At 70.1% G+C, this 41796-nt stretch carries 32 protein-coding genes, 1 other RNA gene and 3 pseudogenes; 30 read left to right on the forward strand and 6 right to left on the reverse strand.

Features of this window, described 5'->3' with window-relative positions; translation table 11 throughout:
• The 3 genes and pseudogenes from JFN87_RS13820 to JFN87_RS13830 all read left to right on the forward strand — a co-directional run.
• Positions 1-204, forward strand: a pseudogene (locus JFN87_RS13820) (serine/threonine protein kinase); the annotation flags it as partial.
• Between the two features lie 58 nt (positions 205-262).
• A complete protein-coding gene (gene prfB, locus JFN87_RS13825; RefSeq protein WP_209340327.1) occupies positions 263-1369 on the forward strand; it encodes a peptide chain release factor 2 in 1107 nt (368 codons plus the stop codon).
• Positions 1370-1669: 300 nt separating this feature from the next.
• Complete coding sequence (locus JFN87_RS13830) at positions 1670-2560, forward strand: hypothetical protein (RefSeq protein WP_307865439.1); 891 nt, start codon at positions 1670-1672, stop codon at positions 2558-2560.
• 78 nt (positions 2561-2638) lie between these two features.
• On the opposite strand, the gene JFN87_RS13835 is transcribed toward JFN87_RS13830, so the two are convergent.
• On the reverse strand, positions 2639-2833 hold the full coding sequence (locus tag JFN87_RS13835; protein ID WP_209340329.1) for a hypothetical protein: 195 nt from the start codon (positions 2831-2833) through the stop codon (positions 2639-2641).
• Positions 2834-3114: 281 nt separating this feature from the next.
• On the opposite strand from JFN87_RS13835, the gene ftsE reads away from it, so the two are divergent.
• From ftsE to JFN87_RS13905, 14 genes and pseudogenes are all read left to right on the forward strand, one after another.
• Positions 3115-3804 (forward strand): cell division ATP-binding protein FtsE, encoded by a 690-nt coding sequence (gene ftsE, locus JFN87_RS13840; RefSeq protein WP_209340330.1) that lies wholly within the window; start codon positions 3115-3117, stop codon positions 3802-3804.
• A gap of 74 nt (positions 3805-3878) precedes the next feature.
• On the forward strand, positions 3879-4796 hold the full coding sequence (gene ftsX / locus JFN87_RS13845) for a permease-like cell division protein FtsX (RefSeq protein WP_209340331.1): 918 nt from the start codon (positions 3879-3881) through the stop codon (positions 4794-4796).
• Between the two features lie 69 nt (positions 4797-4865).
• A complete protein-coding gene (locus JFN87_RS13850) occupies positions 4866-6047 on the forward strand; it encodes a S41 family peptidase (protein WP_209340332.1) in 1182 nt (393 codons plus the stop codon).
• Positions 6048-6118: 71 nt separating this feature from the next.
• Positions 6119-6598, forward strand: a complete 480-nt coding sequence (gene smpB / locus JFN87_RS13855) for an SsrA-binding protein SmpB (protein WP_209340333.1) — start codon at positions 6119-6121, stop codon at positions 6596-6598.
• 179 nt (positions 6599-6777) lie between these two features.
• Positions 6778-7164: a transfer-messenger RNA gene (gene ssrA / locus JFN87_RS13860) on the forward strand.
• A gap of 525 nt (positions 7165-7689) precedes the next feature.
• The gene (locus tag JFN87_RS13865; RefSeq protein ID WP_209340334.1) at positions 7690-8751 is read left to right on the forward strand and encodes a hypothetical protein; all 1062 of its coding nucleotides are present in this window, start codon (positions 7690-7692) and stop codon (positions 8749-8751) included.
• A 52-nt stretch (positions 8752-8803) separates the two neighbouring features.
• Positions 8804-10936 (forward strand): bifunctional polysaccharide deacetylase/glycosyltransferase family 2 protein, encoded by a 2133-nt coding sequence (locus JFN87_RS13870; RefSeq protein ID WP_209340353.1) that lies wholly within the window; start codon positions 8804-8806, stop codon positions 10934-10936.
• Entirely contained in the window at positions 10933-12285 is a 1353-nt protein-coding gene (locus JFN87_RS13875; protein ID WP_209340335.1) for an acyltransferase family protein, read from the forward strand. Before JFN87_RS13870 ends, JFN87_RS13875 begins: the two co-directional genes overlap by 4 nt.
• A pseudogene (locus JFN87_RS13880) lies at positions 12272-13090 on the forward strand (uroporphyrinogen-III synthase); the annotation flags it as partial. The gene JFN87_RS13875 and the pseudogene JFN87_RS13880, both read left to right, overlap by 14 nt.
• Before the next feature lie 114 nt (positions 13091-13204).
• A complete protein-coding gene (locus JFN87_RS13885; RefSeq protein WP_372449230.1) occupies positions 13205-13807 on the forward strand; it encodes a sigma-70 family RNA polymerase sigma factor in 603 nt (200 codons plus the stop codon).
• Positions 13804-14778: a zf-HC2 domain-containing protein gene (locus JFN87_RS34110; RefSeq protein WP_209340337.1), complete on the forward strand. Its 975-nt coding sequence runs from the start codon at positions 13804-13806 to the stop codon at positions 14776-14778. The genes JFN87_RS13885 and JFN87_RS34110 overlap by 4 nt, the downstream gene beginning before the upstream one ends.
• 173 nt (positions 14779-14951) lie before the next feature.
• A complete protein-coding gene (locus JFN87_RS13895) occupies positions 14952-17348 on the forward strand; it encodes a HelD family protein (RefSeq protein ID WP_307865442.1) in 2397 nt (798 codons plus the stop codon).
• Between the two features lie 417 nt (positions 17349-17765).
• Positions 17766-19208 (forward strand): NAD-dependent malic enzyme, encoded by a 1443-nt coding sequence (locus tag JFN87_RS13900; protein WP_209340339.1) that lies wholly within the window; start codon positions 17766-17768, stop codon positions 19206-19208.
• A gap of 343 nt (positions 19209-19551) precedes the next feature.
• Complete coding sequence (locus JFN87_RS13905; protein WP_007382399.1) at positions 19552-19833, forward strand: HU family DNA-binding protein; 282 nt, start codon at positions 19552-19554, stop codon at positions 19831-19833.
• Between the two features lie 150 nt (positions 19834-19983).
• On the opposite strand, the gene murA is transcribed toward JFN87_RS13905, so the two are convergent.
• Entirely contained in the window at positions 19984-21330 is a 1347-nt protein-coding gene (murA, locus tag JFN87_RS13910; protein WP_030908675.1) for a UDP-N-acetylglucosamine 1-carboxyvinyltransferase, read from the reverse strand.
• A 267-nt stretch (positions 21331-21597) separates the two neighbouring features.
• Between murA and JFN87_RS13915 the strand changes: the two genes are divergently transcribed.
• Positions 21598-22158 carry a YqgE/AlgH family protein gene (locus JFN87_RS13915; RefSeq protein ID WP_209340340.1) on the forward strand — a complete coding sequence of 187 codons (561 nt, stop codon included), beginning with the start codon at positions 21598-21600 and terminating at the stop codon, positions 22156-22158.
• Positions 22159-22268: 110 nt separating this feature from the next.
• Entirely contained in the window at positions 22269-22580 is a 312-nt protein-coding gene (locus JFN87_RS13920; protein WP_209340341.1) for a DUF3039 domain-containing protein, read from the forward strand.
• 371 nt (positions 22581-22951) lie between these two features.
• Here JFN87_RS13920 and tnpB read toward each other — a convergent pair whose 3' ends face one another.
• Entirely contained in the window at positions 22952-24379 is a 1428-nt protein-coding gene (gene tnpB, locus JFN87_RS13925) for an IS607 family element RNA-guided endonuclease TnpB (RefSeq protein ID WP_307865440.1), read from the reverse strand.
• A 26-nt stretch (positions 24380-24405) separates the two neighbouring features.
• Entirely contained in the window at positions 24406-24990 is a 585-nt protein-coding gene (locus JFN87_RS13930) for an IS607 family transposase (RefSeq protein ID WP_209340343.1), read from the reverse strand.
• A gap of 42 nt (positions 24991-25032) precedes the next feature.
• Here JFN87_RS13930 and JFN87_RS13935 point away from each other — a divergent pair, with 42 nt between their 5' ends.
• From JFN87_RS13935 to JFN87_RS13980, 10 genes are all read left to right on the forward strand, one after another.
• On the forward strand, positions 25033-26766 hold the full coding sequence (locus JFN87_RS13935) for a beta-N-acetylhexosaminidase (RefSeq protein WP_209340344.1): 1734 nt from the start codon (positions 25033-25035) through the stop codon (positions 26764-26766).
• A gap of 277 nt (positions 26767-27043) precedes the next feature.
• Complete coding sequence (locus JFN87_RS13940; protein ID WP_209340345.1) at positions 27044-27940, forward strand: FAD binding domain-containing protein; 897 nt, start codon at positions 27044-27046, stop codon at positions 27938-27940.
• On the forward strand, positions 27937-30192 hold the full coding sequence (locus tag JFN87_RS13945) for a (2Fe-2S)-binding protein (RefSeq protein ID WP_307865441.1): 2256 nt from the start codon (positions 27937-27939) through the stop codon (positions 30190-30192). Before JFN87_RS13940 ends, JFN87_RS13945 begins: the two co-directional genes overlap by 4 nt.
• A complete protein-coding gene (locus tag JFN87_RS13950) occupies positions 30189-32513 on the forward strand; it encodes a xanthine dehydrogenase family protein molybdopterin-binding subunit (protein WP_209340346.1) in 2325 nt (774 codons plus the stop codon). The genes JFN87_RS13945 and JFN87_RS13950 overlap by 4 nt, the downstream gene beginning before the upstream one ends.
• 225 nt (positions 32514-32738) lie before the next feature.
• Positions 32739-33194, forward strand: coding sequence for a DUF2563 family protein (locus JFN87_RS13955; protein ID WP_209340347.1), 456 nt, complete (start codon positions 32739-32741; stop codon positions 33192-33194).
• A complete protein-coding gene (locus JFN87_RS13960) occupies positions 33191-34753 on the forward strand; it encodes a WXG100 family type VII secretion target (RefSeq protein WP_209340348.1) in 1563 nt (520 codons plus the stop codon). Before JFN87_RS13955 ends, JFN87_RS13960 begins: the two co-directional genes overlap by 4 nt.
• A gap of 164 nt (positions 34754-34917) precedes the next feature.
• Complete coding sequence (mycP, locus tag JFN87_RS13965) at positions 34918-36207, forward strand: type VII secretion-associated serine protease mycosin (RefSeq protein WP_245179555.1); 1290 nt, start codon at positions 34918-34920, stop codon at positions 36205-36207.
• A 267-nt stretch (positions 36208-36474) separates the two neighbouring features.
• Positions 36475-36906, forward strand: coding sequence for a hypothetical protein (locus JFN87_RS13970; protein WP_030908652.1), 432 nt, complete (start codon positions 36475-36477; stop codon positions 36904-36906).
• A 16-nt stretch (positions 36907-36922) separates the two neighbouring features.
• Positions 36923-39301 (forward strand): DUF6571 family protein, encoded by a 2379-nt coding sequence (locus JFN87_RS13975; RefSeq protein ID WP_209340350.1) that lies wholly within the window; start codon positions 36923-36925, stop codon positions 39299-39301.
• A 166-nt stretch (positions 39302-39467) separates the two neighbouring features.
• Positions 39468-40088 (forward strand): hypothetical protein, encoded by a 621-nt coding sequence (locus tag JFN87_RS13980; RefSeq protein WP_209340351.1) that lies wholly within the window; start codon positions 39468-39470, stop codon positions 40086-40088.
• Between the two features lie 75 nt (positions 40089-40163).
• On the opposite strand, the gene JFN87_RS13985 is transcribed toward JFN87_RS13980, so the two are convergent.
• Entirely contained in the window at positions 40164-40355 is a 192-nt protein-coding gene (locus tag JFN87_RS13985; protein WP_209340352.1) for a DUF397 domain-containing protein, read from the reverse strand.
• Positions 40352-41253, reverse strand: a pseudogene (locus JFN87_RS13990) (helix-turn-helix domain-containing protein). The gene JFN87_RS13985 and the pseudogene JFN87_RS13990 overlap by 4 nt, the downstream one beginning before the upstream one ends.
• 307 nt (positions 41254-41560) lie before the next feature.
• On the opposite strand from JFN87_RS13990, the gene JFN87_RS13995 reads away from it, so the two are divergent.
• Positions 41561-41722 carry a YdeI/OmpD-associated family protein gene (locus tag JFN87_RS13995; RefSeq protein WP_209340356.1) on the forward strand — a complete coding sequence of 54 codons (162 nt, stop codon included), beginning with the start codon at positions 41561-41563 and terminating at the stop codon, positions 41720-41722.
• The last annotated feature ends 74 nt before the right edge of the window (positions 41723-41796 follow it).

Here is a 41796-nt window from a genome sequence, read left to right on the forward strand (position 1 = left end):
ACGGCACGCGTCCCGCGCGCGCCCGGCAGCCCGCGCCCCGGCTCGGCCCGCCACCACAAGGCGGCCGCCGTGCGCAAGCGGCGCGTCACGCTCGGTGTGGGCGCCGGGGTGCTCGTCGTGGCCCTCGGCCTCGGCGGCTGGTTCGCGATCGGCGACGGCACGAGCCCGCAGGACGCGAAGCAGTCCACGCAGCCGGCGCCCTGAGCGGCCGCGGCAGTACGGCGGGAGAGCCGGGCGCCGGGCAGCGGTTACGCTTGGACGCGTGGCAGTCGTGGATGTATCCGAAGAGTTGAAGTCCCTCTCCTCGACCATGGAGTCGATCGAGGCCGTTCTGGACCTCGGCAAGAAGAGGGCAGACATCGCTGTGCTCGAGGAGCAGGCCGCGGCACCGTCCCTGTGGGACGACCCGGAGGCCGCGCAGAAGATCACCAGCCGGCTCTCCCACCTGCAGGCCGAGGTCCGCAGGACCGAGGCGCTGCGCGGCCGCATCGACGACCTCGAAGTGCTCTTCGAACTGGCGGCGGACGAGGACGACGCGGACACGCGCGCGGAGGCCGAGACCGAGCTCGATTCGGTGCGCAAGGCGCTGGACGAGATGGAGGTCCGCACGCTCCTGTCCGGCGAGTACGACGAGCGCGAGGCGCTCGTCAACATCCGCGCGGAGGCCGGCGGCGTCGACGCGGCGGACTTCGCCGAGCAGCTCCAGCGCATGTACCTGCGCTGGGCGGAGCGGCACGGCTACGCCACGGAGGTCTACGAGACCTCGTACGCGGAAGAGGCCGGCATCAAGTCGACCACGTTCGTCGTGAAGGCCCCGTACGCGTACGGCACGCTCTCGGTGGAGCAGGGCACGCACCGCCTGGTCCGCATCTCGCCGTTCGACAACCAGGGCCGCCGCCAGACGTCGTTCGCCGGCGTCGAGGTGCTGCCCGTCGTCGAGCAGAGCGACCACGTCGAGATCGACGAGTCCGAACTGCGCGTGGACGTGTACCGCGCGTCGGGCCCCGGCGGCCAGGGCGTCAACACCACGGACTCCGCCGTGCGCATCACGCACATCCCGACGGGAATCGTCGTCTCCTGCCAGAACGAGCGCTCGCAGATCCAGAACAAGGCGAGCGCGATGAACGTCCTGCAGGCAAAACTCCTCGAACGCCGCCGCCAGGAGGAGCAGGCCAAGATGGACGCGCTCAAGGGCGACGGCGGCAACTCCTGGGGCAACCAGATGCGTTCGTACGTCCTGCACCCGTACCAGATGGTCAAGGACCTGCGCACGAGCCACGAGGTGGGCAACCCGCAGGCCGTGCTCGACGGCGAGATCGACGGCTTCCTGGAATCCGGAATTCGCTGGCGCAAGCAGCAGGAGAACTGAACGCACGCTTTGTCGACAAGGGAACTGCCGCTTCGGAAGCGGCAGTTCCCTTTCATGTCACAGTTACGTCGGGACGTCCCGGACAAGCAGCGCATTAGCTGTCATCGCAGACGCAACGGCCTTGACGCGTATATGGAAAGTCGGAAAGGCTGACGATCGGCATGCGTAATTCTGGGGCGCGTGTGACCGGGGGACGGGCGAACACGCGTACTCCCCGCGGCCGCTGCCCTGGGCGCTGCGCCCATGACGACTGAATTACTTGGGGGTACCAGGCAGATGACCAAGAAGACGCGTGTCCGCGTGGCACGTATCGCAGCCGGCGCGGTGATCGTCGCCGGCGCGTCGCTGACGGCGGCGGGGGCCGCGCAGGCCGCCGGCGTCGGCGTGGACGTTGGCCCCGTCAAGGCGAACGTATTCCTGCCGCAGGGTGAGCAGGGTACGGGTGGACCCGACGGTGTCAGCCAGGGGCAGTCGGGTGAGACCGGTACGAACGGTGCTCCCGGGACGACGGGTGAGACCGGTACGAACGGTGCTCCTGGCACGACGGGTGAGACCGGTACGAACGGTGCTCCCGGGACGACGGGTGAGACCGGTACGAACGGTGCTCCCGGGACGACGGGTGAGACCGGTACGAACGGTGCTCCCGGGACGACGGGTGAGACCGGTACGAACGGTGCTCCCGGGACGACGGGTGAGACCGGTACGAACGGTGCTCCTGGCACGACGGGTGAGACCGGTACCAACGGCGCCGGTGGGAACCAGAACGGCGGCGCGGTCGGCGGCGGTTCCAGCAACGGCAGCGGGAACGGCGGGTCGTCCACGGACGGCAGCGGCGGCTCCGCCGCGACCGGTGGCAGCGGCTCGACCGGCTCGACCGGCTCGACCGGGTCGACCGGCTCGACCGGGTCCTCGTCGGCAACCGGCGGCTCCAGCGCCACCGGCGGCTCCGCCGCCACCGGCGGGAGCGTCAACACCTGCACCGTCGACCTCGACAGCGTGAAGTGCGCCGACAACACCAGCCCGGACAGCGTCGGCAACAAGCCGGCCGAGCAGAGCGCCGGGACGTCGCAGCTCGCGGAGACCGGGTCGGGGGACACCACGTTCCTGATCCTCGGCGCCGCGACCATGATCGCGGGTGGCGTCGGCTTCCGCTTCCTGCCGCGTCTCGCGAGCCGGAACACGGCCGCCTGATCCGCGCAGGGGACCGGTGACACGGAAGGGCCCGGGCGGCAACAGCCGCCCGGGCCCTTCTTCCGTTTCCGGTTCCGCTCAGGCCGGCTGGTAGACCGCCACCAGCGCCACCGCGGCCATCAGCAGCACCACCACGGTGAGGATCGCCGCCAGGCTCAGCCCGCCGAAGGGGCCGCTCTGCTGGAGCCGCTCACGGTTGGCCCTGCACACCGGGCACCTGCCCTCGCTGACAGGACCCGCACAGTTGGCGCACACCAGTCTGTCGTAGGTCATGCGCTCTCCTCCTCCACCGCGCGGCGGAGCCGCCCACCACTCACCGTGTACTTCTCCGCCCAACGCCCAGGGAAACGCATCCGTTCCCCCTACCATCGTGCCAGCTTCCGGCCGTTTCGGCGCGCCCGACCGGGTGCCTGGCACGGCCGCGCACGGTCCGTGAACGAGCGGAAGCCGGGCGTATCCGTGACAATTCGGCCAACGCGGGACGCGGACTGCGCGCGCATACCCGGTTCGCGTAAGGTCACGCACACCTACTCCCGGCCGACCCGTGGTGCATCGTGATCCGATTCGACAACGTCTCCAAGACCTATCCCAAACAGAACCGCCCCGCGCTGCGGGACGTCTCGCTGGAGATCGAGAAGGGCGAGTTCGTCTTCCTCGTCGGCTCCTCCGGCTCGGGCAAGTCGACCTTCCTGCGCCTCGTGCTGCGGGAGGAGCGGGCGAGCCACGGCATGGTGCACGTCCTCGGCAAGGACCTCGCGCGCCTGTCCAACTGGAAGGTGCCGCAGATGCGCCGCCAGCTCGGCACCGTCTTCCAGGACTTCCGGCTGCTGCCCAACAAGACCGTTGCGCAGAACGTGGCGTTCGCCCAAGAGGTCATCGGGCGTTCGCGCGGCGAGACGCGCAAGTCCGTGCCGCAGGTGCTCGATCTCGTCGGGCTCGGCGGCAAGGAGGACCGCATGCCGGGCGAGTTGTCGGGTGGTGAGCAGCAGCGCGTCGCCATCGCGCGCGCCTTCGTCAACCGGCCGATGCTGCTGATCGCGGACGAGCCGACCGGAAACCTCGACCCGCAGACGTCCGTCGGCATCATGAAACTGCTCGACAGGATCAACCGCACGGGTACGACCGTGGTGATGGCCACCCACGACCAGAACATCGTCGACCAGATGCGCAAGCGCGTCATCGAGCTCGAGAAGGGCCGGCTGGTCCGCGACCAGGTCCGCGGCGTCTACGGCTACCAGCACTGACGCACCGCGCACTGACGTGGCGCGGGCCCCCGTGGACCGCGTGAAGCAACGAGGCACACAGCTGAAAGGACGCCATGCGCGCCCAGTTCGTCCTGTCGGAGATCGGCGTCGGTCTCCGTCGCAACCTCACGATGACCTTTGCGGTCGTCGTCTCCGTCGCCCTGTCGCTCGCGCTCTTCGGTGGCGCGCTGCTCATGCGCGAGCAGGTCAGCACGATGAAGGACTACTGGTACGACAAGGTCAACGTCTCCATCTTCCTGTGCAACAAGGGAGACGCGCAGAGCGACCCCGCCTGCACGAAGGGTGCCGTCACCGATCAGGAGAAGGCCTCGATCAAGGCCGACCTGGACAAGATGGGCATCGTGCAGCACATCTACCACGAGTCCGAGGACGAGGCGTACAAGCACTACCAGCAGCAGTACGGCAAGACCGCCTACGCCTCCTCCATCACGCCCGACCAGATGGAGGAGTCGTTCCGGGTCAAGTTGAAGGATCCGCAGAAGTACAAGGTCATCGCGACGGCCTTCTCCGGGCGGGACGGCGTGCAGTCCGTGCAGGATCAACGCTCCATCCTGGAGAACCTGTTCTCGCTGATGAACGGCATGAACGTCGCCGCGCTCTGCGTAATGGCGCTGATGCTGGTCATCGCACTGATGCTGATCGTCAACACCGTCAGAGTGTCGGCGTTCAGCCGCAGGCGTGAGACGGGCATCATGCGCCTCGTCGGCGCGTCGAGCTTCTACATCCAACTGCCGTTCATCATGGAGGCGGCGTTCGCCGGACTGATCGGCGGCGTGGTGGCCTGCGGCATGCTGATGCTCGGCCGCTACTTCCTCATCGACGGCGGCCTCGACCTGCAGCAGAAGATGCAACTGGTCAAGTTCATCGGATGGGACGCGGTCCTCTCGAAGCTGCCGCTCGTCCTCGCGATCGGCCTGCTGATGCCCGCGCTCGCCGCGTTCGCCGCGTTGCGCAAGTACCTGAGGGTGTGACAAGCACCCTGTGTGTTTCGTGGGCCAAGGCACGGCTGTGACGCGGGGGTTGTCCTAGACTCAGGCGCCATGTCGGGTTCCGTGCCGCAGCGTCCAGGGCCCCGCGGGTTCGGCCGCGGGGCGGCTCTGACGTTGGTCTTCGTGGGGATGCTCGGTACGGCCGCGGCCACCGACTCCCTTCCCGGGTCCGGGGCTTCCCGCGACGCGCGCCCGCGACCGGCCGCGGTGACGCTCGACGGCGGCGCGGTCGCGAGGGCGGCGGCGCGCGCGATCGCGCGCGGCGATTCGGGCGCGGACGCCGCCCAGCAGGTCGTCAGCCGCAGCGGTGACCGCTGGAGCGCCGTCTACGACAAGGACGAGTACGAGGAGTTCGAGCAGGCGCTCGACGGCCGCTACACGGGTGTGGGCGTCGGCGCGCGGCGTACGGCCGACGGGCTGCTGGAGATCACCCGCGTACAGCGCGGCGGCCCCGCGCAGCGTGCCGGCGTACGCCCGGGCGACGTGCTGAGGTCCGTCAACGGGCGCAGCGTGACCGGCCTCCCCGTCACCGAGGTCATGGGGATGCTGCGGGGCGACTCACCGGGCGCCCGCCGCGCCGCGGCCCCCGGCAGCGCGGTCGCGCTCGGCACCGAGCGGGACGGCCACCGCGCCTCGCGTTCCGTGCGCAGGGCAAGGCTCGACGCGCCGTCGGTGTCCGTGTCCGACCTGCCGGGCGGTGCGCGGCGCGTCGCGGTCGAGTCGTTCACCCGTGGCACGGGGGACGACGTGCGGCGGGCGGTGCGTGACGCGCCGCGCGGCGCCGGGATCGTCCTCGACCTGCGGGGCAACGGCGGCGGCCTGGTGTCGGAGGCCGTCAAGGCCGCGTCCGCGTTCCTCGACGGCGGCCTCGTCGCCACGTACAGCATGAACGGGCGGCAGCACACGTTGTACGCGGAGCACGGCGGCGACACCGAGCGGCCCGTGGTGGTGTTGGTGGACGGCGGCACCATGAGCGCCGCCGAGTTGCTGACGGGCGCGCTCCAGGACCGGGGCAGGGCGGTCGTCGTCGGGTCGCGGACGTTCGGCAAGGGGTCCATCCAGATGCCGACGACGCTCCCGGACGGATCGGTCGCCGAGCTGACCGTGGGCCACTACAGGACGCCCGCGGGGCGCGCGGTGGACGGCCGGGGCATCACGCCCGACCTGGTGGCCGCGCAGGACACGGAGGCGCGCGCCGAGACCGTGCTGACCGGCCTGGGCGCCGGGGCCTGAGCGTGCGGGCCGGGCGGCTCCCGAGCAGGACGGCAAAACGGGTTGCACCGTAGTGAGAAAATGGCGGGACTATGGCTAAGGAAAAAGGGCGCAAGCTGATCGCGCAGAACAAGAAGGCGCGGCACGACTACCTGATCCTCGACACGTACGAGTCGGGGCTCGTGCTGACGGGGACCGAGGTGAAGTCGCTGCGCCTGGGGCGGGCGTCCCTGGTCGACGGATTCGTGCAGATCGACGGGCACGAGGCGTGGCTGCACAACGTGCACGTGCCGGAGTACAGCCAGGGCACGTGGACGAACCACTCCGCGCGGCGCAAGCGCAAGCTGCTGATGCACCGGATGGAGATCGACAAGCTGGAGTCCAAGGCCCAGGAGACGGGGCACACGATCATCCCGCTCGCCCTGTACTTCAAGGACGGCAGGGCGAAGGTCGAGATCGCGCTGGCCAAGGGCAAGCGGGAGTACGACAAGCGGCAGACGCTGCGCGAGAAGCAGGACCGCAGGGAGACGGACCGCGCCATCTCGGCCGTGCGCCGCCGCCAGCGGGGCTGACGCCGGTGGGGCTGACGCCGGTGGGGCTGACGCCCGCGGAGGCTGACGCCCGCGGCCGCGGGGCGCCGCGCCGGCCTCGTCCGTTCCGGGGAATGCGCTGGCACGCCGCGGTGTTGATCCCGTACGATGGGCCGTACAGCCCCAGCCAGGACGTGTGGGTCTGTTTGAAAAATCAACATGGGGATGATCGGTTTCGACAGCGGCTGTCGAAGCAGGGGAAGCGAGCCGAGGAAGCGGCAATGATCTCGTAAACCATATGTCGCAAAAAATAATCGCCAATTCCAAGCGCGATTCCTCCGCCTTCGCCCTTGCTGCCTAATTAGCAGCTAGCGAAGACTCCGCGGAGTGTCAGCCCGGGGGTGTTCCCGACCCGGATCCTGGCATCAGCTAGGGGACTAAACCTGCTCGCCCGGTCACGGGGTGAGTAGGGAAACCAAACAGTGACTGAGCCCGTCGGAGACTTGTCCACGTGATCTCCGGGGCCGAGAAAATCGCAGTGGACTGCGCTCGGAGAAGCCCTGATTCCGCACCGTTGGACGCGGGTTCGATTCCCGCCATCTCCACGATTCCCATGTGGGCGAAGGCCCCGCCGCCGTACAGGCAGCGGGGCCTTCGCCATGTCCGGACACGGATCGGGGGCGTGCCGGGGGCGCGTGCGGGGGGCGTGCGGCCGGCCGGTCGCTGCCACGACCGTCCGATCAGTGACACTCATCCACGAATTTTCCAGCGATGTCGGACACCTGCTCCATACCCTGTGTCCATGGCCAATGGCTCTCAGTTGCCGCACAGGAATGGCAAAACGCCTGATCAGAGTGGGCGCGGCCGGGAAAACGGAATGGTCTGAACCACCCGTCGAGGGGTCAAGATCGCTGGAGAGACGCCTACCGGACGCCGATGAATCTCGCAAGCGGAAGTACGACTGACCGCGCTGTGCGCTACATTCATGGCCCGGATGCAGGGAACAGGGGGCGCTCGGCTGGGTGGGGGCCCGGTCGACGGCATTCCGGCGAGCCGTGCGCGCACCCCGGAAACATCAGTGGGGGATGTGCGCAACAGTGGAGAACTGGCAAGAAGACGCCTTTTCCGGGCGTATGCACGAACCGGACGATGTCACCGTCGAGATCGACGGACTCGGCCGAAGGAAGAGCGAATTCACCGACGTGACGACACCGTTGGAAAAGGCCGCCGCCGAAGACGAGGAAGAAGAAGGACAACGGGGCAGTGGAGGCCCCGTCTTCGTCGACGCGAGCGGCCGCAGGAGCAGGAAACTCAGGCGTATCGGCTGGGGCATCGCGGCCCTGTGCGCCGCCTATGCGGTCACGCTGATCGCGGCGCTCGCCGGCGGCGGATCCACCGCGCCGCTGCTGAACATACCCGGCGTCCCGGGCCTGGCCGACCGGGGAAAACCGGCACACACCGTCACCACGGACCCCTCGGCGAGCGCGCACGCCTCGTCCGGCTCCGGCACTCCGGGCCCCGTCCCCTCGGTGACCGACGCGAACGGCCACGTCGTGGCCGCCCCGGCCGCTACGGGTAGCGGAGGCGCGGGACAGGCGGGCAAGCCGGCACCCGGCGCCTCCGACGCGGCGGCCCGAATCGGCGGCGGACTGTCCGCCGCGACGGCCGGCGGTGCCGCGGGAAGCAGCACCGGCAAGGCCGGTGGCGGCGCCGCGGCAGCGGGCACCGGCGGCTCGACGGCCGGGGGCACCCGCGCCGGAGGCACGAGCGGCACCGGAGGAACGGGCGGGGCCGCGGGGTCCGCCACCACCGGCGGGCAGTCGGGCTCGGGAGCCACCGGCACCACGGGCACGGGCACGACGGCAGGCGCCGGCGGCTCCGGTGGCGCCACCGGGACGACCGGTACCACCGGCGGCACGTCGGGCGGCACGGGCACCACCAGCGGCTCGGGCGGCGACACCACCACGGGCGGGACCGGAACCACCGGCACCCCAGGCACCACCGGAGGCACCGGCACCACCGGGGACACCGGGACGACCGGCGCCCAGAACCCGCCCGGGACGTCGAACCGTGCGGCGGGCAGCGCGACGGACGCGGCGAACGTGGCAGACAGCGCGACGGGCACGGCAGGCGGCACGGCAGGCGGCGCGACGGGCGGCGCCCCGAGCTCGGCCCCGTCAGAGAGCGCGGTATGACATGGCCGCCTCCCACGGCCGCGGCGCGAGCCGCGGCAGACCCCGCATACCCATGCGCTACGCCCTGCCCGTCCTCCTGCTCCTCGTCATGGTCGGCATGCTGCTCGTGCGCGGCTACGTGTACAGCTCGTTCGTCCCCGACCACCGCGTCAGGCCGCCCGCCGCGACCGGCCACGTCCCGGAGCGCATCCTCGACGGCGGCCCCGTCATCGACGCGCGCGACACGTCCAAACCGGCCAAGTCGCTGCGGATACCGGACAGGACGATCGTCCTCACCTTCGACGACGGCCCCGACCCGAAGTGGACGCCGAGAATCCTCGACATCCTGAGGAAGCACGGCGTCAACGCCACGTTCTTCATCACCGGCACCAACACCTCACGCAACCCCGGCATCGTCAAGCGGACCGTGGCCGAGGGCAACGAGGTGGGCGTCCACACCTTCGACCACCCCGACCTCTCCTACCTCAAGGCCCCCACCATCAAGCGGGAGCTGTCCCAGACGCAGCTGGCGATCGAGGGCGCCGCGGGCATCAGGACCGCACTCTTCCGGCCGCCGTACTCGTCGTTCGCCGACGCGCTCGACGACAAGTCCTGGCCCGTCATGCGGTACGTCGGCAGCCTCGGCTACATCGGTGTGTTCGACACCGTCGACAGCGAGGACTGGCAGCTGCCCGGCGTCGGGAAGATCATCGACAACGCCACCCCCAGGCACGGCAAGGGCGCCGTCGTGCTGATGCACGACTTCGGCGGCGACCGCAGCGAGACGCTCAAGGCACTGCCCCGCTACATCGACCTGATGAAGTCCAGGGGCTACCGGTTCAAGACGGTCACCCAGGCCCTCGGCGCGCCCAGCGCCCAGACGCCCGTGCGCGGCATGGAGAAGCTGAAGGGCAAGGCGTTCGTCGCGGCCGTCACCGTCTCGGACAACGTGACGAAGGGCCTGATCGGCTGCATCGCGTTCGTCGGCGTGCTCGTCGTCGGCCGGTTCGCCCTGATGCTCGTCCTCGCCTACGTCCACGCGCGCCGCGCCCGCAGACGCGAGCGCGGCGGCGGCGCGCCACCGCCACTCGCCGAGCCGGCGACGGTGCTCGTGCCCGCGTACAACGAGAGCAAGTGCATCGCGAACACCGTGCGTTCGCTCGCCGTCAGCGAGCACCCCATCGAGGTCATCGTCATCGACGACGGTTCCACCGACGGCACCGCCGACATCGTCGAGGGGCTGCGGCTGCGAGACGTCCGCGTCGTCAGGCAGCACAACGCGGGCAAGCCCGCCGCGCTGAACAACGGCATCCGGCACGCCAGGTACGGCATCGTCGTGATGATGGACGGCGACACCGTCTTCGAACCGTCCACGGTGGGCGAGCTGGTGCGGCCGTTCGCCGATCCCGCCGTCGGCGCCGTCTCCGGCAACGCCAAGGTCGGCAACCGTGACTCGCTCATCGGGGCGTGGCAGCACATCGAGTACGTGATGGGGTTCGGCCTCGACCGCCGCATGTACGACCTGCTGCGCTGCATGCCCACCATCCCGGGCGCCTGCGGGGCGTTCCGCATGGAGACGCTGCGGCAGGTCGGCGGGATGAGCGAGGACACGCTCGCCGAGGACACCGACATCACCATGGCCGTCCACCGCAAGGGCTGGCAGGTGGTGTACGCGCCGGAGGCCCGGGCCTGGACCGAGGCGCCTGACAGCGTGCGGCAGTTGTGGTCGCAGCGCTACCGCTGGTGCTACGGCACCATGCAGGCGATGTGGAAGCACCGCAGGGCGGTCGTCGAACGCGGCCCGTCCGGGCGGTTCGGCCGCGTGGGGCTCCCGTTCGTCGCCGCGTTCATGGTGGTCGCGCCGCTCCTCGCGCCGCTGATCGACCTGTTCCTCCTCTACGGGCTCGTCTTCGGGCCGACGGGCAAGACCGTCGCGAGCTGGCTCTCGCTGCTCGCCATCCAGCTGGTGTGCGCCGTCTACGCGTTCCGGCTCGACCGGGAGCCGATGCGGCACCTCATCGCGCTGCCGCTGCAGCAACTCCTCTACCGCGTGCTGATGTACGTGGTGCTCGTGCAGTCCTGGGTCACCGCGCTGACCGGCGGCCGGCTGCGCTGGCAGAAGCTGCGCCGCTCGGGCGTCGTGGCGTCCGCCCCCGCCACGACCGCGCGGCGTGACCGCGCCGACGACAGGAGACCAGTCGCATGAGCACCCCGTACGCGGGCACACCGCGGCTGCCGGGGCCGGCGCGCCACCGGGCCGCGGGCAACCACCCCGGCGCGACGCGGCCCGCGATACAGCCGCCCGCGGAGACCACCGCGGGCACGGCTCCCGCCGCCGCCGGCGGCAGGGACCGCTACCTCGACACACTGCGGGCGATCGCGCTGGTGCGAGTCGTCGTCTTCCACATCTTCAGCTGGACGTGGCTGACGATCGTCTTCCCGTCCATGGGCGTGATGTTCGCCCTCGCCGGGTCGCTGATGGCCAGGTCGCTGTCGCAGCGCGGCGCGGCCCGCGTGATCAAGGGCCGGGTGCGGCGCCTGCTGCCGCCGATGTGGGTCTTCGGGGTGTTCGTCGTGGGGACCCTGCTGTACGCGGGCTGGCACCCGTCGCGGCACGGCGGCGGGATCACCGGCATCGTCTCCGTGCTCAACTGGATCGTCCCCGTCGGCGCCCCGCCCTATCCGGACCCGGCCGCGCACCCGTGGGGCTGGCTGGACTCCAGCTGGGCCGACCAGGCGGCGGGACCGCTCTGGTACATCCGCGCCTACCTGTGGTTCGTGCTGGCGTCGCCGCTGGTGCTCAGGCTGTTCCGCAAGTCGCCGTGGGCGGCGCTCGCCCTGCCGCTCGTGCTGTGCGCGGTGTGCTCGACGGGCATCGTGACGATCCCGGGCGAGAGCGGCGAGGCCGTGACGGACTTCGCCACGTACGGCGCGTGCTGGGTGCTCGGATTCGCCCACCACGACGGCCTGTTCCGCGGGATCCCGCGCTACCTCACGGTCTCGTGCGCGTCGTTCATGATGGCGGCCGGCCTGTGGTGGGCGTCGGGGCACCTGACGTCGGAGGGGTGGAACCTCGACGAGATACCGCTCGGCCAGGCGCTGTGGTCGCTCGGGTTCGTGACGATCCTGCTCCAGGTCTCGCCGTCGTGGAAGCGCCTTCCCGACCGGCTGGCCAGGTTCGACCCGTTGATCACGCTGGCCAACAACCGGGCCGTGACGATCTACCTGTGGCACAACCTCCTGATCATGGTCACCTTCCCGATCATCGACCAGGCGTGGAACATCCCGGGGATCGACCGGTTCGGCAGCGAACTCGACGCCTCCTACTCGGTGCTCTCGCTGGTGCTGGTGTGGCCGCTGCTCGCGGTGGCGATCGTGCTGCTCGGGTGGTTCGAGGACCTGGCGGCGAAGCGCCGGCCGCGTCTGTGGCCGAACGGGCGCACGCGCACAATGGGACGCGCGACGGGCCGAACGCCGCCGGCAGGCCGGTGGGCCGGTGAGCCGGTGAGGCGCCCGCGGCACGACCGGGAAGAGGGACGGCATGGCGGAGCGTGACGCGCCCCTGGCGGGGTTCACCGTGGGCGTCACCGCGGCGCGGCGCGCCGACGAGCAGGCGGCGCTGCTGCGGCGCCGCGGCGCCCGCGTCGTGCTCGCGCCCGCCATGCGGACCGTGCCGCTCGCCGACGACACCCGACTGCGCGCCGCCACCCGCGCCCTGCTCGACACCCCGCCCGACACCGTCGTCGCCACCACCGCGGTCGGCTTCCGCGGCTGGCTGGAGGCCGCGGAGGGCTGGGGCGACGGCGGCGCACTGCTTCAGCGGCTGCGCGGCGCGCGGCTCTACGCGCGCGGGCCGAAGGTGACGGGCGCGGTCCGCGCCGCCGGGCTCAGGGAGGAGTGGGCGCCCGCCTCCGAGTCGCTGGCCGAGGTGGTCGACCGCCTGCTCGCCGAGGGCGTCGACGGCCGCCGCGTCGCGCTGCAGCTGCACGGCGAGTCCATGGCGGGGGTCCGCGAGGCGCTGGCCGACGCGGGCGCCGACGTCGTCGCCGTCCCCGTCTACCGGTGGCTGCCGCCGCTCGATCCCGCGCCGCTCGACGACCTCATCGAACGCGCCGTCGCCCGCGAACTGGCCGCCGTCACCTTCACCAGCGCGCCCGCCGCCGCGTCCCTGCTCGCCAGGGCCGCGGAGCGCGGCGCGCTGGACGGCCTGCTCGGCGCGCTGGGCCGGGACGTGCTCGCCGCGTGCGTCGGCTCCGTCACCGCGGCACCGCTGCACGAGCACGGGGTGGAGACACGCGAGCCCGAGCGTGCCAGGCTCGGGCCGCTCGTCCAGCTGCTCTGCGACGAACTGCCCGCGCGGCCACCCGCTGTGTGACGGATCACCCGCCTTTTCCGCCCGCCGGTGAGCACGGCGCCGCCCGCGTCCGTACTGAACGGCGTGGGCAGCCGAGGAGGACTCGACCGGGAGGTGCGCGTGCGCGAGGATGCCGCCGTGGCCGACGACCCTCCGAGGCGGGACAGGCGCCGCGGCGACCCGTCGCGCGGCGCGCGGGGCCGGCGCGCCCTGCCCGCACCGGACGAGGAACTCGTGCGCGCCCTGTACCGGGAGCACGCGGGTCCGCTGCTCGCCTACGTGCTGCGCCTGGTCGCGGGCGACCGGCAGCGCGCCGAGGACGTCGTGCAGGAGACGCTCATCCGCGCCTGGAAGAACGCCGGCCGGCTGGGCACCGCGACGGGATCCGTGCGCCCCTGGCTGGTCACGGTCGCGCGCCGGATCGTCATCGACGGCCACAGGAGCCGGCAGGCCAGGCCGCAGGAGGTCGATCCCGCACCGCTCGAAGTGATGGCGGCGGACGACGAGATCGACAGGGCGCTGCGGCTGATGACGCTCTCGGACGCCCTGGACGCCCTGACGCCCGCACACCGTGAGGTACTGGTCGAGACGTACTTCAGGGGCCGGACGGTGGGCGAGGCGGCGGAGAAGCTGGGCATCCCCAGCGGGACCGTGCGCTCGCGCGTGTTCTACGCGCTGCGGTCCATGAAGCTGGCGCTGGAGGAGAGGGGGGTCTCGGCATGACGGCGCACGGCGGCCGCGGCGCGCACGCGGACGGGCGCGACGACGGTTCGGCGCACGAGGCGGTGGGCGCCTACGCCCTCGGGATCCTCGACGCGGAGGGCGCCGCCGCCTTCGAGGAGCATCTGGCGGGGTGCGTGCTGTGCGCGGAGCGCCTGGAGGAGCTCGCCGGGATGGAGCCGGTGCTCGCGCTGCTCGCGGACGAACCCGACGGCCCCGACGGGCCGGCCGGACGCGACGCACGCGACGGCCGTGACGCACGCCACGGCCGTGGCGCACGCGACGGCCGTGACGCACGCGACCGCCGTGACGCACGCGACGGCCGTGACGCACGCGACCGCCGTGACGCACGCGACGGCCGCGACGGACGCGACGGCCGTGACGCTCCCGACGGGCCCGCGGGGGGCTCCGCGTCCGCCGGCCAGGGGCCGTACCTGCTCGACCGGCTGGTCGACGAGGTGGCGGCGCGGCGCGCCAGGCGCAGGCGGCGCGGTTACTACCTGACCGCGGCCGCCGTCGTGCTGATCGCCGGGGGCCCGGCCGCCGCGCTCCTCGCCACCTCCTCGGACGGCGCCCCGGCCACCGCCGGCAGGGGACGGTCGCACACGGACGACACCGACCTGAAGGCGGTCTTCGAGTCGATGGAGACCAAGCACGCCGCCACCGACCCCGCCACCGACGTCAGCGCGACCGTCGCGCTGCGGCCCGAGCCGTGGGGCACGAGCGCCATGGTCGAGCTGAAGAACGTCAAGGGCCCGCTCAGCTGCCACCTCGTGGCCGTGTCCAGGTCCGGTGACCGGCAGGTCGTCTCGTCCTGGGCGGTCCCCGCGGGCGGCTACGGCGCTCCCTCGGGGCCCGGCGGCGCCCGGCAGCCCCTGTACGTGCTGGGCGGCGCGGCCCTGCGCCCCGGTGACATCGACCACTTCGACGTGACGACGCTCGACGGGAAGCGGCTCGTGCGCGTCCCTGACTGACACCGGCGCCCGGTTTCGCGTACGGTTGACGGCTCTCGTCGCACGTCACGAAGGGGGCCCGGGTGGCCGCGCAGGATGCCGCTGTCGATTCCGCCGGAGCCGCGGGGCGGTCAGGAACCGAGCCGGGTGCCGCAGGGCCCGGCTCGGGGAACGACTCCGCGCGCGCCGGTGAGATCGAGAGCGAGCAGGACCATCTCGACCGCGTCTATCGCCGTCTTGAGGAAAAGATCCACGAAGCAGAGTTCCTGATGGCCGACGCGGCCAGGCGCGGCCATGTGGGCACGCCCGGCGCGCTCGCCGAACGGGACGCCCAGGTCTTCAGGGCGGGGGTGCACCTGACACGCCTGAACAACGAGTTCGAGGACTTCCTCTTCGGCCGCGTCGACCTGCTCGCGGGCAAGGACGGCGCGAAGGGCCCCGACGGCGCGTACACCTCGGTCGAGCCCGCCGACGGCGCCGTGGCGCCCGACGGCACCGCGCGCATCGCCGAGACCCTGCACATCGGCAGGATCGGCGTGCTGGACGCCGAGTACGCGCCGCTCGTCATCGACTGGCGGGCGCCGGCCGCCGCCCCCTTCTACCGTGCGACGCCCGTCGACCCCGGCCGGGTGGTGCGCCGCCGCGTGATCCGCTCCAAGGGCCGCCGTGTGCTCGGCGTCGAGGACGACCTGATGCGGCCCGAGCTGACCGCCACGCTGGACGGCAGGCCGCTGCCCGTCATCGGCGACGGGGCGCTGATGGCCGCGCTCGGGCAGGCGCGCGGCCACACCATGCGCGACATCGTCTCCTCCATCCAGGCCGAGCAGGACATGGTGATCAGGGCGCCCGCCGCGTCCGTCACCGAGGTGTCGGGCGGCCCCGGCACCGGCAAGACCGCCGTGGCGCTGCACCGCGCCGCCTACCTGCTCTACCAGGACAGGCGGCGCTACGCGGGCGGCATCCTCGTCGTCTCGCCCACGCCGCTGCTCGTCGCGTACACCGAAGGTGTGCTGCCGTCGCTCGGCGAGGAGGGCCAGGTCGCGATCCGCGCGCTCGGCTCGCTGGCCGAGGGCGCGGAGGCCACCGCGTACGACGACCCCGCCGTCGCGCGCGTCAAGGGCTCCGCGCGCATGCCGCGGCTGCTGCGCAGGGCGGCGCGCGGCGCGCTCGAACCGGCGCCGGCCGATCGCGGCGGGCGGCCGGCGCCCGGGCAGGCCACGCCCGGGCAGCCCACGCCCGACGACGCGGCCGACGCCGACGAGGCCCCCGACGGGACGGGCCCCAGGGTCCGCACGGACCTGCTGCGCGTCGTCGCGTTCGGCCGCCGCCTCGAACTGGACGCCGACGCGCTGCACCACATCAGGCAGGCCGTGCTCGGCGGCACCGCACCCGTCAACCTGCTGCGCCCGCGCGCCCGCAGGCTGCTGCTCGACGCCCTGTGGGCGCAGTCGGGCGCGGCCTCGCGCGCCGGCGAGTACGTCTCGCGCGGCGACGCGGAACTCGCCGCCGAACTGCGCTCGGGCTTCGACGAGGACGTGTCCTCCGAGGACGCGTTCGCCGCGTTCCTCGACGCGTGGTGGCCCGAGCTCACGCCCCGGGCCGTGCTGGCGGCGATGGCCGACGAGCGGCGGCTGGCCCGCTGGGCGCGCCGCATCCTCACGCCGGGCGAGACCCGCCGCCTCGCCCGCTCCCTGCGGCGCGTGGGCCCCGACGGGACAGGCCCGCTCTCCGTCCACGACGTGGCGCTGCTCGACGAGCTCGACGCGCTGCTCGGCACGCCCCCGAGGCCGCGCAGGCAGCACAGGGAACTCGACCCGCTCGACGCGCTGACCGGCCTCGAAGAGCTCATGCCGCAGCGGGAGGAGACCCAGCGCGAGCGCGCGGAGCGGCTGGCGGCCGAGCGCACCGAGTACGCGCACGTCATCGTGGACGAGGCGCAGGACCTCACGCCCATGCAGTGGCGGATGGTCGGCCGCAGGGGCAGGGCGGCCACCTGGACGGTCGTGGGCGATCCCGCCCAGTCCTCGTGGCCCGACCAGGAGGAGGCGGCCGCCGCGCGCGAGGAGGCGCTCGGCCGCAGGCCGCGCCGCCGCTTCACGCTGACCGTCAACTACCGCAACCCGGCCGAGATCGCGGAACTCGCGGCGAAGGTGCTCGCCCTCGCGCTGCCCGGCGCCGAGGCACCCACCGCGGTCCGCTCGACGGGCGTGCGGCCGCGGTTCCGCGCGGTGCACGGCCCGTCCGACGAGGCGCTCGCGCGGGCCGTGCGCGAGGAGACCGGACGGCTGCTCGACAGCGTCGACGGGACGGTGGGCGTGGTCGCGGCGATGGACCGGCGCGAACAGGTCGCCGAGTGGGTCGCGGGGCTCGGCGAGCGGGTCGTGGCGCTCGGCAGCCTGGAGGCGAAGGGGCTCGAGTACGACGCGACGGTCCTGGTGTCGCCGGCCGAGATCGCGGACGCCTCACCGGCCTCGGTGGGCCTGCGGGTGCTGTACGTGGCGCTGACCCGCGCGACGCGGGAGCTCACGGTCGTCTCGACGCACCGGGACGCGCCTGACGAGCAGGGGGTCCCCGACCTGCTGCGCGACTGACGCGGAGAAGTCCCAGCGGAAAAGTCCCAACAGGGCGCGTCTTGGGGGAAGACTGGGCGGGGGCGGTTTGTTAGCCTGTATACGGCACCGGCCCGATCCAAGCCCCCGGGCCCAACCATAGTCGCTTCGAGCGACCACTTGCCGCGAGGCGAGCATGGCGGGTCGGTGTCGCTGAACGTCAGGACGGGCCCTCACCGTGAACCGGTGGGGGCCCGCCGCTGTTGCCACCACCGGGTTCGCCACCACCGACTCGGCCCCGCCGCTCCCCCCACTGTTACGCTCCGCATGATGGAAGTGTCTTTCCGAAAGAATCGGCTTTAGCCGTTACCGAGTGGTAGGTGCGACCATCTGAAGGATTCCGCCCGGTGTCCCCCGGCGGAAGGGCACAGCGGCTCAGTGAAAGCAGAGGAACCCGCCATGGCAACGGCGCCTAGCGTCTCGTACTCGATGACGGTCCGTCTTGAGGTCCCGGCCAGTGGCACGGCGGTCTCGCAGCTCACGACGGCGGTGGAGGCGTCCGGCGGGTCCGTGACGGGCCTCGACGTGACCGCGTCAGGACACGAGAAGCTCAGGATCGACGTCACGATCGCCGCCAGCTCCACCGCGCACGCGGACGAGATCGTCGGCAAGCTCCGCGGCATCGAGGGCGTCGCCATCGGCAAGGTGTCCGACCGTACGTTCCTCATGCACCTCGGCGGCAAGATCGAGATGCAGTCCAAGCACCCCATCCGCAACCGCGACGACCTCTCCATGGTCTACACGCCGGGTGTGGCGCGCGTCTCCATGGCCATCGCGCAGAACCCCGACGACGCGCGCCGCCTGACCATCAAGCGCAACACCGTGGCCGTCGTCACCGACGGCTCCGCCGTCCTCGGCCTCGGCAACATCGGCCCCAAGGCCGCGCTCCCCGTGATGGAGGGCAAGGCGGCCCTGTTCAAGCGGTTCGCCGGCATCGACGCCTGGCCGCTGTGCCTCGACACGCAGGACAGCGACGCCATCGTCGAGGTCGTCAAGGCCATCGCGCCCGGCTTCGCCGGCATCAACCTGGAGGACATCTCCGCGCCCCGCTGCTTCGAGATCGAGGCCCGGCTGCGCGAGGCCCTCGACATTCCCGTCTTCCACGACGACCAGCACGGCACCGCGATCGTCGTCGTCGCCGCGCTGACCAACGCGCTGCGCGTCGTCAACAAGAAGTTCGAGGACGTCCGCGTGGTGATGTCGGGCGCCGGCGCCGCCGGCACCGCCATCCTCAAGCTCCTCATGGAGGCGGGCGTCAGGCACGCGGTCGTCGCGGACATCCACGGCGTCGTGCACGCGGGCCGCGAGGACCTCGTCGACGCGGCCCCCGAGTCCCCGCTGCGCTGGATCGCCGACAACACCAACCCCGAGCGCGTCACCGGCACCCTCAAGGAGGCCGTGGCGGGCGCGGACGTCTTCATCGGCGTCTCGGCCCCGAACGTGCTCGACGGCTCCGACGTGGCCGGCATGGCGGACGGCGCGATCGTCTTCGCGCTCGCGAACCCGGACCCCGAGGTCGACCCGGCGATCGCCCGCGAGACGGCCGCTGTGGTGGCCACGGGCCGCTCGGACTTCCCCAACCAGATCAACAACGTGCTGGTCTTCCCCGGCGTCTTCCGCGGCCTGCTCGACGCGCAGTCGCGCACCGTCAACACGGAGATGATGCTCGCCGCGGCCGCCGCGCTCGCCGATGTCGTCACCGAGAGTGAACTCAACCCGAACTACATCGTGCCGTCGGTCTTCAACGACAAGGTCGCGGGCGCCGTCGCCGGCGCCGTCCGCGACGCGGCGAAGGCCGCCGGTGTGACAGTGGACACCCCCGCGGACGCCACTCAGGCCTGAAACAGGCCCCATGCTGCCCGTACGCCCGGCGCGTCGCGCGTCGGGCGTGCCGGTTGCCCCGTCTAGGGTGGCGGACCATGACCCCCCGCCGCTCCACGGGCGGCTTTCCGTGTGACGGCGGGGGTATCGGATTGGCTTTCCCGCCGCTGGTGGGGGCAGGATGCAGTCACAGGGACTCGGTCCTGGGGAGACCTGATACTCCCTGGGACCACGTTTCGGGGACACCCCCACGGGGCGCGAGGGTTCTCGAAAGAAGGCCCGGGTCCGGGGAGTGTCCGAGGGCCCTGGCAGCATCGGCTTCGATCTCACGCCTCACAGGCAAGAAGAACACGGGAGTAAGAACATGAACCGCAGTGAGCTGGTGGCCGCCCTGGCCGACCGCGCCGAGGTGACCCGCAAGGACGCCGACGCCGTTCTGGCCGCTTTCGCCGAGACCGTCGGCGAGATCGTCGCCAAGGGCGACGAGAAGGTCACCATCCCCGGCTTCCTGACCTTCGAGCGCACGCACCGTGCCGCTCGTACCGCGCGCAACCCGCAGACCGGCGACCCGATCCAGATCCCGGCCGGCTACAGCGTGAAGGTCTCCGCGGGCTCCAAGCTCAAGGAAGCCGCCAAGGGCAAGTAGTCCTCGCGACGGTCCTGCACGGCAGGACGGCGATACGGCAAGACCAAAGGCGGCCTCCGCAACGTCGGAGGCCGCCTTTGTCCTGCCACCGGCCGCCGCGCCGCCCGGCGGCGCGGCGGCCCGTCCGAGGGGCCGCCCCGCTGCCGGCCGTCAGCTCAGCGGGCCGCCCGGCAGCTCCACCTTCGCGCCCAGCTCCGCGAGCTTGTCCATGAAGTTCTCGTAGCCGCGGTTGATCAGGTCGATGCCGTGCACGCGCGACGTGCCCTGCGCCGCGAGCGCCGCGATCAGGTACGAGAAGCCGCCGCGCAGGTCGGGGATGACCAGGTCGGACCCCTGCAACCGCGTCGGCCCCGACACGACCGCCGAGTGCAGGAAGTTGCGCTGGCCGAAGCGGCAGTGCGAGCCGCCGAGGCACTCGCGGTAGAGCTGGATGTGCGCGCCCATCTGCCCCAGCGCCGACGTGAAGCCGAGCCGCGACTCGTAGACCGTCTCGTGCACGATCGACAGGCCCGACGCCTGCGTCAGCGCCACCACAAGCGGCTGCTGCCAGTCCGTCTGGAAGCCGGGGTGCACGTCCGTCTCCAGCGCGATCGACTTCAGCGAGCCGCCCGGGTGCCAGAACCTGATGCCCGCGTCGTCGATCTCGAAGGCGCCGCCGACCTTGCGGAACGTGTTCAGGAACGTCATCATCGAGCGCTGCTGCGCGCCCCGCACATAGATGTCACCCTCCGTGGCGAGCGCCGCCGACGCCCAGGACGCGGCCTCAAGGCGGTCCGGGAGCGCCTGGTGGTTGTAGCCGCCCAGGCTGTCCACGCCGGTGATCCTGATCGTCCTGTCGGTGTCCATCGCGATGATGGCGCCCATCTTCTGCAGCACGCAGATGAGGTCCTCGATCTCGGGCTCCACCGCCGCGTTCGACAGCTCGGTGACACCCTCGGCGAGCACCGCCGTCAGCAGCACCTGCTCCGTGGCGCCCACCGACGGGTACGGCAGCCGGATCTTCGTGCCGCGCAGCCGCTGGGGCGCCTCCAGGTACTGGCCGTCGGCCCGCTTGTCGATCGTCGCGCCGAACTGGCGCAGCACGTCGAAGTGGAAGTCGATCGGCCTGCCGCCGATGTCGCAGCCGCCGAGCCCGGGGATGAAGGCGTGGCCGAGCCGGTGCAGCAGCGGGCCGCAGAACAGGATCGGGATGCGCGAGGAACCGGCGTGCGCGTCGATGTCCGCGACGTTGGCGCTCTCCACGTGCGTCGGGTCGAGCACCAGCTCGCCCGGCTCCTCGCCGGGCCGCACGGTCACCCCGTGCAGTTGCAGCAGGCCGCGCACCACGCGCACGTCGCGGATGTCCGGCACGTTGCGCAGCCGGCTCGGCGCGGCGCCGAGCAGGGCGGCGACCATCGCCTTGGGCACGAGGTTCTTCGCGCCGCGTACGCGTATCTCGCCCTCCAGCGGGGTGCCGCCGTGGACAAGCAGGACATCATCGGAGCCGGTGCCGGTCATGAATCTCGCGTTCCGGAGTGGGCGGGCGGGGGGTGGACCGAACATACGGCCCGGACAAGCGTAAGGCGCGCCGGACCCCGCTCCGTAGGCCCGCGCAGGGGTCTGGAACGTAATGACTTCGGCACAACACCCTGTGTGCGGCGGTGCTCACGGGTGGTCGCCGGCACGGGAGTTGCCGTCCGCGCTCCCCGTGCGCCCTGAACTGCGCGCACACGCGCCGGGCACACGCGTGCCCACGAAAGCGCGGGATGCGGGATCATGTGTCCCATGACCGAGGTGTCCTCGCTCACAGGGCGGTTGCTCGTCGCCACACCGGCCCTGGCGGATCCGAACTTCGACCGGGCGGTCGTCCTCCTGCTCGACCACGACGGGGAGGGCTCGCTCGGCGTCGTGCTCAACCGCCCCACGCCGGTCGACGTCGCGGACATCCTTCAGCCGTGGGCCGAGCACACGGGCGAGCCCGGCGTCGTCTTCCAGGGCGGCCCCGTCTCGCTCGACTCGGCGCTCGCGCTCGCCGTCATCCCCGGCGAGGAGGGCCCCGTCGGCTGGCGCAGGGTGTACGGCGCGATCGGCCTCGTCGACCTGGAGACCCCGCCCGAGCTGCTGGCGCGTGCGCTCGGCTCGCTGCGGATCTTCGCCGGCTACGCGGGATGGGGCCCTGGCCAGCTCGAGCGCGAGCTGAAGAAGGGCGCCTGGTACGTGGTGGAGTCGGAGCCGGGCGACGTGTCCTCGCCGCGCCCCGAGGCGCTGTGGCGCGCCGTCCTGCGCAGGCAGCGCGGCGAGCTCGCCATGGTCGCGACATACCCGGACGACCCGTCGCTCAACTGACGGGCGCCCTGCGCTTTACCGGCGACGGCGCGAGAGCGTGAGCGCCCGGCTGCGGAGTGCTCCCACCCGCCCTCCGGGAAAACCATGGCCGATGAGTACTCTTGGCTGTTATGAGCACTCTTGAGCCCGAGCGCGGGGCAGGTACGGGCACCCTCGTGGAGCCGACACCGCAGGTGTCGCGAGGCGACGGCGACCACGAGCGCTTCGCCCACTACGTCCAGAAGGACAAGATCATGGCGAGTGCCCTGGAGGGCACCCCCGTGGTGGCACTGTGCGGCAAGGTGTGGGTACCGGGGCGCGACCCCAAGAAGTACCCGGTCTGCCCGATGTGCAAGGAGATCTACGAGTCCATGGGCCCCGGCGGCGAGGGCGACAAGGACAAGGGCAAGGGCGGCGACAGGAGCAGCGGCGGCAAGAAGTAGCGCCGCCCCAGGGGGCGCCGGGCGCGCTTGCCCGGGTGCCGGGTGCCGGGTGCCGGGTGCCGGGCGCCGCTCGCCCGGAGCCTCCCCGCCGCGCCCGTACGGGCGGTTGCTCTGTGCTCGCTCTCTCCCGGCTCATGCCGTGCGACCGGCAGGTAGGACGGGCAGGTGCTCTCCCGGGCAGCGCCCGGGTGCCCTTGCCGTATCCGCCGCCGTGTGTTGGTCTTCCGTAATTGGTACAGACCTGTTCGGGTCCGTTCGGTCCCGACCGGTCGGCCCGACCACTCGGCGGAGGAGCAATGGCGACACACCGTTGCCGACACCGTAGTCAGGTGTCAGCATTCCGGGCGTTTCTGCGCGGAAGGTCCGTCTCGTCACCAGAGCGTGAGTGCTTCGGCTTGGGTACGGTCTCTCGTTTCTGTCTGCCGCTGGTGCGGCAGGGTTGCGCCACCTGCCCGCCCCGCCTCCGCCTTGCGGCGGGTGCGGGTGGTGCGGGTCTTGCGGTCGGCTCCACGAGGTTTCGGCACCGCCGGGGCGGTGTCCTGGTCTCCGGCCACTCCGGTACCAGTTACTGCGGTTGCCGCGAGGGCGGCGAGGTTGAGTGCGGCGTTGTCGTCCCGGTCGATGACCAGGCCGCAGGCGTCGCATTCGTAGGTCCGGACGTGCAGCGGCAGCTTGGCTTTCACCGCGCCGCACCCGGAACAGGTCTTGGAGGAGGGATACCAGCGGTCCGCCACGATCATGCGGGTGGCGTGGCGCTGGCCTGTCTTGTAGTTGAGTTGGCGGTTGATCTCACCGAATCCGGCATCCGCGATGTGGCGGGCCAGACGCCGGTTGCGGAGCATGCCGGCGACATGGAGGTCTTCGACCACGATGGTGCCGTACTCGGCTGCCACCGCGGTGGTGAACTTGTGCAGGGCATCCGTGCGCAGGTTCCCGACCCGGTGATGCACCTTGTTGCGGGCGGCGTTGGCCTTCACCCACCGCTTCGACGGCTTGCGTCCGGTGCGCCGGTCGGGTCCCTGGCGGCGGGAGACGGTGCGGGAGGTGCGGCCCAGCAGCTTCAGCGAACGGTCGTAGTGGCGGGGGTTGGGGATGGTGCGGATCTCGCCGGTGGAGTCGGCCAGCACCGCGAGGGTCTTTACCCCCAGGTCGATACCGACCACCACGTCCGGCCGGGCAACCCGGACGATGTCCCGCCGCACTTCTACCTGAAAGCTTGCGAGCCAGCGTCCGCGTTCGTGGCGGACAGTCGCGGACAGGACGCGGGCCGTCCCTGCGTGGACTCGGGTGCGGAGACTGCCGGTGGGCTCGTGTGTGCGGATCGTGCCCAGCCTCGGCAGCGTGACATGCCGGCCATCCGCATCCACACGGATCGTGCCGGTGGTGAACCGGCACGCCAAACGCGTCTTGCGCTTCGACTTGAACCGGGGCATCCCCGCGCGCTTGCCTTTGCGTTGCCCGCGCTTCGACTTGGCGTAGTTGTCGAACGCGGCGGCGGCGTTGGCCAGGCCGGTGTTGTACGCCTCCTTCGAGTTTTCCTCCCACCAGGCCGTGAACCTTGGATCTGTGTGCTTGGCCTCGTTGAAGGCCTTCCGCAGCGACGGCAGCGACCACGAGCGCCACTCGGTCAACTCCTTCTGGGGGATGCCGTAGGTCTCTTCTGCGCGGCGCTGCCACCACGAGGCGGTCACCCAGCCGACAGCCCAGTTGTAGGCGACACGCGCCGCACCGCAATGCGAACGCAACGCATGCTCCTGGGAGGCATTCGGGTCCAGAGCGAACCGGAACGCCTGCACCACAAAACCAGGCTGCGTCTGGAACTTTGTCACTCGGCGGCCTTGCCGGTCGCCACTGCTACCGCGCGAGTGGCGTGGTCCTTCGCCGCACGGCGCCCGTACAGGCGGGCACACATCGACGTGAGCGCCTCGGTGATGTCCCGCACCAGGTCGTCTGTCGTCTCGGTGGGGTCGAGGACTACCAGACGCCGACCGGACGCCGCCAGGACGGCTTCGAGATGCTCGGCGCCGAACCGGGCCAGCCGGTCACGGTGCTCGACCACGATCACCGCCGCCTGTGGGTCGGACAGCAGGCGGTGCAGCTTGCGCCGCCCCCCGTTCAGCCCCGAGCCGACCTCGGTGACGATCTCGGCGACGGCCAGGCCGTGCCAGTTCGCGCCGGCCACGACCCGGGCCGCCTGTCGCTCAAGATCGACTATCTGGTCGCCGGAGGACACGCGGCAGTACGCCACTACCCGCTCCAAGGTCGCAGAGGCAGCCGGAGTGGGCTCAGTGACCAGCCACGTTCCTGACGGCGTCTGGCGGACCGGAACGGGCATCTTGCCGTCCTTCACCCATCGCCAGGCAGTCTGGTAACTCACGCCCTGCTGCCGTGCCCATTCCGAAAGCTTCACAAAATCAAGATATTCGATATGGACTACTAGAAATGTCTATGAATGAATAGAAAATTTGTAGCAGCTCTCACGCCCGCGACCCCGGACACCGCTCACCCGGCACTGATCCCCGCGCCCGGCGCCGCCCGCGCCGGCGGCGGGGACTTCGCCGTCCCGGCGGGACTGCGCGTGGACGCCGGCCCAGGGACCGAGGCCACCGCACGCTGGCTGCGCGCGACGGTGGGCGCGGCGACCGGCCTGCCGCTCACGGAAACCGGCACACCCGATGGCGCGGACTGCGCGGACGGTATGGGACACGCCCGGATCGTCCTGCGCGTCAACGCGGACCTCGCGGCCGCACGCGGCCCCGAGGCGTACACCCTCACCACCGCACCCCCGGGCGACGGCGGCGCCGACGGCGCGCCCGCCGTGACCATCGAGGGCGGCGGCCCCGCCGGCGTCTTCTGGGGCGCGCAGACACTGCGCCAGCTGCTCGGCCCCGACGCCTTCCGCCGCGCGCCCCTCGACGCGCACCGTGTCTGGCGGCTGCCCGCCGTCACCGTCGAGGACGGCCCGCGCTTCGGCTGGCGCGGCCTGATGCTCGACGTGGCACGCCACTTCACGCCCAAGGAGGGCGTGCTGCGCTACCTGGACCTGCTCGCCGCGCACAAGCTGAACGTCCTGCACCTCCACCTCACCGACGACCAGGGCTGGCGCCTGGAGATCCGCCGCCACCCGCGCCTGACCGAGGTCGGCGCCTGGCGCCCGCGCACCAAGTGGGGCCACCGCGCGTCCGAACTGTGGAGCGAGACCCCGCACGGCGGCTACTACACGCAGGACGACATCCGCGAGATCGTCGCGTACGCGGCCGAGCGGCACATCACCGTCGTGCCCGAGATCGACGTGCCCGGCCACTCGCAGGCCGCCATCGCCGCCTACCCGGAGCTCGGCAACGCCGACGCCGTCGACACGTCCGCGCTCGGCGTCTGGGACACCTGGGGCGTCAACTCGAACATCCTCGCCCCCACCGACGCCGTCCTGCGCTTCTACGAGGGCGTCTTCGAAGAGGTGCTCGAACTCTTCCCGTCGCGCTACATCCACGTCGGCGGCGACGAGTGCCCCAAGGAGCAGTGGAAGGAGTCGGCCGCCGCGCGCGAACGCATCGCCGAGCAGGGCCTCGGCGACGAGTACGAGCTCCAGTCCTGGTTCATCAGGCACTTCGACACCTGGCTGACCGCGCGCGGGCGCCGCCTGATCGGCTGGGACGAGATCCTGGAGGGCGGACTCGCCCCCGGCGCCGCCGTCTCGTCGTGGCGCGGCTACGGCGGCGGGGTCGCGGCGGCCAGGGCGGGCCACGACGTGGTCATGTGTCCCGAGCAGCACGTGTACTTCGACCACCGGCAGGCGCCCGGCGACGAGGAGCCGATGCCGATCGGCTACGTGCGCACGCTGGAGGACGTCTACCGCTTCGAGCCCGTCCCGCAGGAGCTGGACGCCGCCGAGGCGGAGCGCGTGCTCGGCGCCCAGGCCAACGTGTGGACCGAGGTCATGCAGGACATGGGCCGGATCGACTACCAGGTCTTCCCGCGCCTCGCCGCGTTCGCCGAGGGCGTGTGGTCCTCGCTCGGAGCCCCGGCCGAACGGGACTTCGCCGGCTTCGAACAGCGTATGGCCGAGCACTACCGCCGCCTCGACGCGCTCGGCGTCGCCTACCGGCCGCCGTCGGGCCCGCTGCCGTGGCAGCGCCGCCCCGGCGTACTCGGCCGCCCGCGCGAGGGAACGCCCCCGAGCGTGTGAGGCGACACGTGCGCCCCGCGCGTGTACGGAGGCCGGCGGCCGGAGATCGCACAAGCCGTACAAGTACCCACGTCAGCACGGGAATACCGCGATACGCCCGATACGCTGAAGGCGGGGCGAATCCGGCGTTCCTCGGGTAAGGGGCGGATGCGCCCTTCGTGGACCCTCGCGTCGGGCTGCCCCGAAGATGTGCCAGAGTTGCCACGTCCGGCCTGTGAGCACGTACGGTACGGCACACAGGCGGGACTGCCGGGGACACCGGAAAGGGGCAGCTGGGTTGACCACGCACGCACCGCATACAGCGCAGTCCGTGACGCTGCCGGCCTCGCTCGACGAGGCCGTGGCGGCACTCGCGGCCATGCCCGCCGCAGTGCCTGTCGCAGGTGGGACGGACCTCATGGCCTCCGTCAACAAGGGGCTGCTGCGGCCCGCCGCGCTCGTCGGGCTCGGACGCATGAGCGAACTGCGCGGCTGGCACTACCAGGACGGCCACGCGCTGCTCGGCGCGGGCCTCACGCACGCGCGCATGGGACGCCCCGACTTCGCTGCGCTCATCCCCGCACTCGCCGCGTCCGCGCGCGCCGCGGGCCCGCCGCAGATCCGCAACGCCGGCACGCTCGGCGGCAACATCGCCACCGCCGCGCCCACGGGTGACACGCTGCCGGTCCTCGCCGCGCTGGAGGCCACCCTCGTGGTCGCGGGCCCCGGCGGCGCCCGCCGCGAGATCCCGGTCACCCACCTGCTCGCGGGGCGCGAGATGCTCGCGCCCGCCGAACTCATCGGCTTCGTACGGGTCCCGCTGCTGCACGCCCCGCAGGTCTACCTCAAGGCGACCGCGCGCACCGGCCCCGGCCGCGCCACCACCTCGGTCGCCGTCGTGCTCGACCCCGCCAGGCGCGGGGTGCGCTGCGCGGTCGGCGCCGTCGCGCCCATGCCGCTGCGGCCGTTGGAGGCCGAGCGGTGGATCGCGTCGCTCATCGACTGGGACGGCGCGCGCGGGCTCACCCAGGAAGCGCTCGCGGCCTTCGGCGAGTACGTCGCCGCCGCCTGCGTGCCCGACCCGCTGCCGCCCGCCGACGGGGGAGAGGCGCCGCAGCCCTCGCCCGCCGTACTGCACCTGCGGCGTACCGTCGCCACGCTGGCCCGGCGAGCACTGGGGAGGGCGCTCTCGTGACCGACAACGAAACACCAGGCGCGGGCGGCCCGAACGGCGCCCGCTCCACCGGCGAATGGCCGGAGCCCGAGCCCGGCGGCCAGGGGGACCAGGGCGGCTGGCAGCCCGTGCCGCACGGCGGCGAGTACGACGCGGAGGCCACCGCCTTCGTCCAACTGCCCCCGGAGGACGGCGCGGACGCGCCGCTCGCGGCGCCGGGCCACGGCTACGTACCGCCGATGATTACACCGCTCCAGCCCGACCCGTCCGTCGCGGGCACCTGGGGCGCGCCCGACCCGCAGGCAGCGCAGCACGGGGCGGCCGGCGACGAGCAGGCGCAAGCCCAAGCCCAGGCCCAGGCGCAGCTCCAGACCGACGACCAGCAGGCCGCGCAGCAGCCGTACGGCGATCCCTACGGGCAGGGCCCCTACGCGCAGGGGCCGTACGCACAGGGCCCGTACGGCCAGGACCCGTACGCCCACGCCCCCTACGCGCAGGCGGACACCTACGGCCAGGGTGCGTACGGATACGAGCCGCAGGACCAGGACCCGTACGGGCAGGAGCAGACGCACGATGAGCCCGGGCAGGGCTACCCGCACGCCCAGCAGTCGCACGATCCGCACGACCCGGAGCCGCACGACCTGCACGACCCGCACGCCTCGCAGGCGCAGGGCCCGCACTCCCAGGACCCGCACGCGACGGCGCACTGGAACTTCACCGACGCCCTGGGCGACTCAGGCCCCGCCGTCCACGACGCGCCCCCCGAGCCGCCCGCGGCACACGAGCCCCCCGCCCACACCGGCCAGTGGCGCATCCCGCTCGCCACGGGTGACGTGGCGGACGACTCCGGTGAGTTGAGCGCCGCGCTCGCGGCCTCCCCGTGGAACGCGGGCGTCGCGCCCCCGGCCACCCTCCCCGGTGGGGCCCGCGCCCCCTGGGCGACCGACCCTGAGCCGGACCCCGAGCCCGTGCCGGATCCCGAGCCCGTGCGGCCGCACCAGGCGCCGCAGGCGGCGCACGGCCCCGACGCGTCCCACGCGTCCCAGCAGTTCTGGGCCCCCACGGCGGACGCCGCGGCGCAGGGCCGCGCCGGGACGGACGGCGCGCCGGAGCCCATGGCCGACGGAGGGGAAGCCGAACCCGCCACAGCGAGTGCCGGGGAGCATGGCACCGCGGAGCCCGTAACGGAGGAAACCCCCGCCGCGCAGGACGGACACCCCGGTCACGCCGGTCACGACGGACACACCGTACCCGGGGCGCCGGAGGAGGCCCCCGCGGACGAGCCGGCGGCCGAAGCGGCCGCCGCGGTCCCGGACGACGCGCCCGAACCGCAGGCCGAGCCCGGGATCGACCCCGAGGCGGCCCACGCGCCGGAGCCCGAACCGGAGCCGGACCCGCGGACGGCCACCGGGGCGGACACGGACGCCGAAACCGACTTGGACACGGACACGGACGCGGACGCCGACGTCCACGCCGGGGCCGACGCGGCGGCCCCCGAACCCCTCTCCGGCCTCGCCGAGTTGGCCGCGGAACCGGCATCCGACCCGGCGCCCATGGCCGAGCAGCTCACCATCGGCACCGACATCGTCGAGCACCCCTCCTGCTCCTACTCCCTGCGCGTCAACGGCCAGGAGCGGCCCGTCAACGACGCCTGGATCGGCGAGTCGCTGCTCTACGTGCTCCGCGAGCGCCTCGGCCTCGCCGGCGCCAAGGACGGCTGCTCCCAGGGCGAGTGCGGTGCGTGCAACGTCCAGGTCGACGGGCGGCTCGTCGCCTCCTGCCTGGTGCCCGCGGCGACGGCCGCCGGGTCCGAGGTCCGCACCGTCGAGGGGCTCGCCGCCGACGGCGAACCGTCCGACGTGCAGCGGGCGCTGGCCGCGAGCGGCGCCGTGCAGTGCGGCTTCTGCGTGCCCGGCATGGCCATGACCGTGCACGACCTCCTTGAGGGCAACCACGCCCCCAGCGAACTGGAGACACGCCAGGCACTCAGCGGCAACCTCTGCCGCTGCTCCGGCTACCGCGGCGTGCTCGAGGCCGTGAGCGAGGTCGTCGCGGGCCGCGCCGCACTCGCCGAGGCCGCCTCCGCGTCCTCCGACACCCACGCCGCGGGCGGCCACCCCGGCACGGCCTCCGCGGCCCACGACGCCTCCGCGTCCCCCGACGCCCCCGAAGGGCCCGCCACGGACGGGCGAATCCCGCACCAGGCGCCACCGGGAGCGGGCGGCATCCACGGCGCCCACAACCCCCGGACGAACGAAGGAGGCATGGCGTGAGCACCGACCAGGCCACCGCACCCGCCTCCACCTCGACGTCCCCCTCCGACCCCGACGCCCCCGAACGCGAGGAGCCGACCCTCGGCATCGGCGCGTCCCTGCCCCCGGCCGACGCGCGGGCCAAGACCGAGGGCACCTACCCCTACGCCGCCGATCTCTGGGCCGAAGGCCTGCTCTGGGCGGCGATCCTGCGCTCCCCGCACCCGCACGCGCGCATCCTCTCCATCGACACGACCGCCGCCGCCTCCATGCCCGGCGTGCGCGCCGTCGTGACGCACAAGGACGTACCGGGCGATCCCTCCTACGGCAGGAGCGTCGCCGACCGCCCCGTCTTCGCCTCCGACCTCGTGCGCCACCACGGCGAGGCCATCGCCGCCATCGCCGCCGACCACCCGGACACCGCACGCCTCGCGGCCGCGGCCATCGCCGTCGAGTACGAGGTGCTCGAACCGGTCACCGACCCCGAGAAGGCGTTCGCCGCCGAACCGCTGCACCCCGACGGCAACCTGATCCGCCACATCCCGCTGCGCTACGGCGACCCCGCCGTGCAGGGCGACGTGATCGTCGAGGGCCTCTACCGCATCGGCCGCCAGGACCCCGCGCCCATCGGCGCAGAGGCCGGGCTCGCCGTGCCGCGCCCCGACGGCGGCGTCGAGATCTACACCGCGTCGACCGACCCGCACACCGACCGCGACCTCGCCGCCGCCTGCTTCGGCCTCCCGCCCGAGCAGGTCAAGGTCGTCGTGACCGGCGTACCCGGCGCCACCGGCGACCGCGAGGACCCCGGCTTCCACATCCCGCTCGGCCTGCTCGCCCTGCGCACCGGCTGCCCGGTGAAGCTCGCCGCCGGCCGCGAGGAGTCCTTCCTCGGCCACGCCCACCGCCACCCGTCCCTGCTGCGCTACCGCCACCACGCCGACACCGAGGGCCGGCTCGTCAAGGTCGAGGCGCAGATCCTGCTCGACGCCGGCGCGTACGCCGACGCATCGTCCGAATCGCTCGCCGCCGCCGTCGCGTTCGCCTGCGGCCCCTACGCCGTACCGCACGCCTTCGTCGAGGGCTGGGCGGTCCGCACCAACAACCCCCCGTCGGGCCACGTGCGCGGCGAGGGCGCCATGCAGGTGTGCGCCGCCTACGAGGGCCAGATGGACAAACTGGCCGCGAAACTCGGCATCGACGCGGCCGAGTTGCGGCTGCGCAACACCCTCGCGACGGGCGACATCCTGCCCACGGGCCAGACCGTCACCTGCCCCGCCCCGGTGGCCGAACTCCTCCGCTCGGTCAAGGACTTCCCCCTCCCCGCACTCCCCAAGGACACCCCCGAAGAGGCATGGCTGCTGCCGGGCGGCCCGGAGGGCGCGGGCGAGCCCGGAGCGGTGCGCCGCGGCGTCGGCTACGCGCTCGGCATGGTCCACATGCTCGGCGCCGAGGGCACCGACGAGGTCTCCACGGCCACCGTCAAGGTCCACGACGGCGCCGCCACGGTCATCTGCGCGGCCGTCGACACCGGCCAGGGGTTCGCGACGCTGGCCCGGCAGATCGTCCAGGAGACGCTGGGCATCGAGGACGTACACGTCGCGCCCGTAGACACCGACCAGCCGCCGGCCGGAGCCGCCGCCCACGGCAGGCACACCTGGGTGTCTGGCGGCGCGGTGGAGCGCGCGGCCAAGATGGTCCGCACACAGCTCCTCCAGCCCCTCGCCCACAAGCTCGGCATGTCGACCGAGCTGCTCCAGATCGCGGACGGCAAGATCACCTCGTACGACGGGGTGCTCTCCACGACCGTCACCGAGGCCATGGACGGCAAGGAACTGTGGGCCACCGCCCAGTGCCGCCCCCACCCCACGGAACCCCTGGACGAGTCAGGCCAGGGCGACGCCTTCGTCGGCCTGGCCTTCTGCGCGATCCGCGCGGTCGTCGACGTCGACATCGAACTCGGCACCATCCGCGTCGTGGAGATGGCCGTGGCCCAGGACGTCGGCCGCGTCCTCAACCCCGCGCAGCTGCGCGCCCGCATCGAGGCCGGCGTCACCCAGGGCATCGGCGCCGCGCTCACGGAGAACCTCCGCAGCAGCCACGGCCTCCTGCGCCACCCCGACCTCACGGGCTACGCCCTCCCCACGTCCCTGGACGCGCCGGACATCCGCATCGTCCGCCTGGTCGAGGAGCGCGACGTGGTAGCCCCCTTCGGCGCCAAGCCCGCGAGCGCGGCCCCGGTCGTCACATCACCGGCCGCGGTCGCCTCGGCGGTACGCGCGGCAACGGGCAGACCGGTGGGCCGCCTCCCCATCAGACCCCAGGCGGCCGTGGCCCAAGGGTGACGCCAACCCCGTTGCCCCGGTAACCCTCAGATGCGTACTGTCACTTGTAGTCGTTAGACTGGGCCAGAGATCTGATTGGCGTCCGATTTCGACAGATTCACCAGCAGGGCGGTGCGCGCACGACCATCCGCGCAGCGACGGGGACGGGGGGAGACAGTCGTGGTAGCGGCAGCAGCGGGCGGTGGCGGAGGGTCCCCGGGAGGCTTCGGCGGCCTCATCGGAAGCATGATGAGCATCGGGGCGACAGCCGTCAACGATCTCATGAGCGACCTGGCCGACATGAAGAAATTCAAGAAGGACGTCGACTCGATGCTGACGACGCTCCACAGCTCGCAGGCGGCACCCGGCCGAGTGGGTGAGGACCGCCTGCCCCGTACCCATCTGGGTGGCCACGGCTTCCTGGAGGCCCAGTTCCTGTACGCGTCGTACAACAACGTGCACGACGAGCTGGAAAGCCTCTCCAAGGCCCTGGGCCTCCAGATCGAGAGCCTGGGCATCGCGATCGAGACGGCCGGCAAGAGCTACAAGGACCTGGACGACGACGTCAAGACCCGCATGCACAAGCTGAACAGCGAGATCGAGGCGCAGTACCACCCGAGCCGGGACCCGTACGCGCACACAGACAAGAAGGAACTCAATCCGCAGTCGGGCGGCTACGCTCAGGGGGGAGACGGGGCGTGAGCGGTGGCAAGCCCGTCGCGGGCGAGACCGACTTCGAGTCGATGTCACATGAGGAGATGCTGGCTCTGCTCAAGGGGGCAGACCACGGAGCGGTCAGCGACGTGTCGGTGAAGTTGGCAGAGGTGTCCAAGACGGTCTTGGACATCGGTAACCGCCTGAAGGGACACGTAGCCGGGCTGAAATACGAAGGCGAGGGCGGCGACGCCTTCCGTGAGTGGAGCCACCAGACGGCGAACGCAACGCTGCGGCTGAGCGACTACGCGGACAAGGCCGGGAAGTTCATGGGCCACGTCGCAAATTCGATCGCGGAGACACACTCCAAGATGCCGGCGCTCTCGCAGACGACAAGCGCGCAGGCGGACCTGCACCATGCGACGAAGGCGCTGGAGCACAGCGACTCTCCAAGCCCGAGCCTGGAGAAGAGCGCGATGCTGGCGAACGCGCGCATCGAGTCGACCCGCGGCGACGCGGCATCGACGATGCGCGCGCTGGCAACGTCGTACGTCCACAACGGCGGCCAGATCAACGCCCTGAAGCCGCCAACCTTCCCGCCCCCGGCACACGAGTTGGGCAAGGACTGGATCGACCCACACGTGGATGTGAGCCGGGCAGGATCGTCGGCAGGGAGCGGAAGCCACACTCTGCCGGGCGGCGGTGGCGGACAGCGCGCTTACAGCGTAAGTGGCAACCGTTCCGTCGTTTCGCCTGGCGGGGGTGTGCCGGAGTCAAAGCACCTTGCATACGAAGGTGGCACAGACAGCCTTGCGCCCATCCCGCACGTGCCCGATGCCCATATGGAGATCAACAGCACCGCTCCTCCGGTAGCCCCACCGAACCCGACTCCTCATGGTGCTCTTCCTCCAGGCCCGAACGGTTCGCAAGCAGCACAGTCGGGTGTCGTCCCTCCTGCTTTCGGAGGACCAATCGGAAGCCTCCCTCACTCTGGTGGCAGGTCAGGAAGCAACTTCAGTGTGCGCCCGGGAGGCGGCTTTTCGGGCGGGCGAGTGCCGCGGTTCGGGTCAGCTTTCTCAGAGGGCACGACGCCAGCGGGTACCAGCGGATCTACGCCTCGCCCGAACGGCATCTCGGGTGGGCGACCAGTGCAATCACCCAGCGGCAGGCCACCTGCCCGGCTGCCTCGCGGCACGGTCGTCGGTGGTGAGGAGCCCTCGAACGGGTCGACTGGACGCCCCATGATGGGCCGAGGCACCTCGGCCATGCGTATGGGCGGCGAAGGAGCTGCAGGAGCGGGGCGCAACGGTCTCGTGGGCGGACGAAGGCTCGCTTCAGACCCGGGTGGAGTGGTCGGTAGACCTGCACAATCTGGGAAGTTGGGCGGCAGGCCGTTCACACAGGGAGGCTCTGGTCTCGTAAGAGACGATGAGGAGAACTCCCGTCAGCAGTCGAGGAACGGCCGTATGGGCATGACGCCTCGTGGCGGTAAGAGACCACGCAGTCGTGAAGATGAGCGCGGCGGCGAGCGCCCGGACTACCTGACAGAGGACGAGGAAACCTGGCAGCAGGGCAGCCGACAGGTTGTGCCTCCTGTGATCGATTGAGCCCGCCGGAATAGGTCAGAGGAATAATGCGCAGAGCACATGGACAGTCGCTGGGTCTCAAGACTGTCGCGACGTCAGCCGTAGCCATGTTGCTACTGGGTATTTCAGCTGTGCCCGCATGGGCTTCCGAGACTGTGCGAGAGAGACAGTGGCACCTGGATGCCATGGAAGCTGACTCGATCTGGAAGATCACCACGGGCAAGGGTGTCTCGGTAGCGGTGATCGACTCAGGTGTGGACAAGTCCTTGCCTGACCTGCAGGGGCAAGTCCTGCCAGGAAAGGACTTTTCCAAGCAAAAGGGTAACGAGTATACAGACGTCGCAGAGCACGGATCTGGCATGGCGGCACTCATCGCCGCCACCGGAAAACTGGGCCCGGTACAGGGATCATGGGGCCTGGCCCCCGGCAGTAAGATCATTCCCGTTCGGATTCCCTACGCGCTTGAAGCGTTGGCGAAGGATGGCGAACCGTTCGATACCAGTATGGCTCGCGCAATCAGGTGGGCTGCGGATTCATCGGCCAGAATCCTCAGTATTTCAGTCGCAGATCCGACTGGAGACAGTCCGGAGCTTCAAGCTGCCGTAAAATATGCTCTCAGTAAGAACAAATTGATTTTTGCTGGAGTGGGAAATAGTGCCGAAAAGGGAAATCCGGTCGAATATCCTGCTGCGACGCCAGGCGTCGTAGGCGTGGGTGGCCTAGACCGCAAGGCTACTCTCATGCCGTTTTCGGAGACAGGGCCGCAGGTTGATCTTTCTGCACCCGCGCAAGACATCATCAAGGCATGTGTCGGAACTACCGGGTTGTGTGGCGGCAGCGGCACGAGTGATGCGACCGCCCTCGCGTCTGCATCAGCGGCTCTCCTTTGGTCGGTACACCCGCACTGGACCAACAACCAGGTCCTGCGCGTTCTCTTGAACACAGCGAGCGGTGTTGCCGGTGGCGCCCGTCACAACGAAGCGGTCGGATACGGAGCTGTTCGCCCATACCAGGCGCTACTCCACCCCGGAAACCCGGGCCCCGCAGACGTCTATCCCCTGCCAGATCTCGCTGCCTCCGAGAAGAAGTCGGCGTCGCCCTCTGCCTCGGCTGGTGCTCCGGCCAACAAGGGAAGCGCCGGCAGCGAGCACAGCAGCAAGCCGTCGGCAGCAGCGGCCTCGGACGCCGGCGGAGGCGGCGGTCTCGGCCTGTGGATCGGCGTAGGGGCAGCCGCAGTTGTCGTCCTCGGCGGCGGCGCCTACGCGGTAACCCGCTCTCGTCGCAAGGCAGCAGCCCTCGCAGCGGCCGCCCCACCGCCGCCCTCGTACTACGCGTACACGACGCAGCCCCAGCAGTACTACCCGCCACAGTCGCCCGGCCAGCAGCCCCAGCAGGCACAGCCGTACCCGGGACAGCAACCACCACAGCCTCCGCAGGGCGGAGGAGGGAATCTGCCACCATCGGCCGAAGCCTGATGCGTCGGCAATCACCCAGCCGGGTCGCAACTTCCTCAGTGCTACGCGCTCACTTCCACAGAGAAGGCCGCAGGTCAGGTGAGTGCTTGGATGCCTCAGCACACAGCCGTAGCCCCGTTGCCTTGTCCAATAAGGCCAGAAAGCTCGATATGTCCTGGTAATTGGACTCCCGCAGGATGACAAAGAGACGATAAAGTACTCGGGCGCATGAGAAGCCGAGCGACGTCCTGGCGCGCGGCGACACGGGGATGGAAGGACGGGGGCACCATGTCGTTCGAGGACGAGTGGGCATCTGCTCGGGGGCAGGCAGCACAGAACGTCAGTATGAAGCTGAACCATCTGGCGCCTGAGCCAGGCGGATCGGGTGGCCCGTCCGCCAAGGACTTGCAGGTCAATCAGGACCACCTCGGAGCGCTAGGCAGTGCCGCATACCACCTGCACGACACGCTGACGACGGATGGGCGTCTCGCGGAAGAGAGCACGCAGACCGCAGCGTCGATGCTGACAGTCAGCAGCTTCCGGACGGGTCGAGCCCTGCAGACTGTGCACGACAACTGGAAGTCACAGGTCGACACCCTGTTGGGTGCCTGTGCACTCATCTCCAACCACCTGGACTACAGCGCATCGTCGCACGCCAAGGAGGAGGCCGACATCAAGACCTCGATGCAGGTGTCCGCCATCAACTCTTACTTCAAGTGAGCGGAGGGGAGCAGGCGTGCTGACCTACAACGACGTCTACAACGTGCCACTGGACAAGCTTGCCGAAGCCATGAACGACTGGTCGTCAATGGCCGGCAAGTTGGAGACACTGGCCAAGACGGCGCGTACGACGATGGCTGACAAGGCCAAGGACGAGTACTGGACCGGCAGTAACGCCGACGTCACCAAGCCTTTCATCGACAAGACCGCGAAGGAGTTCAGCGACGCGGCCAAGGAAGCGAAAGGCATCCACGCCATCATCTCGGAGGCGCACACCGCTTTCAAGAAAGCGCAGAAAGACCTCCAAAAACTCATCGATCACGACGCCCCTGCGCAAGGCCTTGTGATCGGCCCGCACGGCAAGGTGGAGGCGCTCCATCCGGTCGAGAGCGATAATCTCGCTCGGCACGACCCCGACTTTTCCGAGATCTACGGGAAGCAGCAATCCCGCATTCGTGCCATGCAGAAGCGGGTCGACGCCATCGTTGAGACGTGCGATGACGCGGACACCTCTGCCGCCAACGCACTCAAAGCCGATGCTACGCCGGACAAGCACCAGTTCAGCACTCCTGCGTACAGCAGCCTGGACGCAGAAGAGGCCCATCGTGCAGCCGCTCTGGCGAGGAAGGGTGCTGACCTTACACACACTGAGCTACAACAGCTGAACGAGCTGCTGAGCGATAACAGTAAGTCACCAGAATTCTCCCGAGACTTCTACAAGAACCTAGGACCGAAGGAATCGCTAGTATTTTACGGGCAGCTCGCGGAGAGCCCATACGGGCTCGGCAACGACATCGACAAGCAGCGTCTCAAGGACGTTAAAGCGCTCCAGAAGAACCTGGGGATGACGTTGGCGACGGCCACGCAGTCGCAGGGTAAGAACGATGACTGGCCATCCAAGTGGTCTACCCAAATGCGTCACTTGGGGACGCAGCAACTGCAGTTGACCAAGAACACTATGAACCCCAACGCGGCGCCCTACGGATACCAGTTGCTTGCTGGCATGCTGCGATACGGTGACAATTACAATCCGAAATTTTTGGATCCCATTGCGGAACATGTGACGCAGTTGCATGCGAAGGACCCCTACATGTTCATGCAGAACAAGGGGATCAATGTCCCGAACGATCCTAACTTCTTCAATCCGTCGGGGAAGGACGGTGCGGGGTACGATCCCGTGAACGGTGTCCTGGAAGCGCTCGGTCACAGCCCGGACGCCTCAAAGCATTTCTTCCACGACTCGCCGCACGCTTATGACCAGGATGGTGACCTGGTCAGCGGACCACCGAAGGACGCAGACGGCAAGGAGATCAAGAGCTACTTCAAATTCTTCGCCAACGGTGATTACCAAATGGCGCCAGACAGCACAAGTCTGGATCCAAAGGACATGAAGGCCGCCGCCAGCTACACCACAGATGCCTTCGGCCATGCTCTGGAGTCGGCAACACTTGGGTATCCTTATGACGACCCCAAGCCAGATCCGACGGAGGCGATGAAGCATCGCGACGCTATGTCGGCGAGCATCATGAAGGAAGTAATCACCACCTACGGTGGTGATTCAGGCGCTGAGCTGATCTTCAAGCATCAGCAGGCCCTGTCCGACAGCCTCGGGAATATGGCTGCGGGATACGTTGACGATCTCAACTGGGCGAATTCTGGTGATCACGCTGACAGTGCGTTTGCACCTTCGGAAAATCTTTCCGGGCACGTGAAGATGACCGATATCGAAGCAACGCAATTCCTGAGCACCCTCGGTCAGAGTCCGGATGCGTATGCCACAGTGTCCCAGGCGAATCGGATTTATGCAGATTCCGCGTTGGAGAAGTTTGCTGGCTCTGATGGCCATCAACCCGCGTGGGGGCGAATCGATGAGATCGGACGCTACACGGCGGGAATGCAAGGCACGCTGGACGACGGTCGCGCTTCTGAAATTATGGCTCAGCACGGACATACTGCTGAGGAATACAGCGAGTCCATGAAGGAAAGATCTTTTTGGGTGGATCTCGGTACAGGAGCTGTGGTTGCTGCTGGCGTAGCAGCCCTGCCGATTGCAGCCCCAGTGGCTGGGGCGTCAGCGGTTCTTGTTCCTCTCGCCATGAGTAACGGTCAAACTGTGGTCAATCACTACATCGGCGACCTCACCGGCGGTTGGGTCGACGCAAATACGGGCGATCACAATGATCAAGTGGCGCAGGCAGGACGTGATCAAGCCCGCGCCGTCATCAAGGCTGGTTCGGATAATGCTAGGAAGCCGTTGGACCTTTTCATTGATAACCATCATCTAAAGCGTGGAGATGAGCACTTGCAAATTGTGCTCAGTCAAAGTGACCACTCCTATGGGGAGGCATCGAACCGCTCTGAATGGTATCGAAGTAGCCCTCAGACGGATGGCTGAAACATATTCTGCGAAGAGGTGTACTTGGAAAACGAGCGCGATAAGAGAGGTGCTAACTATGCGTTATAGGCTGAGGGTGTTTGGTGCCTTGATGGGCGTCTGTTGTGTTCTTACGGGATGTACTGATAGTGGTAGTGGGCAAAAGCACCCGGCGACTCCAAAATTTATGAGTGCGCACAAACTCTGCGGCGATGAGGGACTTTCTCAAGAGGCGGCAAAAGCGGTCGAGTACCTCGCGGGCTCCAGGGACTTCGATAGAGACCAGGATCGACTCAGTCCTGAAAGTGCGGCAGAATCACTTGTGCAATCTTACCAGCCCGGTGATCCAACGGACGATTTGAAAAAAGCGCGGGCATGCGTAATTAACTTGCATGATGGCGACTGGGGGGCAATGACTGCCGGCCTTGCTATTGTGCCCAAGGATGATCCCCGTAAGGCGTCCGGGGGGAACGCAGGAACTTATCGGCTTGGCGACAACCTTGGCTACTCATATCCAGGCGGCGCCGATCTATACTTCAACTGTGTTAGTGCGCAGTTGGCCGACAGCTCACATGACCATCCGCTTGTGCGAGCGGAGTTGGTGGTTGCTCCGTCGCTCTGGCACCTTGCCGGGCATAAGAAGACCGATGTGCAGAAGGCGCAATTGATTCTCATCAATGCCATTGCGTTCACAGCGAGCAAGGAGCTTGGCTGCACGGACTATGGCGGTTTGCGGCAGACAACCAAGCCGCGTTTGGTGGCTCAGCATCAAACATCGTCGCCTTCCACCGCACTGGCCACCGATTAAGTATCGAACCCTGGCGGCGGGCGCCTGCAGAGCGGGCCGCCGCCAGCCAGACGACCGCCTGCGTGCCTGCCTGGGTCAACGCCCTGACGCGAAGCGTACGAAGCGCTCCCACTCTGCGCCGCCGACGGTGCACGTCGGGCCCGTGATGTCTTTGGAGTCCCGCACGCGGATGATGCTTTCGGTGATGGCGATCTCTACGCAGTCGTCGCCCTGGCTGCCGCTGTAGCTGGACTTGAACCAGGCAAGTTCTCTCTGACCGTTGCTCATAGCTCTCCTCGCAATCGCTCCAGCAGGTCCCACGACTCCTTGGCGTTCAGTGCCTGCGAGCGAAGTGTGTCATAGCGCTGGCAGAGCAGGCTCACCTCTTTCCGGTCGGAGATGAGACGACCGTTCTGCTGTCCCTCTGAGTAGCTGACCTTCTGCCCTACAGGGGTCTCCAGGATCCGCATGGGTCCGTCCAAGCAGGCGTGCAACCCGGCCTTCAGTGGTACTACCTGCAGCGTTACGTTGCGTGGGGCGCTGAGTTCCAGGACGTGGTCGATCAGTGAGCGCCTTGCTTGTGCATCGCCGAACTCCCGGCGGAACACCTGCTCTTCGATGATGAAGCTGAACGGCACTTTGGGCGCTCTCGCATCGTCGTCTGCCGTTCCATCCGGGCGGTGAGTTGTGCCTCCAGTTCTTCGTCGGTTCGCAGCGGGATCGTGCCCTCGAACACCGCTCGCGCGTACGCCTCCGACTGCAACAGCCCCGGCACCAGCCGGCACTCGTACGTGCACAGGCTCACTGCCTCTCGTTCCAGCCGGGCCCAGCGGCGGAACCATGTCGCCAGGCCTGCCTCGCCTCGGGTGAGGTGGCGGGCGGCTTTGCGTAGTGCGCCGGTGTTGCCGAGGGCCTCCTCCGCGCGTTCCACGAACGTCTGGTCCGGCATGCGGCGACCCAGCTCGATCGACTCCACCGTGTGTTTGGAGTAGCTGACCCGCTCACCGAGGTCGGCACGGCTCAGGCCGGCGTGCTCGCGCAGGGCCTGGACGAAGGCGCCGAACGTGCGCAGGCTGTCTGACGGGTGTGGCTCCCGCTCGTACTCTGCTGTCGGGGGTGCCGCTCCCGCGCCATCGCGCCCGGTGCTCCTTGCGGCGCCCGTCGAATCCTCATCTTCCGTGTCCATGTCGCCTCCCCTGTCCGTCCCTGCACCCTGACGCATCGTCACTTGCTCGGCTCTATGGGGACTCAGCGTGACGCACTCGTGCCCGTACCGTCCACAATGTGTGTCCGTACGCTGACTCACCGTACGGGCGCGGGTAGCCGGCAATCGGGCGGTCATGGCCCTGAGCTAGGTCGTGGCTTCCGCCGGGCCGGGTCGGCGTGTGCAGCGGCGCCGCGCGCCCGGCACGGAACGCGGGGATCAGCTCGCTCACACGAGGGAGACGCATGCCTCTGACGAAAGCAGGCCGTGTGTGTGGTTCGCTGCTTGGGTGACTCAGGACTTGGAGATCGTCGCGTTCGAATCCGCCGAGGCGTTCCGGGTGTGGCTCGGCGCGAACCATGCCGTGTCGCCCGGCATCTGGCTCAAGCTTCGCAAGAAGCCCTCTCTGTCAGCCTTGGGTGAGACGTTCCGCTTCGGCGGGTTAGCCTGAGAGGGCACGACAGGAGAACCACCCCTCATGACCAGCACCAAGCCCGCCGGATCCGATCCGGCTCCCAGGCCGAA

The organism is Streptomyces montanisoli, from assembly GCF_017813245.1.
GTDB lineage: Bacteria > Actinomycetota > Actinomycetes > Streptomycetales > Streptomycetaceae > Streptomyces > Streptomyces montanisoli.

Coding starts and splice junctions, on each gene's coding strand:
- JFN87_RS13835 (WP_209340329.1), bottom strand. CDS start 2,833: ATGACCTACGACAGACTGGTGTGCGCCAACTGTGCGGGTCCTGTCAGC.
- ftsX (WP_209340331.1), top strand. CDS start 3,879: ATGCGCGCCCAGTTCGTCCTGTCGGAGATCGGCGTCGGTCTCCGTCGC.
- JFN87_RS13850 (WP_209340332.1), top strand. CDS start 4,866: ATGTCGGGTTCCGTGCCGCAGCGTCCAGGGCCCCGCGGGTTCGGCCGC.
- smpB (WP_209340333.1), top strand. CDS start 6,119: ATGGCTAAGGAAAAAGGGCGCAAGCTGATCGCGCAGAACAAGAAGGCG.
- JFN87_RS13865 (WP_209340334.1), top strand. CDS start 7,690: ATGCACGAACCGGACGATGTCACCGTCGAGATCGACGGACTCGGCCGA.
- JFN87_RS13870 (WP_209340353.1), top strand. CDS start 8,804: ATGCGCTACGCCCTGCCCGTCCTCCTGCTCCTCGTCATGGTCGGCATG.
- JFN87_RS13875 (WP_209340335.1), top strand. CDS start 10,933: ATGAGCACCCCGTACGCGGGCACACCGCGGCTGCCGGGGCCGGCGCGC.
- JFN87_RS34110 (WP_209340337.1), top strand. CDS start 13,804: ATGACGGCGCACGGCGGCCGCGGCGCGCACGCGGACGGGCGCGACGAC.
- JFN87_RS13900 (WP_209340339.1), top strand. CDS start 17,766: ATGGCAACGGCGCCTAGCGTCTCGTACTCGATGACGGTCCGTCTTGAG.
- JFN87_RS13905 (WP_007382399.1), top strand. CDS start 19,552: ATGAACCGCAGTGAGCTGGTGGCCGCCCTGGCCGACCGCGCCGAGGTG.
- murA (WP_030908675.1), bottom strand. CDS start 21,330: ATGACCGGCACCGGCTCCGATGATGTCCTGCTTGTCCACGGCGGCACC.
- JFN87_RS13915 (WP_209340340.1), top strand. CDS start 21,598: ATGACCGAGGTGTCCTCGCTCACAGGGCGGTTGCTCGTCGCCACACCG.
- JFN87_RS13920 (WP_209340341.1), top strand. CDS start 22,269: ATGAGCACTCTTGAGCCCGAGCGCGGGGCAGGTACGGGCACCCTCGTG.
- JFN87_RS13935 (WP_209340344.1), top strand. CDS start 25,033: ATGAATAGAAAATTTGTAGCAGCTCTCACGCCCGCGACCCCGGACACC.
- JFN87_RS13955 (WP_209340347.1), top strand. CDS start 32,739: ATGATGAGCATCGGGGCGACAGCCGTCAACGATCTCATGAGCGACCTG.
- mycP (WP_245179555.1), top strand. CDS start 34,918: ATGGAAGCTGACTCGATCTGGAAGATCACCACGGGCAAGGGTGTCTCG.
- JFN87_RS13970 (WP_030908652.1), top strand. CDS start 36,475: ATGTCGTTCGAGGACGAGTGGGCATCTGCTCGGGGGCAGGCAGCACAG.
- JFN87_RS13980 (WP_209340351.1), top strand. CDS start 39,468: ATGAGTGCGCACAAACTCTGCGGCGATGAGGGACTTTCTCAAGAGGCG.
- JFN87_RS13985 (WP_209340352.1), bottom strand. CDS start 40,355: ATGAGCAACGGTCAGAGAGAACTTGCCTGGTTCAAGTCCAGCTACAGC.